The organism is Roseimicrobium gellanilyticum, from assembly GCF_003315205.1.
Taxonomy (GTDB): domain Bacteria; phylum Verrucomicrobiota; class Verrucomicrobiia; order Verrucomicrobiales; family Verrucomicrobiaceae; genus Roseimicrobium; species Roseimicrobium gellanilyticum.
Genome location: NZ_QNRR01000015.1, coordinates 112,724 through 157,294 on the forward strand (window position 1 = coordinate 112,724; position 44,571 = coordinate 157,294).

General features: G+C 59.0%; 39 protein-coding genes and 1 pseudogene (1 of these 40 running past the window's edge). 29 read left to right on the plus strand and 11 right to left on the minus strand.

Features of this window, described 5'->3' with window-relative positions:
• The 3 genes from DES53_RS28560 to DES53_RS28570 all read right to left on the minus strand — a co-directional run.
• Positions 1-1,563, minus strand: the 5' portion of a protein-coding gene (locus tag DES53_RS28560) for a hypothetical protein (protein WP_113961766.1). Its footprint begins 18 nt before the window's first position; the window shows 1,563 of its 1,581 coding nt (coding positions 1-1,563); its start codon is at positions 1,561-1,563; its stop codon lies off the left edge, out of view.
• A 246-nt stretch (positions 1,564-1,809) separates the two neighbouring features.
• Positions 1,810-2,511: a hypothetical protein gene (locus DES53_RS28565; RefSeq protein WP_113961767.1), complete on the minus strand. Its 702-nt coding sequence runs from the start codon at positions 2,509-2,511 to the stop codon at positions 1,810-1,812.
• A 284-nt stretch (positions 2,512-2,795) separates the two neighbouring features.
• On the minus strand, positions 2,796-3,527 hold the full coding sequence (locus DES53_RS28570; protein WP_113961768.1) for a hypothetical protein: 732 nt from the start codon (positions 3,525-3,527) through the stop codon (positions 2,796-2,798).
• Between the two features lie 168 nt (positions 3,528-3,695).
• On the opposite strand from DES53_RS28570, the gene DES53_RS28575 reads away from it, so the two are divergent.
• The 8 genes from DES53_RS28575 (at position 3,696) to DES53_RS28610 (ending at position 10,875) form a co-directional block, all read left to right on the plus strand.
• A complete protein-coding gene (locus tag DES53_RS28575; RefSeq protein WP_113961769.1) occupies positions 3,696-4,010 on the plus strand; it encodes a hypothetical protein in 315 nt (104 codons plus the stop codon).
• Positions 4,011-4,582: 572 nt separating this feature from the next.
• The gene (locus tag DES53_RS28580) at positions 4,583-4,924 is read left to right on the plus strand and encodes a hypothetical protein (protein ID WP_113961770.1); all 342 of its coding nucleotides are present in this window, start codon (positions 4,583-4,585) and stop codon (positions 4,922-4,924) included.
• A gap of 256 nt (positions 4,925-5,180) precedes the next feature.
• Positions 5,181-5,594 (plus strand): hypothetical protein, encoded by a 414-nt coding sequence (locus DES53_RS28585; protein ID WP_147263686.1) that lies wholly within the window; start codon positions 5,181-5,183, stop codon positions 5,592-5,594.
• A gap of 48 nt (positions 5,595-5,642) precedes the next feature.
• Complete coding sequence (locus tag DES53_RS28590; protein ID WP_147263687.1) at positions 5,643-6,047, plus strand: hypothetical protein; 405 nt, start codon at positions 5,643-5,645, stop codon at positions 6,045-6,047.
• Positions 6,048-6,533: 486 nt separating this feature from the next.
• Positions 6,534-8,225: a portal protein gene (locus DES53_RS28595; RefSeq protein ID WP_113961773.1), complete on the plus strand. Its 1,692-nt coding sequence runs from the start codon at positions 6,534-6,536 to the stop codon at positions 8,223-8,225.
• Between the two features lie 208 nt (positions 8,226-8,433).
• Positions 8,434-8,763, plus strand: coding sequence for a Bbp19 family protein (locus DES53_RS33305; RefSeq protein ID WP_170157491.1), 330 nt, complete (start codon positions 8,434-8,436; stop codon positions 8,761-8,763).
• A 138-nt stretch (positions 8,764-8,901) separates the two neighbouring features.
• Positions 8,902-9,261 (plus strand): hypothetical protein, encoded by a 360-nt coding sequence (locus tag DES53_RS28605; RefSeq protein ID WP_113961774.1) that lies wholly within the window; start codon positions 8,902-8,904, stop codon positions 9,259-9,261.
• Positions 9,262-9,993: 732 nt separating this feature from the next.
• Positions 9,994-10,875, plus strand: coding sequence for a hypothetical protein (locus DES53_RS28610; RefSeq protein ID WP_113961775.1), 882 nt, complete (start codon positions 9,994-9,996; stop codon positions 10,873-10,875).
• Positions 10,876-11,291: 416 nt separating this feature from the next.
• Here DES53_RS28610 and DES53_RS28615 read toward each other — a convergent pair whose 3' ends face one another.
• Positions 11,292-11,765 (minus strand): hypothetical protein, encoded by a 474-nt coding sequence (locus DES53_RS28615; RefSeq protein ID WP_113961776.1) that lies wholly within the window; start codon positions 11,763-11,765, stop codon positions 11,292-11,294.
• A 737-nt stretch (positions 11,766-12,502) separates the two neighbouring features.
• On the opposite strand from DES53_RS28615, the gene DES53_RS28620 reads away from it, so the two are divergent.
• From DES53_RS28620 to DES53_RS28675, 12 genes are all read left to right on the plus strand, one after another.
• Complete coding sequence (locus tag DES53_RS28620) at positions 12,503-13,399, plus strand: phage capsid protein (protein ID WP_147263688.1); 897 nt, start codon at positions 12,503-12,505, stop codon at positions 13,397-13,399.
• 62 nt (positions 13,400-13,461) lie between these two features.
• On the plus strand, positions 13,462-13,917 hold the full coding sequence (locus DES53_RS28625) for a hypothetical protein (RefSeq protein ID WP_113961778.1): 456 nt from the start codon (positions 13,462-13,464) through the stop codon (positions 13,915-13,917).
• Positions 13,918-14,355: 438 nt separating this feature from the next.
• Positions 14,356-14,958 carry a phage connector family protein gene (locus DES53_RS28630; protein WP_113961779.1) on the plus strand — a complete coding sequence of 201 codons (603 nt, stop codon included), beginning with the start codon at positions 14,356-14,358 and terminating at the stop codon, positions 14,956-14,958.
• A gap of 102 nt (positions 14,959-15,060) precedes the next feature.
• On the plus strand, positions 15,061-17,496 hold the full coding sequence (locus DES53_RS28635; protein ID WP_147263689.1) for a hypothetical protein: 2,436 nt from the start codon (positions 15,061-15,063) through the stop codon (positions 17,494-17,496).
• A gap of 1,135 nt (positions 17,497-18,631) precedes the next feature.
• The gene (locus DES53_RS28645; protein ID WP_113961782.1) at positions 18,632-19,420 is read left to right on the plus strand and encodes a hypothetical protein; all 789 of its coding nucleotides are present in this window, start codon (positions 18,632-18,634) and stop codon (positions 19,418-19,420) included.
• Positions 19,421-19,444: 24 nt separating this feature from the next.
• On the plus strand, positions 19,445-21,181 hold the full coding sequence (locus DES53_RS28650) for a hypothetical protein (protein WP_147263690.1): 1,737 nt from the start codon (positions 19,445-19,447) through the stop codon (positions 21,179-21,181).
• A gap of 2 nt (positions 21,182-21,183) precedes the next feature.
• The gene (locus tag DES53_RS33310) at positions 21,184-23,421 is read left to right on the plus strand and encodes a hypothetical protein (protein WP_170157492.1); all 2,238 of its coding nucleotides are present in this window, start codon (positions 21,184-21,186) and stop codon (positions 23,419-23,421) included.
• Positions 23,321-25,465, plus strand: a complete 2,145-nt coding sequence (locus tag DES53_RS28655; protein WP_170157493.1) for a zeta toxin family protein — start codon at positions 23,321-23,323, stop codon at positions 25,463-25,465. Before DES53_RS33310 ends, DES53_RS28655 begins: the two co-directional genes overlap by 101 nt.
• A 78-nt stretch (positions 25,466-25,543) precedes the next feature.
• On the plus strand, positions 25,544-26,008 hold the full coding sequence (locus tag DES53_RS28660) for a hypothetical protein (protein WP_113961785.1): 465 nt from the start codon (positions 25,544-25,546) through the stop codon (positions 26,006-26,008).
• Between the two features lie 324 nt (positions 26,009-26,332).
• Positions 26,333-28,036, plus strand: coding sequence for a zincin-like metallopeptidase toxin domain-containing protein (locus DES53_RS28665; RefSeq protein WP_170157494.1), 1,704 nt, complete (start codon positions 26,333-26,335; stop codon positions 28,034-28,036).
• Positions 28,033-28,239 (plus strand): hypothetical protein, encoded by a 207-nt coding sequence (locus DES53_RS28670; protein WP_113961787.1) that lies wholly within the window; start codon positions 28,033-28,035, stop codon positions 28,237-28,239. Before DES53_RS28665 ends, DES53_RS28670 begins: the two co-directional genes overlap by 4 nt.
• 124 nt (positions 28,240-28,363) lie before the next feature.
• A complete protein-coding gene (locus DES53_RS28675; protein ID WP_113961788.1) occupies positions 28,364-28,564 on the plus strand; it encodes a hypothetical protein in 201 nt (66 codons plus the stop codon).
• 1 nt (position 28,565) lies between these two features.
• On the opposite strand, the gene DES53_RS33630 is transcribed toward DES53_RS28675, so the two are convergent.
• On the minus strand, positions 28,566-28,787 hold the full coding sequence (locus tag DES53_RS33630) for a hypothetical protein (protein ID WP_211325722.1): 222 nt from the start codon (positions 28,785-28,787) through the stop codon (positions 28,566-28,568).
• 7 nt (positions 28,788-28,794) lie between these two features.
• On the opposite strand from DES53_RS33630, the gene DES53_RS28680 reads away from it, so the two are divergent.
• Positions 28,795-29,805, plus strand: a complete 1,011-nt coding sequence (locus DES53_RS28680) for a hypothetical protein (protein ID WP_113961789.1) — start codon at positions 28,795-28,797, stop codon at positions 29,803-29,805.
• 10 nt (positions 29,806-29,815) lie between these two features.
• Here DES53_RS28680 and DES53_RS34120 read toward each other — a convergent pair whose 3' ends face one another.
• The 4 genes and pseudogenes from DES53_RS34120 to DES53_RS28700 form a co-directional block, all read right to left on the minus strand.
• Complete coding sequence (locus DES53_RS34120) at positions 29,816-30,034, minus strand: transposase (protein WP_113961790.1); 219 nt, start codon at positions 30,032-30,034, stop codon at positions 29,816-29,818.
• Positions 30,035-30,105: 71 nt separating this feature from the next.
• Positions 30,106-30,552, minus strand: a pseudogene (locus DES53_RS28690) (IS5 family transposase); the annotation flags it as partial.
• 94 nt (positions 30,553-30,646) lie between these two features.
• The gene (locus DES53_RS28695; protein ID WP_147263691.1) at positions 30,647-31,546 is read right to left on the minus strand and encodes a class I SAM-dependent methyltransferase; all 900 of its coding nucleotides are present in this window, start codon (positions 31,544-31,546) and stop codon (positions 30,647-30,649) included.
• On the minus strand, positions 31,528-33,633 hold the full coding sequence (locus DES53_RS28700) for a hypothetical protein (protein ID WP_147263692.1): 2,106 nt from the start codon (positions 33,631-33,633) through the stop codon (positions 31,528-31,530). Before DES53_RS28700 ends, DES53_RS28695 begins: the two co-directional genes overlap by 19 nt.
• Positions 33,634-34,627: 994 nt before the next feature.
• Here DES53_RS28700 and DES53_RS28705 point away from each other — a divergent pair.
• The 4 genes from DES53_RS28705 (at position 34,628) to DES53_RS28725 (ending at position 36,698) form a co-directional block, all read left to right on the plus strand.
• Positions 34,628-34,975, plus strand: coding sequence for a hypothetical protein (locus DES53_RS28705; protein WP_113961794.1), 348 nt, complete (start codon positions 34,628-34,630; stop codon positions 34,973-34,975).
• 91 nt (positions 34,976-35,066) lie between these two features.
• Positions 35,067-35,459, plus strand: a complete 393-nt coding sequence (locus tag DES53_RS28710) for a hypothetical protein (RefSeq protein WP_147263694.1) — start codon at positions 35,067-35,069, stop codon at positions 35,457-35,459.
• A 26-nt stretch (positions 35,460-35,485) separates the two neighbouring features.
• On the plus strand, positions 35,486-35,950 hold the full coding sequence (locus DES53_RS28715) for a DUF1353 domain-containing protein (protein WP_245958285.1): 465 nt from the start codon (positions 35,486-35,488) through the stop codon (positions 35,948-35,950).
• 319 nt (positions 35,951-36,269) lie between these two features.
• Positions 36,270-36,698 (plus strand): C40 family peptidase, encoded by a 429-nt coding sequence (locus tag DES53_RS28725; protein WP_113961797.1) that lies wholly within the window; start codon positions 36,270-36,272, stop codon positions 36,696-36,698.
• On the opposite strand, the gene DES53_RS28730 is transcribed toward DES53_RS28725, so the two are convergent.
• Positions 36,656-36,994: a hypothetical protein gene (locus DES53_RS28730; protein ID WP_211325723.1), complete on the minus strand. Its 339-nt coding sequence runs from the start codon at positions 36,992-36,994 to the stop codon at positions 36,656-36,658. The two genes, DES53_RS28725 and DES53_RS28730, sit on opposite strands and share 43 nt — an antisense overlap.
• Positions 36,995-37,998: 1,004 nt before the next feature.
• Between DES53_RS28730 and DES53_RS28735 the strand changes: the two genes are divergently transcribed.
• Positions 37,999-38,238, plus strand: coding sequence for a hypothetical protein (locus DES53_RS28735; RefSeq protein ID WP_113961799.1), 240 nt, complete (start codon positions 37,999-38,001; stop codon positions 38,236-38,238).
• Positions 38,239-38,304: 66 nt separating this feature from the next.
• Positions 38,305-39,018: a hypothetical protein gene (locus DES53_RS28740; protein ID WP_113961800.1), complete on the plus strand. Its 714-nt coding sequence runs from the start codon at positions 38,305-38,307 to the stop codon at positions 39,016-39,018.
• 34 nt (positions 39,019-39,052) lie between these two features.
• Here DES53_RS28740 and DES53_RS28745 read toward each other — a convergent pair whose 3' ends face one another.
• On the minus strand, positions 39,053-39,595 hold the full coding sequence (locus DES53_RS28745; RefSeq protein ID WP_113961801.1) for an RNA polymerase sigma factor: 543 nt from the start codon (positions 39,593-39,595) through the stop codon (positions 39,053-39,055).
• A gap of 139 nt (positions 39,596-39,734) precedes the next feature.
• On the opposite strand from DES53_RS28745, the gene DES53_RS28750 reads away from it, so the two are divergent.
• Complete coding sequence (locus DES53_RS28750) at positions 39,735-42,452, plus strand: copper-transporting P-type ATPase (RefSeq protein ID WP_113961802.1); 2,718 nt, start codon at positions 39,735-39,737, stop codon at positions 42,450-42,452.
• Positions 42,453-43,065: 613 nt separating this feature from the next.
• On the plus strand, positions 43,066-44,316 hold the full coding sequence (locus DES53_RS28755) for a regulator of G-protein signaling domain-containing protein (RefSeq protein WP_170157496.1): 1,251 nt from the start codon (positions 43,066-43,068) through the stop codon (positions 44,314-44,316).
• Positions 44,317-44,571: the final 255 nt, after the last annotated feature.

Genomic DNA, 44,571 nt, shown 5'->3' on the forward strand with positions numbered 1-44,571 from the left:
CATGAGGACTTTGGGTTTGGGCTCGTGGCCGGTGTGGGTGGTGACGAGGCCGGCGGCATGGGCCTCGGCAAAGGTGCGGAACGCATCGGCGCTGTGCGAGCAGGCGTCGTGGAGGGGCATGGGACGCAGGGCTCCGCCGGGGGTGGGCGGCTGCTTGCGATAGGCTTCCAGGCACTGGAGGCCGGAGGGGAGGTCGCGGCCCTCGAGGCTCTTGCGCGGTCGGTCGGTGCGGGTGTGGAACCAACACTTGGGCAGGATATCCCGCACGTCATTGATGCCGGTCCAGATATCGGGCGTGCGCGGGACGATGCGAATGCTGTGGCGCGAGATACCGGCGGCTGAGAGTTGATCCACATAAGTGCGGCCGGAGCCTTTATCCCGGATATTCGCATCATGCGGGAGGAAATGCATGGCGATGCGGCGGGCGAACATGGACTCCCAGGAGCGGATGACATCAGCGACATGGGCTGCGCCCTGGCCTTCGCCTTCGTGCCAGGCGAGGATGAGGAGGTCGCGACCGGAGGGCTGGATGAGCCAGCCGGAGGTGTAGTCACTGATGCCGAGGTCCCAGGCAGTGAACATGGGCATGCTGCGCTCGTGGCTGAAGTCCTTCACACGGCCCTGGGTGCGGAGGGTGGTGATCTCCGGATAGATGGGGTCGCGCGTGGTGGCCTTCACGCACTCATCCGCGGTGGAGGGGAACTGGGTGTACATGCTCTCGCGCTGCTCGGCGGCCTTCCGCTCGTACCATGCCTGCCGTTCCAATTGGATGGTGATGCCGTGCTTTGATTTCAGCTCGCGGAAGTAGCGCTCGGTCTCGGGCTTGCGCGGGGCGTGGTGTGGGAGGGTGTAGGAGGGATGGTGATACCAGGGGAAGAAGTGGAGCTTCCAATCGAGTGGCGAGAGCTGGCGGCCGGTGGCATCGCAGGCGAGGCGGAAGATTTCATAACATTCGCCCAGGGGTCCGCCTTCCATGGTGGTCTCGATGTCGATGATGCCGGTGGCAGGGACGGCATTGAAGGAACCCTGACGGACGCGGGCGGCGGCTTCGGGTCGCTGGGCGGCGAGGGGTCCGTATTCAGATATGTGAAGGCGACGCGGGGTGCCACCCATGAAGGACATGTTTGCCTCTTGATGACTGCCGTTGCTCCAGGCGAGGCAGGAGTCGTTGGACTTTACGAGTTTGAGTTTGGCGTGGAGGCCGCGCCAGATTTGGGCGATGGCGGGATTGGGATGCTCGGGACCACGCTCCCAGGCGAGGCGGGCGATGGCGAGTTTCTTGGTGGCATCATCCTTGCGGAAGTCGACGTGGGCGCAGTGGGTGTCCTTATTCCAGAGGCACTCGTCGAGGTAGTCGATGACGATGAAGGTGGACATGCCGAGCTTGCGCGCCTTGGGCACGAAGTTTCGCGTGTGACGCGCCTGCATGAAGGTCTCCTGCTCAGCGCGGAGGACAAGGGGGATGAGGCCAGTGTCGTTACTATCCTCCGGGAGGATGAGGTAAAGGTGGCGGAGGCGCCAGGCCTTATCCGAGAGGACTGAGGTGAGTTTGTCGGCAAGCATCGCTATTTATGATTTGTGATTGATGATTTTTGATTGGGGGCGTTGCCGGGTGTCTTTGGTGGATGGGAGTGGTGCGTCGGTTTATTTGGTCGCAAAGCAGCGGAGTCGCTAAGGGGGATTGGGGCGGGATTGGGCTGCGGGTGTTCAACGCAGAGACACAGAGACGCAGAGGAACTTCGGAGACTGAGAAGGGAGTGCGGGTTGCGGAGTGTGACCGATGACCGATGACCGATGACCGATGACTACTCACTTCAGCAGTCGTGAGAGGGCTTCTTCGACGGCGGGTGAGGTGAGGCTTACGTTGCCTTCGACTTTGGAGGGGGCCTGCCAGCCGCAGAGGGTGGCGAGGAGTTTGGCGGCATCGAGCTTGCTGGGGAGTTTGGTTTTGCTACGGAGGAGGATGGGAGGTGGTGGTGTAGCATCGGACTGGGTGGACTCTGAGGGTGCGGCGAGTTTTGTGGAGGGTTTGGCTCGCGAGGAGGTGGTCCTCTTCCCAGCGCTGGAATAGTCCGAGGACGCCATCTGTGTTTTCTGCCCCTGGACGGCATTGGGGCGGCGTCCGCTGGTTGTGAGCTCGTCGCGGGTCCACTCCTGGCACTGGCGGTGATGCTGGTCTACGGTGCTGACGGGGGTCTGGATGGTCTCCACGAGGAAGGCGATGAGGTCGGCCTTGCTGAAATGCGCCTGATGCGTGGCGATGTGACTGGCCTCTCGGCGGAGGGTGGTGATGCGGGCGGTGATGGCCGGAGACCCCAGGAGCTGTGCAGCTTTCTTCTTCGCGGTGGCACCCGTTCTGCAACGGTAGAGGCGAAGGCAGGTTCCGACCGGATCTTCTCCAATGGAGACGGCCTGGGCGAAGGCTTCGAGTTTCTGATTGGCGAGTGGCGGGTCTACGTTCGAAAGCGTGTCCAAAACCGGCTCAACGGTTGCGTTGTCATTGCAATGCATGGTACCAGAAAGTACATTCTGAGCATGTGAGTGTCAACGAGGGCAGTCGGCAGGGGTGGCAAGTGAGATCGTGTGACGCCACGCTCCCCGCTTGCCACGACGCTGGCATCGCCTTCGGGATGCGAATGATACTCTTTCTTTTCCGGTGGTATCGCTACGCTCAACCACCGGCTACAAGCTGCCATGCCTCCGGCATGCAAGCTGAGGCCCCGGCTTGTTCCGGGCCACGGCAATGGTTTGATTCGAAATGCTCTGGTCCCCTGCCCTACCGACTTACCCAAGCGCTATTGTCCAAGCCATTCGGTGGCGGCGATTTTCCAGGCTTCGTCGATGAGGTCTTCGTCTTCATCGATGCGGTCGATGACGCGCTCCAAATCCTTCTCGACGGCTTCGTAGAGGATTTCGTTCTCGTCTTCATCAACGATCTTGCCGTCGTGCCATTCACGGAGGCTGGCTTTGAGATCCTTGATGAGGACGGAGCTTAGTTCCATCTCGGTGAGCCACTCGGGGGTATGGAGCTTGTCCTTGTCGGTTGCACGGAAGGGTTCAACGAGTTTTCTGAAGTGAACTTCGATGGAAACCTTTTGGGGTTCGGTGGCCTTGAGGCTGGGGTTTTCGATATAGGGGCGCTCGAAGGGGACGCGGATGGACTGGGTGAGTCGCGCCTGAAACTCGGCTCCGAGGGTACGCTGGTAGATTTCCGTATTGGCGGCGCGTGGGGCGGCAGCATGCTCGGACTCGAGGCCGGCGACCTTGAGCTCGTGATAGAGGTAAAGGGAGTAGACGGCTTTGCGATCTTTCTCGCTGAGCTTGGCGTCGTGGAGGAAATCGACGAGGGCGAGGATCCAGACGCGACCCTGAAGGGCGGCGAAGGTGATCTCTTCTGATGTTTTTGGCCGGGCGATGGCGCTGGTGGGGGCGCTGAGGATGAGGCCGGTGATGAGCAGGAGGCCGAGAAGTGAGAGTCGGGAGCTGGGGCTGGATCTGGATTGGCGGAAGGGAGCTGAGGTGTTCATGCGGTGGAGGGAGGAATGCAAAGTGGTGGGGGAGATGGCGTGCGGAGAGGAGGGAATGGAGTACGAGAAGGACTTTTGAGGTAGATGAGGGAGGCGCGACTCTGTAGGGTGGGTGCGTGGGGCTGTCTCGCTTGGACGGGGGCAGTGGGAGGTTCGTTCACGTCACTTATGAGAAATACCCCGGAAGAAGATGCAGACTCGCGGGCGGAGCGTGGCCGGGTGGGCAAAGCGATGGTGTGGATGCTTGCGACGGGGGTGATGCTGGTGGTGCTGTATGTGCTGAGCGCTCCGATGGTAGAGCATCGAGCGATGAGTGCTGCACCTGGAGGCACGTTCTTCAGCAAGAGGCCGGAATGGCTGCACCGCTATCTGCAGCTTTGGGATTGGCTGGTGCGCATCCGGGTGCTGGAGGGGCCGATGACGCAGTACCAGATATGGTACTATGAGCGGGTGTATGACGTGCAGGTGGAAGAGGTGCGATGAGCGGGCGAGTCCGGCACTCTCCTCGCTGTGGCGAACGGGACATGCTGCCACTCCACGGGCTATCACTTTCTCCTGGACCCCTTCAGGGTCCGAGCTTTTTTCTACGTTTACCCAGGGTGTCGGTCGCCAAGGCTCCCTAACCCTGGGCTGGGCTCCTGTGCCCCTTCAGGGCACGAATGCGGCAGTCGTTTCAAAGGAGTTGATGCGGCAGTCGTTTCAAAGGAGTTGTGGAGTTCGATTGTGGATATGTGAAGGAGTGAGCATGCAATGGTGCGGTGCGAACTCTGTGGGAGGATGCCGGGTGCGAGACTTGAAGCCGCATGCCCCGGGTCCGGAGTTCCCCAGCCAAAGCGGTGCTTCGCACGCGCACTCCAAAGCGCTCCGCGCAACGTGGTGCTGTTTGGCGAATGATGGGGCCAATCGGGTCGGTCATCTCACGGGACTTGCCAGTTCGGGCTTAGCCTGACCTGTGACTCCGCATTTTTTCAACACTTCACGGCATTGGATAAACAAGGATGCAGATAGATGGGGAGGGAGTTTGCTCTTTGGTGATTCTGGACTGTCGCAGCTGCATGAAGACGAAACCGGAAGCGTGGATGAGGGACCCGTATGCGCCATCGCGCTTCAAGAGGTGGGTATGGCTGGGTGTGGTGGTGGTGATGGTGTATCTCCTGAGTGTGCCGCCGATATCCATCTGTGTGACGACGGGATGGCCTCTCTCGATCGCGTACGCGAAGCGTGGGGCGAAGCCGGAGGGCTGGGTGAAGACCTATCGGGTGCCGTATGAGTGGCTGGCGGGGAAGGCTTTTGCGAAGGGGGTGCTAAGAGGATATGAACGCTGGTGGCTGGATGTGATGATTCCGGTGAGGGAGGGAGGAAGGCGGCTGGGCGACGGAGGGTGGAATGCAAAATGAAAAGTGAACAATGAGAGACCGACCTGATTTCACTCTGTCATCTGCCTAACCCAGCCAGAATTCGATACTTCAAGAACGTTGAAGGTGTCCAGACCTCTGTACTGCAAGGGATGGCCTGGATGCGGCGGGATGAGGGCATGATGGTGGGGGGGGGAGAGAAGATTTTGTTGGACAGGGGAATTGGGGAGCTTAGAATGGGCAGGTACCAGAAAACATGTTTTGACGTGTGACTATGAGTGTTGATGGGTTTATCACGATGCCTTCTTTCAGGCCGGATGGGAGCCTGGACAGGCTGAACCACGGTGGCGGGTCGAAGCTGCCGAAGACGATCCCGGGAGAGCCAACGAAGGTGCAGAAGTATCCGGACTTCTTCCGTGCGGTGCTCTTGATGGCGCACCAGAAGGCTGCGGGGGTGAAGAAGGTGGACCCGGAGTTGGGATATACCATTCCGTATGGCCAGGGGAACTTGCAGGGCTCGAAGGGTGCAGGGCAGTCACCTGCGCAGCAGGCAGGCACCACGGCGGGAACAGGGATGTCCGGGCAGCGGACTGCGCCTGCGGCCACCTCTGCGGAAGGAGGTGCGATGGCGCCCAGGAAGAAGAGAACCCTGCTCTCGGGTGGTGGGGCTCTTTCGCAGCCGTACGGGTCCGATACGATTCTGGGTGGATGACCAAGGGTGATGGACAGGTATCGAAAAGAAAGGTGAGGCAGCAGGCTTATGAGAATGATCGATGGATATGATTATACAAACTATGCGAAGACGCAGCCGAATGGGAAGCTGACGCGGTATCACTTTGGCGGGGGCAGGAGCCAGGCACCGCCCCCACCGAAGCAGGAGCCAATCAAGATTCCGCCGATGCCGAAGATTCATCTTCCGCCTCCTCCGGCCCCGGCACCGTCTCCTCCCCCACCCCCGACGGCGACGAGTGCGGAGGTGGCGCAGGCGGATGAGCAGGCGCGCAAGGATATGAACCGGCGCAAGGGTCTGCGCAAGACGGTGCTGGCGGGTGAGACGGGTGGGTATGGATATGGGTCAGGATATGGATATGGCGGCAGTGCGTCCGGAAGTGTGCTGGGTGGTGGGACGCTGCTGGGTGGAAATCAAGGGGGTGGCGTCGTTTAGGGAACCACTCATGGACACTAACGGGACGCTTATATGAGTGGTGGTGGGGTTGGCTCTGGAGTGGATGGGTGTGGTGGGGTGCAGTGAGTTCAACACAGAGACACGGAGACGCAGAGGAACTTCGGAGACTGAGGACTCGTGGGCGTTTCTTGGTGAGTGGGGTGTGGCAGCGTTGGGAACCGTCGATGTGAGGGTGGGTGAATCGAGAGGGCGTATGAGAGATTTTTCCGAGGGTATCAGGACAGAAGCGCTCCGTTCAAAGCGGTGTCGCGGCCTCAAGGGAGGCCTGTGCCACCGCACTCCAAGACGCATAGCGACCTGGTTCCTTGAGTGGCTGTGTTTCATGTCAGCCCCCTGCTTAAGCTCTTCCCTACTTTATGTTAGAATCAGAGGTGCAACGAGGGCTCGGGAGGATGTTCAGCGATGGGTGCTGAAGGGAGGCTGTTGGTGGACGGTGATGATTGAAACTTTTATCTGTTTTATCTGATGAGAAGCGAGAAGGAGATTGTGGAAGAGTGTGTGGCGACGTATGAGGCGCGGAAGAGTGCCCGGGCGCCATGGGATGCACAGTGGCAGGTCATTGCGGACTATTTCTGTCCGAGGAAGGCGAGCATCACGAACAGCAGTCACCTGCCGGATGGGCAGAAGGAGGCGCAGATCTATGATGGGAGCGGGTACTATGCGCTGGATGTGGCGGTGAGGGGTCAGACGTCCGACATCATCCCGCATGACCAGGTGTGGTTCTCCTTTGACCCGCCGCCGGGGATGGCGGGTGAGTTCCGGGTGCAGCAGTGGTGTCAGCAGGCAACGAGGCTGGTGAGACTCTACCTGAGCGCCTCGAAATTTTATCCACAGTCCTATGAGTTTGTGAGTGACCGGACGTGCTTTGGCACGGCGTGCCTGTACTCTGAGGAGAGTGATCTGGATCCGAATGTGCCGGTGGTGTTCCGGCATCATCGCATCGGCTCATACACGATGGCGGAGAATGCGGATGGGGTGGTGGATTCGCTGGATTTTGAGAGGCGCTTCACGGCGCGGCAGCTGGTGGAGAAGTTTGGCCGGGAGGTGGCGAGTGCGAAGGTGCGGGAGTGCTTTGATGCGGGGCGCGGGAAGCAGGATACGCAATTCACGGTGCTGCACTGTGTGTATCCACGCGCGGAGGCGGAGCGCATCCTGGGCAAGATGGATGGTCGGAACAAGCCGTATGCCTCGGTGTGGCTGGAACGGGATGCGAAGCAACCCTTGCGTGTCTCTGGCTATGATGAGATGCCTTTCAGTGTGTCGCGATGGAGCACGTGGGAGGGGAATGAGGAGACGGCGCCGTATGGATATTCGCCGGCCTTTATGGCGCTGCCGGATATGCGTCAGCTGAATCTGCTGCAGAAGTGCCTGGATGTGCTGGCGGAGAAGAAGGCTAATCCCCCCTTGCTGATTCCGACGGGGTTCAAGGGAGATATTGACTATCGCGCGGGTGGGATCACGTGGTTCGACCCGGCGACGGGGGATGCGGCGAGGCCGCAGGCGTGGGGGATGGAGGGTGACTATGGCCTGGGGGTGCAGCGCGCGGACCAGAAGCGGAGCCAGATTGAGGCCTTCTTCCAAGTGAACATGTGGCTGGCGATCTCGCGCATGGAGAGGGCGAACATCACGGCGGAGGAGGTGCGGGCGCGTGTGGGTGAGCAGGCGAGGCAGTTCTCCGCGACGTATACGCTGCTGGTGACGGAGTGGCTGACGGCGCAGTTGATGCGCTTCTTCCGCATTCTGCTGCGGCGCGGGATTCTGCCGCCGCCGCCGCAGGAGATGGTGAGTGATGATGGGCGGGGGAATCTTTTCATCCCGGAGCCGCAGGTGCTCTTCTCTTCAAGAATCGCGCTGGCGCTGAAGGAGGCGGATAATACGGCGGTGGGGAGTGTGCTGAATCTGGCGGGGGCGATTGCGCAGATGGCGCCGGATGTGATGGATAACTTCAACCTGGATGAGATGATTCGCGGGAGTGCGCGGAATCGTGGATTGCCGCCGGAGTATCATCGGGACCCGGATGAGGTGGCGGCGATGCGTGCGGCGCGGGCGCAGGCGCAACAGCAGATGCAGCAGGCGGAGATGATGGAGCAGATGAGCCGGGCGGCGGCGAATGCGGGGAAGATTCCGAAGGATTCGCCGATGATGGGGCTGATGTGAATTTGAGATTTGAGATTTGAGATTTGAGATCTCAGATTTCGGAGGGCGGTGGGGTTGGTTCTGGAGTGGGTGGGTGTGGTTGGGTGCAGTGGGTTCAACGCGGAGACACAGAGACGCAGAGGAACTTCGGAGACTGAACCGGAGGCTGAGGTTGATAGTTGATAGCCTGAGAGGGCTTGATGAGGGAGACTCTATCTTTTGATGTTTTATGATGGATAATGGTATACCGGTTTTGGGGCAGGCGGAGTTGGCGGCAGAGGGGTTGAGAAGGAGGCAGGAGGAGGAAAGGGAGTTGGGGAAGATGTATGCGAGGGTGTTTGGGACGAAGGAGGGGCAGGCGGTGCTGAGGGACCTTTGTGAACATTTTCCTCATACCCGGCCGAGGTTTGATGCGGTGGCGACGAAGGGGAATGCGGTGGCGGCGCTGATTGGGGGGATTCACTTCGATGGGTCGGCAGCGGTGGTGAGGTATGTGATGGAGAGGATGGAGTCGGCGAAGGGGAAGATGGAGGAGGCGCCGGTGGTGGTGGGGGCATAAGCGGTGCGGCGGTGATCGAAGGGGAATGCAAAATGAGAAGTGAAAAATGAAAAACGCAAAGTGGGCCGGGGTTGATGCGGTGAGCGGTGAGACGGTGGTAGAGGCGACGACTAGCGGAGAGGATGTAATTTTTTTGATATGACGAAGGCTAAGATAATCACCAAGGGGAAGAAGAGGAAGGGTGTGGGCGGCGTGGCGAAGAGACCGGTAGATGGGCGTGCGGTGCAGGTGAGTCCAGAAGCTGTGGATGAGGTGGGTGTACTCCCCTGCCCTGTGCCGACGGACCCGGCGATGGGGGACAAGACGCCGGAGGTGATGGCATGGTATCGAGAGCATCGGCCGGAGGAGTTTAGGAGGAGATATGGGAATCGGGTTTGTCCGGAGGTGGATGATGTGGTGCGGTGTGGTGTGATGGGTGATGATGATGCGATGGGGCCGGTGTCGGATTTTGAGGATGATGAGGTGGTGGTGGTGAAGCCGAGGGTGATTATGGGGTGAAGGAGGGAGGGATAGAGGGGCAGCGGGTGCTGAGGTGCTGAGGTGCTGAGGTGCTGAGGTGCTGAGGTGCTGAGGTGCTGAGGTGCTGAGGTGCTGAGGTGCTGAGGTGCTGAGGTGCTGAGGGGTTGTGGGGTTGTGGGCGGAGAGGATGGGTGTGGTTGTGTGCATTGGATTCAACGCAGAGACACAGAGACGCAGAGGAACTTCGGAGACTGAGGATGAGGCGTTGGGAAGGTAGAGAGTATTGGGGTGCTTGGCGCTTTCCGCATGCCGGTTCCACGCCGCCTCCGCCCATCTGATTTGGAAGCCGGCGCAGCGGCTCCCCACCGGTTCATTGGTGTGCCGAGCGGTAGACCAGAGGGACGCCAGGCTGCCGCCGTATTGCGCGAGTTGATTCGCCAGGTCCATGGCTCCCTCCGCGCGTTCATCCATGAGCGGCAGGTGCTCGTCCTCCCAGGGGGTGCGAGCCTGATTTGCAGGATGTGACATGGTGTGAACAGCTCTCGGGGTGAGTGGTGAGAGGGTTTCAGAGGAGTGGGGTGATGGTGCGCGGTGGGGAACGGGGCGTCCCCCGTCCTTTGGCCTGTGGCGGTGCCTTGGGATGGGGATGTGTGGTGGGAGATGGTGAGTCTTGAGGCTGGCGGGAGGAATTCAGTTCAAGGTGGGCTTTGCGAATGCGAGGGACATTCTATTTTTTGATCACAAACCAAATAACCAACGAGTGATATTGATATGAGTGAAGATGCGACTGGCAGTGGGCAACAACAGCAGGATGGTTCGTTTGTGAACCATGGAAGTGGTGCGGGATGGAATGGTGGTGGTGGTGGCACTGCTGGAGTTTCGGGAGAGTGGGTGGTGGATGGGAAGTTTGCGCAGGGGCTTTCTGCCAAGTTGTCTGATGATTTGAAGCCTTATGCGGGATCCATCCGGAAGTTTGAGGGGACGCCGATTCAGGATGTGCTGCGATCGTATGGTGAGCTGGAGAAGAAGCTGGGGCAGCGGATGCAACCGCCGGGGCCGGAGGCGAGGCCGGAGGAGGTGGCGGCGTGGAGGAAGAATCTTGGGGTGCCGGAGAAGCCGGATGGCTATGGGATTGCGAGGCCGGAGGATGTGCCGGTGGAGCTCTGGAATGAGGAGATGGTGCGGGGCTTTACGGCGGTGGCGCACAAACATCACATCCCGGCAGCGGCGGCGCAGGAGCTGGTGCAGTGGTGGAACGGGCAGCAGATGTCAGCGGTGTCGCGCTATCACACCGAGGCTGTGAATCATCGTGAGGCGCTGGTGCAGGGGCTGCAGAGTGAGTGGGGAGAACGGTATGAGACGAATCTGCAGGGAGCGCAGCGGGTGGCGGCGATGGCGAGACTGGATGTGAATGACCCGGCGATTGGCGATAATCCGACGGTGATCCGTGCGCTGCATGCGATGGCGTCGCTGGTAAGCGAGGATCGCCAGGAGACGGGCGGGAGTGGTGCGCTGAGGCTCACGCGGCAGCAGCAGGCGGATGATATCCAGACGAACAAGTCCAATCCGCTGTATGGGGACTATCACGGGGCGAATGGATCGGAGAGGCAGGCGATGGTGGCGGAGCAGATAAGGAGGCTGCGGATGGGGTAGTTTCGGTGCGACGGTGCGACGGTGCGACGGTGAGCGTTGAGCGGCTTATGAAAGGGGACCGCTAATGGACGCCAACGGGCGCTGGGGGGAAGGGTCAGGGGTGGTTTGAGATGTTGGGAGGTGGCTTGAGGTCAACCACTCATGGAAGCTGATGGATATCCATGCCGTGAGTGCCGGATGTGGCGCAGGAAACCGTTGGAAGAGGTTGCTCCCCGGGGATGGGGGAACGGCTTGCCGTGCATCAGTTTCACACCACCTTCGCCTGCCTGCTCAGGAAACCGGCGCAGCGGTTCTCCACCGGTTCATTGGTGAGCGACATGATAGACTGTTGGAAGGCGACGAGGAACGGCAGAGGGCCAAGATCATCGGATGCACCAGTCTGAGGCCGGGATGTTGCCAGGGGATTGGTGTTGCCACTACCTGACAGGCAGGACGTGAATGGCGTGGGCGGCGCGGAAGAGAGCTGGTCTGTTGAAGTCGAAGATACCGGGGCTGACTTCGTCAAGGTAGTCCGTGGCGGCGGCGAAGATGAGGCGGAAAGAGACCTGGGGGAAGGTGGTATCCGGAAGCTCTGCGAGCGCGAGGTCCTCGGGGACGCCCTCAAGTACGATGGTCAAGAGAGCGACGGCGCGACGCATGAAGCTGATGAACACGTGCGGTCTTCCTGCATAGAGGCGCTCAGCGGCCTCGCCAAAGAGGGCGAGCTCTGTATCCGGCAGGGTGAAGGTCTCTCCTTCGAAGGTGTAGGTGTTGTCATACAGTCTGCCGAATCTAAGGACACGCGACCTCACGGCCTCGGGGTCGGGATGATCTGCGGCATAGCTGGCGTGCCGAAAGGTCTCCAGGAATTCCTTGGGGTTGAGAGGTAGGGTGACGCGGGTGGGCGACATGGGTGGCGCTGCAGGGGATGTGGCCTCGGCTGTGAAAGGGTATGCCGGGGGCGCTGGGATGGCAAGGTGGGTGTGAGTGAGGAATCAACCACTTCATCTGTGGCACGCATTTTGTGGAACACATACCTTCGGAAACGAGGGAGGGCGTGGACGCCCTGTACCACTTGGCTCGACGCTGGCATCGCCGTCGGGATGCGATGACTGTTCTCCCTTATCCGGTGGTATCAGTACGCTCAACCACCGGCTACAGGCTGTCATACCTCCGGCATGTGAGCTGCCCTGTCTGCGACAGGCGGCGGGCAGGATTTGAGTTCGGATGCTTGAAGGCGAGTGTGGTGTCACGCACGTTTCTTCAAGGCTCCGCACCCAGCATGCTGACTGCCGGCACTAAGGCTAGTGCCGTTCCCCGCGGGGGCATCTTTGTGGTGGAGCGACAGCGATGGGTATGTTTTCATGATTTTTGAGTTGCACGGGACCAGAAAACACGTTATGAGTGTGGGGTGCTGCTATTGAGCCGGGGCCATGAAGCTCTGACAACTTGGTGGCGGTGACTTTTTCTGCCTCATCCAGCAGCCAGCGGGTGCTGACAACTGCGAGTGACGGCTCCCTGAATCTATACAGGAACTGGAATGTCTGTGTCCCCTTCCCTCCCCTGCCCCAGTGTGGCCGATGTGATGGCCTGATTGACGGTGGCGGGTGCGTGAGCAGCGGAACCAGAAAACTCGCAAGATAACGATATGTCATTGGATATTACGCAATTTTACCCGACGGAGTTCGAAAGGAACTGGACTCATGTGGCTCAACAGATGGACTGCCGGCTGCGCCAGGCGGTGATGCCGGGTGGGAATCTGACGGGCAAGAGGAAGTCATTCAATCTGCTGAATGACTATGAGATGGACGAGGTGACGACCCGCAAGGGTGACACGCCGGATGGCGATACCTCGGGTGAGAAGTACTGGCTGTATGCGCGGAAGTTTGAGAAGGTGATCACGTTCGATGAGGATGATGAGCGCCAGCTGGGGCAGATTGTGCTGCCAGACTCGGACGAGGTGCGCAATATGGCGATGGCGTACAATCGCAAGGTGGATGATATGATCATCGCGGCCTTCGATGCGACGCGGTACATTGGTGAGGATGGGACGACGACGGACCCCTTCCCTGCTGGTCAATCCATCGCGGTGGACTATGTGCCGAGCGGTGCGCCGGCGAACAGCGGGCTGACGTTTGCGAAGATTCGCGAGGCGGCGCGCATCCTGAATGTGAATGAGGTGCCGGAGAGTGAGCGCTTCTTTGCGTACGGGGCGAAGCAACTGGATGACCTGCTGGCCATCACGGAGGCGACGAGCCGGGACTTCAGTGACCTGATGGCGCTGAAGGACGGGAAGATCAGCTACTGGATGGGCTTTACGTGGATTCCGACGCAGCGCCTGAGCCGCAATGTGAGCACGGATGTGCGTTCCTGCTTTGCGTGGCACAAGTCGGCGGTGAAGCTGGGTGAGGGTTCACGCAACAGCTACATTGATGTGCGACCGGACAAGCGGCATGCGAAGCAGATTCGCTCGGTGGGTCGCCTGGGTGCGGTGCGCTCGGAGAATGAGAAGGTGGTGCGGGTGTACTGCGATGAGTCGCCGTAAGGAGAGGGACAAGGAATAAGGGACACGGGACAAGGGTACGAACTTTTATCTGAAGAACGAATATGGCGAATAAGTATACGGATTTGGCGGCGGGGCAGTTGGCAGCGGAGAGTGATTTCTCGGAGGCACCGAGTCTCCGGGCGTTTGGTGGGGATGTACGCTATGTGGATGTGAAGATTGCGGTGACGGCGTTGACGACGTCTGATGTGATCTATCTGGCGAAGCTGCCGAAGGGAGCGCGGGTGATTCCGGCGCTGTGCTCGGTGGACCATGGTGATCCGGGTGATGCGCTGACGGGGAAGCTGGGCGACGAGGCAGATGATGACCGCTATGGTGCGGCGCTGGCGCTGGGTGGTGCGGCGGGAAGGAAGGCCTTCAGCGAGGCGGGGACGAAGGGGGATGCGTTTCTGAATCCCTACAAGTTTACGGAAGAGTTGTGGGTGACGTTTACGCCGACGACAGTGACGAATCTGGCGACGCACGACCAGGTGTGGCACGTGGCGTATACGTTGGGGTAGGATAGTTCTTAGTTCTTGGTTTGTTGTTGGTGGTGGTGTGGGTGCCCCGTGTGGTGTGTCTTTTTGGGTGAGGGGTGCGCTATGCGGGGCGCCTTTTTCCTGGGTGGGCGTGGAGAGTTGGTGTTGGATGGGTTCGTCGCAAAGCAGCGGAGCTGCCAAGCAGTAAGGGGCTTCTGACTGGGTGAGGATATCTTGGGGGGGGTTGGGTGCAGTGGGTTCAACGCAGAGACACGGAGACGCAGAGGGAACTTCGGAGACTGAGGGACTGAAGGATTGGATGGGGAAGGTGTTTTGGTGAATTTGGGGTTCTGAGGCTTTGGTATGGTCAGGGGTATGTGACGCCGGGAACGAGACGCTCCTGCTCCTTGGGCATGGATTTGAAATTGATGGGTGATGGTGGAGTTGCGTCTGGATCGAGAACGAGGAGGACTTTGACGTATGAATGATACGCAGATTTGCAATCTGGCACTGGCGGAGGTGGGTGATAGCTATAGCATCACGGATATCAATGAGACCTCGAACCAGGCTGCGGTGTGCCGGTTGTTCTTTGGGCCGACGAGGGATGCGCTGCTGAGGATGCATCCGTGGAACTTTGCGCGGACGCTGGCGGCTCTTTCGGCGTTGAGCACGGAGCCGGTGTTTGGCTGGGGATATCAGTATCAACTGCCAGCGGACTTCATCCGGCTGGTGGAGTTCAACGGGCTGGATGCGTGGCAGACGGAGGATGACTTCCAGATTGCGAATGGGCCCTCGGGTGGGCTGGTACTGCTGACGGATGAGGATGCGGCGAGTGTGGTGTATCTGAAGCGGGTGACGGATGCGAACTTGTTTGATCCGCTGTTTGTGGAGGCGCTGACGTTGCGGCTGGCGATGCGTATCTGCACGAAGCTGACGAAGGATGATGGCATCAAGGACCGGCTGACGCGGGAGGCGAAGGAGGCGATGGCGCGGGCGAGGCAGACAGATGCGAATGAGTCGAGGCCGAGACGCGTTGGGATGTGGGAGGATTCGGATTTGGCGATGGGGAGGTTTGGTGAGTAGTCAGTAGTCAGTAGTCAGTAGTCAGTAGTCAGTAGGGCTGGGCTGCGCTTAGGGAGATGGAACAAGGTTCAGGGAACTTGGAAGTGAGGACTGAATATTCTTATGTCGGGGCCGATTCATCAGTTGATTAATAACTTCAATGGCGGGGAGCTTTCGCCGCTGATGGATGCGCGGGCGGATACGGGGAAGTACCGTACGGGGTGCAGGAGGTTGAGGAATTTCATTCCGCGGGCAGTGGGCGGGGTGTTTTCGCGACCGGGGACGGAGTATATGGGAGCGGCGAAGTATGGGGACAGGAAGGCGGCGCTGATTCCCTTCAACTTTTCGCGGACGACGAGTTTCCAGATTGAGCTGGGAGATGGGTATGTACGGTTCTGGTCCAACCGGCAGCAGGTGCAGAAGCTGAGTGCGAGTGCCTGGGTGACGGGGACGCCTTATGCGGTGGGGAATTATGTCTCGGAGAGCGGAACGATTTACTACTGTGTGACGGCGCATACCTCGGCAGCGGTGTTTGCGACGGATCTGGGGGCGAGCCGGTGGGTGGCGCAGGATATTTATGAGCTCCCCTCCCCCTACGAGGATGGTGATCTGTTTGAGATTCAGTTCACCCAGATCAATGACATCATTTATCTGGTGCATCCGAAGTATGCGCCGAGGAAGCTTTCACGGCTGGCGGATGATCACTGGACGCTGGTGGAGGTGGTGTGGGACTGGCCGGCGCTGCTGGATGAGAACGTGACGAGTACGACGATCACGCCCTCTGCGACGACTGGAAGCATCACGCTGACGGCCTCGACGGGCATCTTTCAAGCGAATCATGTGGGTGCGTACTTCCAGGTGGCACATCGGAGGAGCAGTGCGTATACGGACCTCGGTCTCCATGCGAATGGTGTGAGTGCTCCGCTGCGTGTCATCGGGTCGTGGGAGTTTGGCACGGCGGGGACGTGGGCTTCGAATGTGGAAATCGAGCGGAGTGAGGATGGCGGAACGACGTGGCAGACGGTGCGGACGTTCCGGAGTCTGAGCGATCGCAATGTGGCGCCGATTTCCTATGATGAGGCGACGGAGGTGCTCGTCCGCCTCCGGGTGCAGGGATATGTGAGTCATACTGCCGGGGCCCGGGCGTGGCTGGAGGCGGTGGACAGCAAGATTTACGGTCTGGCGAAAATCACGGGATATACGAGTGCGACGCAGGTATCTGCCACGGTGATCAATTCCCTGGGTGATACTGCGGCGACGACGCTGTGGAGTGAGGGGGCATGGAGCCCGCATCAGGGGTATCCGAGGACGGTGGCCTTCCATGAGCAGCGGGTGGTGTATGGCGGCACGGCGCGGGAGCCGGTGCGTATCTGGGGCTCGGCGATTGGAGACTTTGAGAACTTCCGGAAGTCGAGTCTGGATGAGGCGAGCTTTGACTATGTGCTGGCGAGTACGCAGAGCAGCCAGGTGCAGTGGATGACGGGGAACAGCAATGGCTTGATCATCGGGACGGCGGCGGAGGAGTGGCTGATGCACAGTGGGTCTGATGCGACGCCGATCACGCCGACGACGGTGAAGGTGTCCTGCCAGTCGAGCGAGGGCAGTGAGCATCTGATGGCACGCCTTATCAAGAATGTGGTGCTGTTTGTGCAACGCTATGGGCGGACGGTGTCTGAGATGGCGTACAGCTTTGAGGAGGATTCGCTGAAGGCGCAGGACCTGACGATTCTGTCCGAGCATGTGACGGAGGGTGGGATAAAGCAGACGGCGTTCCAATCACGCAGGGATGCGATTTTGTGGGCGGTGACGGGGGATGGGAAGCTGATAGGGCTGACGTACCAGCGGGAGCATGAGGTGACGGGCTGGCATGTGCATGAGACGGAGGGTGAGTTTGAGAGTGTGAGTGTGAACTACTCGGCGAATGGGACGTCTGATGAGGTGTGGTTCGTGGTGAAGCGGACGATCGAGGGGCAGACGGTGCGGTACCTGGAGAGCTTCCAACCGGCGATGGCGCAGTTTGATTATTCGAATCGTGCGGGGCTGGTGTGCATGGATAGTGCGAGGACGTACAGCGGTGTGGCGACGGATACGATCACGGGATTGGGACACCTGGAGGGTGAGGTGGTGTCTGTGCGGGCGGATGGGGCGACGCAGGTGAGCAAGGTGGTGAGCGGTGGGAGCATCGCGCTGGATCGCGCGGCGGAGGTGGTCGTGGTGGGGCTTCCCTTTACGCCGCTGCTGCAGCCGACGAAGATTGAGCTGCAACTGGAGAATGGAGGGAGTCGCGGGCGTTTGTTCCGCCCGGTGAAGATGATTCTCTCGGTGCATGAGTCGCTGGGGGCGGAGATTTCGCCGAATCCGAATGCGGGGCTGTGGGAGGAGATTCCCTTCCGGAGGTCGCAGGATGTGCTGGGGGTGGCGCCGCCGCTGCGGACGGATGATATGGAGTGGGATATCAATGCTCCGTATACGACGGGGGTGCAGGTGGCGATACGGCAGAGGCAGCCGCAGCCGCTGAATCTGCTGGCGATGGTGTGTGTGTTTTCAGTGGATAGCTGATTCGGTGGGGACGGTGAGCGGTGAGCAGTGCGACGGTGGGGAAAGTCAGGGAGAATGGTACATCAGGGGACAGCCAAAGAATCTGAGGGTACACTGATGACTTACGGTTTTGTTTTTGGACCGCTAATGGGCGTTGGGGTTGGTTCTTGGGGGTGATGGGTGGGGTTGGGTGCAGTGGGTTCAACGCAGAGACACGGAGACGCAGAGGAACTTCGGAGACTGAGGGTGGGTGGGGTGATGGATTTGCTGGTCCAGCGGGTTGTGGCGATGGGAATGCAAAATGAGAAATGAAAGATGAAAAATGCAAAGTGGTGAGGGTTGGTTCTGGGGGTGATGGGTGGGGTTGGATGCAGTGGGTTCAACGCAGAGACACGGAGACACAGAGGAGCTTCGGAGACTGAGATGGGTGGGGTGATGGATTTGCTGGTCCAGCGGGTTGTGGCGATGGGAATGCAAAATGAGAAATGAAAGATGAAAAATGCAAAGTGGTGAGGATTGGTTCTGGGGGTGATGGGTGGGGTTGGGTGCAGTGGGTTCAACGCAGAGACACGGAGACGCAGAGGAACTTCGGAGACTGAGGATGGGTGGGTGATGGATTTGCTGGCCCAGCGGGTTGTGGGGATGGGAATGCAAAATGAGAAATGAAAGATGAAAAATGCAAAGTGGTGAGGGCAGCGTGTGGGGCTTGAGATCGGAGGTGTCGATATGAAGGAAGACGAGCAGGAGCGAGGGGTGTGGAGGGCGCGGGAGTATGGGGAGAAGGTCGGGGATTATCAGATGATTTCGGAGTGGCGTGAGGGGCACAACGTGGGGCCCCTTCCTGAGACTGTGATTCCTCCCCTCGCCCTGGTGTGTGAGCGTGATGGTGAACCGATGGCTTTTGCATGTTGCTATCAATCGTATGGGATCGGGGTGTGTTTTCTGGAGTGGTTGATCACGAGGCCTGGTTTGAACCTGGCGGAGGCGCGTTTGGCCCTTGAGCATGTGATTCGGGCAATCGCGGCATGCACGAAGGACACCCACGCACTGATGTTCGGATATTGCGTTCCTGCGCTGGCGCGCGAGGCGAAGCGGAATCTTGGATTCAAGGGACACGACGTCCCTCACTATAAACTTTTCACCAGAATCGACTGATATGACTTGGGAAGCAGCAGCAGTTTACCTTGCCATCGGGGGCCTTGCCACGAGTGCTGTCGGCGTGGGCATGCAGTACAGTGCGCAGAAGGAGGCGGCGCGGAATCAGGAGGCGCTGGCGAGATATAACTATGCGGTGCAGGCGCAGAATATCCGGCAGCAGCAGGCGCTGGCGGAGTGGAACGCGAGGGCGCAAGCTGGGCAGGCAGAGGCGAATGCGGCGATGGCGCGGCAGGCGGCGGAGGTGAACGCACGGAACCTGGAGCAGCAGGCGCAGTCGGTGCTGCTCCAGGGCACTGAGGAGCAGCGGCGGACGCGGGAGGAGCATCGACGCCATATGGCAATCGCGTTTGCGCGGGTGGCGAAGAGTGGTGTGGCGGCGGCGGGGTCGCCGATTGAGGTGCTGGCGGAGTCTGCGCGGACGATGCAACTGGCGCTGAATGATGCGTGGTATACAACGAACACAAAACGGGAGGCGCTGCTGTGGGATGCGAAGGTGGAGCGCTATGGCGGGGAGATAGGTGCGGCGAACTACAGTGGGCAGGCGTCCCTGCTGCGGGCGGAAGGTGCGCTGGCTCCGATCAAGGCGCGGATGGATTTGCGAAGCGCGAAATATGAGTCGCTGGCGGGACTGAATGCGGCGTCCGGGATGAGGAGTGCAGCGGGTGCGGGGCTGGTGTCCGGCATGGGGACGCTGCTCCAGTCCGGGTATACGATGGCTTATCAGGGTGGGTATTTGGGAACGACGAAGCCCGCGCCCAGTACGTCCAGCACGCCCAAGGTTGCGTGAGCTGGTGCTTAACGAATTCGAATCATGGCTACGATTCCTTTATTCAACAATGGCGGAGCTTTGCCGGTGCCGGCAGCAGAGGGACTTTCGAGGGTGCCGACGGCGCGGATGCAACTGGACTATGGAGGTCTGGCTCAGACTGCGGCGAAGGCGTATCAACAGCCTCTGATGCCCAAGGATATGTATGAAGGCGACCGGGTGGCGGGGGAGGCGTGGGGGCAGGCGCTGCAGACGCTGGGGAAGACGATGAAGGTGGTCTTCGAAGAGACGGCGAAGATCAAGAACGAGGGCGATATTGCGGATGCGGACGTGAAGATGACTGAGTCCCTCGGAGCTTATGAGAATGGGCTGACGGGTGATACCAGTGAAGATAGCTGGGTGAGTGGATGGGAGAAGGAGGTGGCGGGCCTGCGCAAGGGTTTCGAGTCTGACAGGAGCTTGAGTCCCTATGCGAAGCATCACATCGGGATGCGACTGCAGCGGATGGAGGTGGCGGGGAAGATTCGCATTTCCTCTCTGGCGATGACTCAACAGCGGCAGAGGGCTTCGATGAGCCTGGACAATCTGGAGAGGGTGCACCGGGAGCAGGGGAATTTCGCAGGGATGAGGTCGGTGAACGAGCGCCGGACCGAGGTGAAGCTCCAGACTCCGGAACAGGCGCAGGCGCGGGGTGATGCGATTGATGCCATGGAGCGTGGGGACGGCTTGTACAAGGTGATCGATGCGAATCCGAAGTCTGGGCGGGAGCAGCTCGATATGCGAGGTGCGGATGGCAAGTACGTGCATTTCCCGTGGCTGGACACGCGGGGTCGCGAGAAGGCAAGGAGTTACGCCGACCAGGCGCTCCAAGACCGTCGCATCCACATTATCGAAGATGTGGTGGAGTACGTCACCTCAAACAATGGCCAGCCCATCCATCCTGATGACATTGATGCATTCGACCCAAACCGCTATCTGTCCACAGAGCAGCGGGCGGACGTGCAGGCGTACATTGCCGGTAATGTTTCCACGAACAGGAAGCTGACATACGAACAAGCGGTCACGACCATCGATGCGTATCGAGCGAATGATGATCCGGACCAGCGCCTGTCGGCGGCGATGGAGACGACGATTGGCTTGACCTTTGAAGGTCCGCAGAAGGAACGGCTGCTTTCACGGTTGAAGGAGCGCAAGAAGGCTGCCAGCGTGAACGATCCGCTGCCCATGGGGACGGTGACGGGTCTGTTGCAGCACTACGTGGAGGACCTGAAAGTCTTTGGGGAATATCTGAAGCCGAAGGTGGATGCGAGGGGGCAACGGATACTCATCAAGGACCCAGAGCGGTATGAGGAGAAGGACTCCGGTACCTTCAACCAGATGCTATTCACGATTTCCGGCGGGAGGATTGGGAGCATGACGTACCATGAAGAGGCGCCAGAGTCCTATTCTTACGAGATGGAGGTCGACAAGGTGCGGGAGGCGCAACTGGCTGACAAGAGGGAGGCGATTCGGAGCACCCTTGAACGGGAGAAGCAAGCAGGGCTGTTCAAGACAACGGACGAGATGGTGGCGCGGCTACTGGTACTCATCGGGCAACATGGTGGGAAGCTACCGGCGACTTACAGGCAGAGCGGCGCCCCGGTGAGCCACGGTGGCGGGATGGTGCCGAACCTCCCGAACGTCAACGCGGGACCGGGAGATATGAGCGCTGGAAATCCCCTCCTGCCGCCACTCACGCCGCAGGAGGCCACGACGAAACTGAACTCCATCCTTTCCAAGTAGACATGGCACTGCCACTCATTTCTGAAGAAGACGCCCTCGAAGTCATGGGGCTCTATGATTTGCTGCCTGAAACTGAGAAGGGGAAGGCGAAGGATTACCTTTCCCGATACAAGCGACAGCAGGACGAGCGTGTGGGGTTTTCGTTTCCCAACCTCCTGGAGAAGCAGATGCGCGAGGAGGAGCAGTTTTTCGGTCTCTTCTCTGACGTGAAGAATGTGGACAGGATGAATCCGCTGGTCGGAACGGCAGCGCGCTATGTGGACGATGCGGACCTGCTCAGGAAGCAGGAAGCGAGTGTGCAGTTCATCAAGCGCCGAATGCCCTCGGCGCCGGAGCAGCACATCCGCGAGCACCTGGGGCTGTATATGAGCGGTTATGGGTCTGAGGTGTGGGATGAGCCAGGGATGACGGATGCGGGGCGGTTCTTTGACTTTGCGAAGACGGAGGTGGATGAGGAGAGGAAGATCTTCGAGTTTGAGAAGGCGAATTCAGAAAGCATGGGGGCGGCCGCCATCTCGGCGGCCTACAAAGGTGAATCAAAATGGGACGCCTTCGACAGGTGGATAGGCGCGATTCCGGGCGCCAAGGATCTATATCCCAATGAGCTCCTGAGGTTTCAGACAGCTTTCAACGGCGCTCATAGCAATCTGGAACTTCGCTTGATGCCCCATGAGGATGCCATCATATCCACGGTGAATGATCTGCAGGTGCTGATGGGAGTAAAACAGGGTGCGGGGTCGGACTGGAGAGTCGTCGCGGAACGGATGCTCAAGGTGCCTGAGGAAGATCGGGAGGACGTCATCAATGCCATCATGGTCCGAGGGGCTCCGGATGGGGACTACAAGGAGTGGGCGCAGAAGACGGCGGAGTCACTTGGAAGAGGCATTGTGGACCTGGTGGGCGGGACGTTTCTAGTTGGCCAGAGGAACGAGCTGCTGATCGCGAGGGAGAATATCGATCGCGTAATCAAACAGGTGGAGGAAGGGAGGGCCTCCGCGTTTGACTTTGTGGATATTTTCGGGAACGGGCGGGCGGTTTCCTCGCATCCGGACTCCCTGAGAGAGTTGCGGGCGGAAGTGGATAAGGCGCTGGACTTCGATGACATGCTCGCGCGGATGCATGCCATCGGAGAAGGAACGATCGATCCCATCAAGGGCAATTGGTTTTCCTCAGGATTCTACGGCATGGTACGCTCTGCGCCGCAGATGCTTGCGTCCTTCCATCCGCTCGGCTGGATGGCGATGACAGGGCAGTTCGCCGAGGGTAACTATCAGCGGATACGGCGTGAGCAACCGGGGATGCCCCGGGCATGGGCGCAATCGATTGCCATATGGACGGCGCCGGGACAGGCGCTGGTGGAGACGGTGTCCAACCGCTTCCTGCTGGGGCGTCTGCCGAACCTGCTGAAGCTGGCGCGCACGCCGGCGACGACGTGGGCCGGTCAACTCAAGGGGTTGTGGATCCTGGGACCGAAGAGTGTGGTGGAGTACGGTGAGGAGAAGGCCCAACACTTCGCGCCGTATTACACGCAGCAGCTGGTGGCGGCGCTGTCCAAGGACGTGGCGGATGCGCCGTGGGAGCTGGCCTTTCAAGGGTGGGAGGATGGGCATACAGAGCTGGTGTCCACGGTGATCTGGATGACGGTGGTGGGGCATGGGGTGGGCACTTCCCTGGAGGTGGGGGCGATGCGGGAGCAGGCGAGGCATCCGCTGCTGCTGGAGGCGGCGGGGTTTTCCGAGGAATCCGCGCTGCGCATTTCCGATGCCGCCCGAAGGGACGAATGGGGAGAAGTGGATACGATGATGCGCGAGGAGCATGCGGCGGGGCGCATTGAGCTCGATGGGGCGAACCTGATACGCCAACGTGATGCGGCGGCGCTGCTGCTGCGGGAGGAGGCGCAGCGGCGCGGGGTGGCCGTGTCCGAGCTGGAGAAGATTGGAGCGCTGCCTGTGCTGAGCCGCGCGGGGGATGGAAGTTATCAACTGACGTTCGACGATGGGAGCAGGGGACGTTATCGTACGGCGCAAGAGGCCGTGACGGCGATGCGGGATTGGACGGGGCACCGGGGGGATGCGCATGACGGAGCAGATGCGCGAGGTGTTTGCGAAGATACAGGAGGACATGGAGGCGGGCCGGGAGGTGGCGCTGCAGTTTTCCCCGGAGCAGATGATGGCGCAGCGGGCGGTGAAGACGGGGCTGGCGACGAGGAAGCAGGTGCAGCAGCGCGGGCAGGCGGGTGATACGCTGGTGACGGATGCGGACTTTGGTGCCACGTCTTTGGATACGGTATCCGATAGTATATCCGGAACGAACGCAGCACAGGAACGTGTTGTTGAGGATGGGGAGTATGATACGACGCTGCATATGGCGGAGGTGACAGCTCCGGAAGCGGCAGATGCTGAGGTAGCTGGACAGATATTGGGCATGTCCAGAACGGCATTCAAGGAGGGGGTGGCGAGGACGACGATACGGCTTTATGAGGGTGCCACTCCCCTCACCCTCATTGAGGAGAAGCTGGAAGGTGATGCCAGTGTGATGATGCGGGAGCCGCGCAAGCGGACGTGGCTGCTGGATACATTGCGTGATGTGGAGCGCAGGACGGGCATGAAGCTCTTCCGCACGGCTGAGGATGCGCAGATCACCGATGGGGATATCAAAGAGGCGTGGTCGCACCTGGGGCAATACTACTTTGTAGGCAGGGCGAAGCATGGTGATGCGGCGACGCTGGCACGCTGGAAAGAGAAGGGGTTCCGGGAGATGTTTGCGGACATCATGGGCTCGAAGGCTGGGCCGACGATGCAGGCGTATGAGACGTTCTTCCGCAGTGTGTGGCGGCGCGGTGCGGAGTTGGAGGAGATGCGGCGTGCGGGGACGCTGGATGGGGATTTGGAGGGTACGCTGAAGAGGGCGCTGGGGATGGACGGGGGGCAGGTTTCGGCGATGAATACCACGGATGAGAACGATGCCAGCGATTCACTGAGCCAATTTCCAATGGAAGCTCCAATGACCGATATAATGAATGGTGCTATCCAAGGACGAGAAGTATTCCACGTTGAGGAAGAAGCCGCTGATCTTGGCGCTGAGTTCAGTGACAACTGGGGCGAGATTTCCTTCTCGCTGGGGCCGCAGGAGTTGGGAGCTCCAAGCCCCATGCGAGATGCCTCTGGAAAAATCAATGTGGAGGGCTGGAGGAGCACCAAGCTCAAGGGCGCACTCGCAGCCCATGACAGTCGATTCAAGGATCTCATTGACGATCGGGAGCACGCAGACGCGATCTACCGACAGATTCCCGAAACCAAAGGCGGGAAGGTTTTGGGCACGGATCTTTCTCGCATGATTGACGAGAACTATCGGACCAGTCGCGAGTGGCGTATCGACTACGGGAGAGCCACGGTCCACGCCGCGGCGATCGATGCGGCAGACCGGCTGTTTCGTGAGCTGGCATCACCCAATGGCAGGACAAAGATACTGTTTACCGCAGGAGGAGTTGGAGCAGGCAAAAGTACTGTGGTTGATGATGCCATGATCGCGGACTACGACCTGGTCTTTGATGGTACTCTCAGGAACACGGCAGAAGCTATCCAGAGCATTGAATATGCAATAGACCATGGCTGGACTGTAGATATTCAGTATGTTCAGCGACCTATTGGCCTTGCACTGAAAGGTGTCGTTAATCGTGCGGACGAACTGGGACGGTGGGGGCCGATTACCGATGTTCCCCAAGCACATCTCGACGCGCAGAAGAGCATAGTCACCATCGCAAAACACTTCGCTAATGAACCGCGCGTGACAATCGAATACTGGTATAACGATGACGAAATTAAGGGTGTAATGCCAAAGGTCATCAATTTGGGTCGAATTCAAGGCGGTGGGGATCTCTCGCTCACTGCCGGTGACTTCATTGGCAGCAGCCGAAAGGCCGTCGTTGAGACTTTTCGTGAGGCAGTGCGGAACCGTGGGAAAGCAGGGGAACCAGGCGACTTTTCCGAGGGTAGTGCAGTACGGTTCGATCCTGTGGTGCTCGAACGTTTGGCACGGCCTGACCTGGAACTACAAGCGATTTTCTGGCAGGAAGTGTTGAGCGGGAACAACCAAGAACTCAAGGGGTTGAATCAGCAACAACGTAATAACTGGGCTATCCAAGAAGCGAAGCAAATCCTGCGGTTGCCGGACGGGACGCCCGGAAAAGCAGTGATGTCTCGATTGGACAACGACACAAGAAAGCGCTGGAAGCAGTGGTTGCAAGAGCCACAATCCAGAGATCAGACCGGAAAATCACCCTAGTATCAAGGGTCAATGCTCCGAGGCCACGCTCGTAGTACGTTACTCGCTAGCTGTCCCACTAAGCATCGAAATTTGACTATGCTGGAGGACACTGGTATATATGGTAACATGGCTATGACCTACGAGGAAAGTGATGCACGGCGCATCAGAACAGCTTCAGCGATTATGAAGGTCTCGCTGGAGGAAGCGGAACGTCGCTTGGATGAGGTGCACGGCCCGGGTTGGAGACTGACATACCGCCGTCAACACGGACTTCTGCCGAGCGAGTCCGAACTCGCCGCTCGGCGGGCCGCGGCGTCTGACGTTTCTCCTAAGTGGCAGGAAGACTACAGCCGCCTACACATCGACGAACTCATAAAGCGATGGTTGTATGATTTCGATATCGGAGGAGAAGAGCCCGAGGAGCCACCCCCCTATGTTCCCAATGATCCACCTGACGCCGTGGACAAGGATCTGGCCATGGTGGAAGAGCAGGAGTCAAAACGACAAGCTGAAACTGCGAAACCAACGCCATCGGAGATTGGTGATAGCAGTGACGACTGATGTTTCATGCAAGAGCAAGGTCCAACGTCAGGCTCGTGTAGGTGGAGCGTAAGCTGAGCGGGTATTCGAAGGCCCTTCGGGCTATCCAGAGCACTGTGTTGTGCTCCACGTGCAGGGCTGACGCTGCATATGGCGGAGGCGATGGCGCCTGAGCCAGAGGATGCGGAGGGGGTGGCGAGAACGACCATCCGGCTTTACCAGGGTGCGACTCCCCTCACCCTCATTGAGGAGAAACTGGAAGGTGATGCCAGTGTGATGATGCGGGACCCGCGCAAGCGGACATGGCTGCTAGAGACGCTGCGCGATGTGGAGCGCAGGACGGGCATGAAGCTCTTCCGCACGGCTGAGGATGCGCAGATCACGGATGGGGATATCAAGGAGGCGTGGTCGCACCTGGGGCAATACTACTTTGTAGGCAGGGCGAAGCATGGTGATGCAGCGACGCTGGCACGCTGGAAAGAGAAGGGGTTCCGGGAGATGTTTGCGGACATCATGGGCTCGAAGGCTGGGCCGACGATGCAGGCGTATGAGACGTTCTTCCGCAGTGTGTGGCGGCGCGGTGCGGAGTTGGAGGAGATGCGGCGTGCGGGGACGCTGGATGGGGACTTGGAGGGAGCGCTGAGGAGGTCTCTGGGGATGGGTGATGAGTTGAGCAGTGCACCTTCCCCCAGCTCAAATTCGATGGCCGGTGAAGGAAACGTCGATGCAGAGGGCAGAACACTCGGAGAAAATAACGGTGAGACGTCCTTTGCCGAGCTACCGAAGCAACGGCAGGATAAGCCGGGGTCGTGGGAGGAGGTGAAGCGAGGGCACACGTGGAACTCGGCGAAGAAGTTCCTACCCAAGCTCAAGGATAACAGAAAGTCATTTGCACTGAAACGAGGTACCTGGGAGGTCTTGGTACAAAGGTTGGCAAAGTGGCTCGGACAAATGCAGAAAGTCTCCGATCCATGGGGTGCCAAGGTCCTCCTGGCAAATCCACAGTCGAAAGGAAGGTTTGCAGATCCGATGGAAAATCGAGCGGCGCACCTGATTGGGGAGAATGATGCTGCCAAGACTGAAAACAGAACGCTTGATCCCGAGAAGTTGGACTGGATTGGATCCGTGATGCAGACCATTGCGGACGCGCAAGTGCGTGTGACCAATGGCAAGGAGACCTTTTACTTCCGCAGCTACGCAGAAGGTGTCCACATGGTCATTGTGGAAGATGGGGCGGTGAAGGACCAGTATGGGGTGGTAACGCAATACGCCCCCGAACTCAGCAAAACTGAATTCGAGGGCGCATTGGTCGAACATGTTCGACGTAACCCCGGCCTTGCCCCTCAAGGGGGTCCCGGTGCTGCCGGGATTCCGACGCAGCCCCAGTCTCAAACGGCACAGACACCTCAACCAGGAGCGCAACAAGATACTACTACAAGTGAAGCGGGAAGTCAATCGATGTCATTGCTCCCAGATGTGCCCAATCCATCTATGGAGCAGCATCTCAACGCGACCTCTACCGGCCTCACTTCGTCAGAAGAACTGCACAATCGGATAGGAAAGCTGAGGTCGGTCAGAAGAGACCGAATTTTGGGAGAGATGGATGCCGCCCCCTTTCGAGGCACTGGCAACTACGGGGGAATTCTTCTGACGGAAGGCATGTTGAAGGCAATCGAAACGAGAATTGCAGAGCTCACGCCCCACGGAGAAGCGAAGTGGACCCTGGTGCGAAATTCAGACACCTATCTAAAGGACTTCACAGCTCGAGCGGGTTTCAACCCGACAACCTGCCAGATGCACCTGCGTTCTGACGCGACCTACTTTGACTACTTTCATGAGTTGTGCCATGCTACGATGCGAGCCCAATTGGGCTCCGTGGAGGAGTACTACAAAATACGGGAATATGACCGTGAAATGTATGTGTTCGATCAGATTGCAAAAAACGAGCATCGCTTTACCGAGGAGGAAATTGATCGCGCCATTGAAGATGCTCTACACTACTACAACAAATGCGGTCCAAGAACCCATCAATATAAAATAGGGAAATGATCGATCCTATCAAAGCACTTCAGCTTGCGCTGACGAAATCAGAGATTGATGCCTCTGACGCAACCGAAATTGTCATCTACAAGGACAAAGTAAAAAATCTTTGGGAATGCTCCATTTCGACGAAGGAGTCCAAGCAGATGGAACCCGGGCACATCCGCGTGCAAGTGGATGAACATGGTGCGCGAATTGTTGAGATGCGCTAGTTACACCTTCAAAGGAACTCTGCGAGAGTTCTACTGCCCACAGCTCATCGGTGCAATCACAACGGACAAGTTGAATGTGGTTCCACTTTTTTTGGACACGGACAATACAATATCGAATCAGACAATGGACAATCCCATTCACATACTCGAGCTCGCACTAACGGAATCAGGCGTGAAAGCTGCTGACGCGATTCACATCTCCCTCTTGAAAAACGAGGACAAAAACTTTTGGGACTGCGCGATCACCACCGAAGAAACACAAAAGATGGAACCTGGGTTCATCCGTGTGCAGGTGGATGGAGACGGGCACGTGCTGTTGAAATGACCTAACCGGCAATGTTCAGCGCCTCTTTAGTCGCGTCGAACGTCAGCCCGTGCAGGTGGAGCGTGAGCTGAATGGGTATTCGAAGGCCCTGCGGGCTACCCAAGGAATGATGCTCTGATACACCTGCTGGCCTGACGCTGCACATGGCGCAGGCGATGGCGCCGGAGGCGCCTGACGCGGAGGTGGCGGGACAGATATTGGGCATATCCAGAACGGCATTCAAGGAGGGGGTGGCGAGAACGACCATCCGGCTTTACCAGGGTGCCACGCCCCTCACCCTCATCGAGGAGAAGCTGGAGGGTGATGCCAGTGTGATGATGCGGGATCCGCGCAAGCGGACGTGGCTGCTGGACACATTGCGTGATGTGGAGCGCAGGACGGGCATGAAGCTCTTCCGCACGGCTGAGGATGCGCAGATCACGGATGGGGATATCAAGGAGGCGTGGTCGCACCTGGGGCAATACTACTTTGTAGGCAGGGCGAAGCATGGTGATGCGGCGACGCTGGCACGCTGGAAAGAGAAGGGGTTCCGGGAGATGTTTGCGGACATCATGGGCTCGAAGGCTGGGCCGACGATGCAGGCGTATGAGACGTTCTTCCGCAGTGTGTGGCGGCGTGGTGCGGAGTTGGAGGAGATGCGGCGTGCGGGGACGCTGGATGCTGATTTGGAGGGGGCGTTGAGGAGGTCGCTGGGGATGGGTGATGGGGAGATGACCGCTCTCAATTCATCCGACATGCGCCCAGATGCCCACGAAGCAATCGCTCTCAAGCCTGGAGAAAAGTTGTGGGAGGAAGATGGCGTCTCCTTTGCGGTAGCGCCTGTGCCTTTTGCAGACAACGTGGACGCGGCGGTCAAAGGACGGCTTCCGGCCAATGCGATTTTGGATATGGGACGCCCAGGTGAGGTACTGCGGAAGGCTGGGGTGCCGGACCTGCCGATGTGGATCCGCTTGAGCAAGGTTCGCAAAAAGCGCGGCAAACACTCGGAACTCACAGAGGAAGTGATGAAGAAGTTCCCCGAGGCGATGGACTATCCGATGCTTGTCTATGTGAGTCCTTGGGACCGCAAGGCGCACTCCATCGTGACAAGCCTTGCGACATCACAAGGTCCACTGACGGCGTATTTCACGGTGCACGGGCGTGAGGGACAGCAGGTGCTGGAGGCCAAGACGTTATTTGGAAAGGAACCAGGCGAACTGCTGGCGGAGATCCGTGAAGCCGAAAGGCTAGGTCGTGTCTGAAAACCTGTATTCAAGACCTTAGCCAGTCAATGACTGCGGCGAAGTGAATAAGAGAGAGGAAGTTCTGGGCGAGTTTGTCGCGTCTGGTGGCTGTACAGCCCCAGCGTTTCAAGCGGCAGAAGAAGTTCTCCACCCGGTATCGAGTGCGGTACAGCTTCTTGGGGATGCGCAGTTGATGTTTGCGGTTCTTCTTGGTGGGAAAGCACGGTTGATGACCAAGGGCTCGCAGCGTGTCGCGAAGTTTGTCATCATCAAACCCCTTGTCCCCACGATGTGCAGATTACATCCCTCTCTGATCAGATTGACCACATGACGCCCTTCGTAAGCCTGTCCTTCAATGAGTGCTGTGTTGACCAATCGACCTCGGACATCGGTAAGGGCCATGAGCTTGGTGTTGCGTCCTCCGCGCGTCTTTCCCATGGCTTGGGCGGCAGCCCCACCGGCAGGGTTGGCGGCGCATTGATGCACCAGGATGTGTGTTCCATCCACCAAGCGCACCCGACCACGAACTCGGCGCGCAAAGACCTCCATGATTTTGGACCAAAGACCTTCCTTGGCCCAACGGCTGTGCCAGCCGTGGATGGTGGAGTACGGCCCGAAACGCTCTGGCAGGTCACGCCAAGGCCCTGCATTGCGCAGGCGGTAGAACAGCGCGTCCAATAACAGACCCAAGTCGGTGCGAGGCCGTCCGCCTTGATTCACCTGGGCACCACCATTTTTGTGAGCCGCTTCTTCAGCGGCTCCCACCAGAGAAATCGAACTTTCATGACAGTTTCACGCTGTCATGAAATAGCCTCGCAGTACAACTATTTAAGACCTGTTCGAGGTTTTCAGACACGACCTAGGCTTTCAAAAGAAGCCCCTGCCCAGTCGGGAGCGTGAGTATTTCAGCCTTCACACTTTTCGCAAACTGATCCAAAGCTGTTTTTTGCACATGAGCCTCCCTCCAACCATAGTCATCCAGCAATACAACACCTCCTACCACGAGCTTTGGCCAAAAGAACTCTATGGCTGCGACCTCAGCGGTAGAGTTATTCAGATCTATAGAGAGGTATGACACATCTCCTATATTCTCAAAAGAGAGGCTCTCGGGAATCATTCCGCGGACAAGCTTTGCCCCGGTAAAGGCAGCAAAGTTGCCTTTTACCATGTCATAGCACTCTTCGTAGATTGTGTTACCCGTGCTATGCTCAAGCTGCTCCTCCGGAATTCCACAGTAAGTATCAAACAAAAAGAACTGTTTCCCTGACCGGTTGAAGTCGACATACTGGCAGATTGCCAAGGAAAGCACCCCGGTGTTGACGCCACACTCCACAAAATCACCTTTGAGGCGAAGAGCATGAGTGGCAGCCCAAACCGCTACATGCACTCTCCATTCAATATGAATGTCACGATTGAGTTCGCCCCCGATCTTCTGACCTGACTTTATACCTCTCTGGTAAGCCTGCTGAAATCTTGGTTCTTTCAAAAACTCAAGATTCTTTGCCCACACACACAAGGCGTCAGCATTGTAGTCGAGCTCTTTGGGCACATTAAGAGCCCAGTACTCTTGGAGTTGCCGTTTTTGTTCGGCAATCTTTAGCTTTTGAACGTCCCGCACCTGCTTGAGAACGGCAATTTCCTTCTTAAGCTGAGCAATACGTTCCTTTTCGAGGTTGGGTTTTTTTCCAAAAATGGCCATTGTCGCATGTAGCACAAACACCAACAAAGTCACAAAGATTACTACTGCGCCAGTTCCCACACTTCCCACCCGGAATTCTCACCGAGAGAGCGATACTTGCCTGTGAGCATGCGCCTGAAGCGGTCGCAAACTTTTTGCCAATATCTCTCGGCCTTGTGCGCATCGGCGACCAAGCGATCGTTGGCCGAGTCAAAGACGATCCATCTCGGCTGCCTCTTCAGAACGTTCTTAACGATAGGGGCAAAGTCCTCCTCATTCCATTGGTTAAATGGGTTAACCACCCAGACACGGGGAGAGCCTGCCATCAGACGAGTAGTGTAGGGAAGCTTTGTGACCACGTGCACTCCCTCCTTCTCATGAACCTGTAGGAATGCTGTGCGTTCACGGAGTAGGGTGGCAGCGGTTGACGACACTGCCACGCCGGAGACGAAATGCCGAGCTGAGCCATCCGGCAATTTGCTCTCTACCGAGGACGATCGCATGAGCGGAGAAGTGGGGCTGACGACAAAGTAGGCAGTATGGGCCACGACTGCGAGAGGCCCCAAAATGCCTATGAAAACACAGGCAGTCACGGTTCGCAGAGTGAACCTACCGCTGAAGCGTGACAAAGGATTGTCAAACCGAAGTGAATCCACAGAAGCAGCGAACAGTCCCCGCGGGAGCAAGAACGGGAGGAAGTAGAGCTGCGCCCACAGATTCACAGGAAACGCCCTGTTCACGTAGTAGGCGAGCCACAATAAACTCATGACAGATATGGCGAAGACGACACGCTCACGGTGGGAGAGGCCTCGTCTAACAGCACGGGGGTACATGCTAGCACATCGATAGGCCCCAAGGATCGCCATCATCACGAATGTGGGATCATAATACAGCGGCGAACCCGAAAACCCGCTGCCTGAGATTCGCAAAAGCGTATCAAACAGGCGATCCAAATTCGCGGGCATCTCTCCGAAAGTCAGGCGATGCAAAAGAAGGTAAATAGCCCACAATACCGCGCTCCCCAGGGTAAAGGTAGTCAGAACCCGGACAATGGCCCCCATCCTGAGCTTGGAACCTCTTTGAGTCAGCAGGAACACCATGCTCCCTGCCGCTACAAGGATCGCAATCTCAGGTGAGTGAAGGAGAAGGAATCCAGTCAATACACCGAGTGCCGAGGATGCGACGTTTATGCTAGCTCCCCGGCACGTGAGAAACAAAAGCACTGCGAGGGGCAAGCCAATAAATCGCCATCCTGACAAGTTTGGAAGTAAGATAGCGCCATTACTTGTCGCCATATAGGGACCGATCAGGGCCGCTCCTGTAAATACCAAGATGCTGGACCGTGACGACCAGAGATGGAACGACAACAAAGCAAGCAACAAGAACGCGACCTGGAGCACTTGTACGAGTCGAATGTGGCCTGCAAAATCCATCCGCCCAAACAACAACTCCAGCATGCCAATGAAGCCTGGGCCGGCCAAGCCGTAGAGGGGGAGAATGTCCGAGTACGCGACCATCCCATCTCGAAGTTGCTCAGCGCCTCCTACCACTGCGTCGAAGTGCCAGTCCACGATCTTGAACAGCAAATCGGATTCCAGCGATGGCAGCGCCAAAAATCCCGGGATGATCATTGTCGCAAGATAGACGACGAGCAATACCCACAGCAGTTTAGTGAAGGGGCCGGCTCCAATCTTGCGCCGAAGAAGATTGAGCATAATAAAGAGCACACCCGACAGGCCGACCGCACGCAAAGTCTCTGTGCCACCTGCTCCGAATGTCGAAACCTGAGCGGTGAACAGGGCGGGAAAGATTGCCGTAGCCGACAAAGCAAATAAAATCCAACCCCAGGGGAACTTTACGCCCGAATCCGACACAGACGTGGGAGCTGACTGAGTTCGCCGCACCAGCCCCCAAACGACAAGCCCTGTGGAAACGAGAGCCAGCGTCAGGAGGAAAACCTTGTAAGCCGTTGACTGGGGAATCGCGTCAAAGAAAGGGACGTGCCATAGCGCGGCCATTTGCCTCGTGTACAGACCCGGATCGACTGCCTCCCGGGGAAACATAGAATAATAGCCGTAGAAGAACAGCAAGGCTCCTGCTGCGGCAGCCAGAACACTGGCGACGGCGTATTGGGTTTCTCGTCGAGCTATGGGTGTTTTGTTCTGCACGGTGAATTCTTCCGTAGGCGAGACTCGATCGCTTCGCAAGCATCAACCATCTTGGCGGCTGCGCTCCGCGGAATGTTGAAGTAGAATTAAGCGCAAGCGGCGAAGCAAGCTAAGCTTGAGGCGGGAACTTGTTCTATTGCGGCTTGCGCAAAAGACAGACAGATTCTCGGTGCTATCCGACTTGGCCAAACACTCGAATCAGACCCACCCTCTCCTGGATCCCTTCAGGGTCCGAGTGTCTTTTACGTCTACGCAGGGTGTCGGTCGCCAAGGCTCCTAACTCTGGGCTGGGCTCCTACAGTCCTTCAGACTACAACTTCGAGTCAGGTTCAAACGACAGACCAAAACATGTCAGTCTATTTTGCAAGCCTCAACAAGCACACAAACTCACCAAGGACGCGGGTGACGATGACGCTGTAGTGTGGGCGATGATGTGACAGGTGGGCCCACCTCCCCACCACGAACGGGTCAAGTGTCGCTTACAGACTCCATACCTTCATCCAAAACAGTTGTTGACGGGTACCAGAAAACTCATTACAATATACTACTGTACCGACCACTCGCAAAACGTCTCAAATCCAGGACGCTGAGAGTAATCTGGTTCCGAGCCGTCTGGCAGCGTCTTTTGAAAATGCAGAGGCGACTCCTTAGGTGAGCGGGTTTGCGGTCTAGCGGGCGGGAAGCGCGGTGTCTGAGGGTGTGGAGGCCGTGGGGGCGGGACCTTAGTTTCGGAATATCACCCTAATACAGAAATCATGAGAACGTTCATCTTACTCATCAGTCTGGCGCCGGTTATGGCGCTTTGCAGTTGCTCCTCGGTCCCGCAGGCGGCTGACCCTTTTGATACAGCGATGGCTGCGGCTCTCGGTGTGATGGCAGGTGGTGTGGTGGGGTCGAATGCCAACACAGGAGGTGTGCGATGAATTGGTCCTGCCATCCGAACCGCTGGGGATTTGGGATCGCTGTGTGTCTATGCCTTTCGTCCTGCGTCATCATGCATGAGCGGGATGGCGAGGGAAAGTCATCAACGTATGCGAGCCTTGGCGGGAAGGGAGCCTACCGGAAGGGATACGGGGTGATACACCAGCATGAAAAATCCTTCCGTGATGGGGCGGTGCTGGCGGGGACGCTGGCCACGAGCTACTTTGGCACGGTGACGGCGCAGGCCACGGAGGCGACGAGTCAGGTGGCGCTGAAGGAGTCGACCAGAAAACATGTTTCTGACAATGCGCTGAAGGGGAAGGCCATTGGGGCAAACGCGGCGGCGCACGGGCAGGCGATTGCCGCGGAGGTACCTGGTGTGGTGCCCGCGACTGCACCGCCTCCGGTGGTGATGCCGTGAGCGCCAGAGATTTCAGATTTGAAATTCGAGATTTGAGATCGGGGAATATGAGGCTGGGCCTAAAAATTGAGATTGGGAGCGGGAGGAGTGTATGAGGATACTTTTGATAGCGGTGCTGCAGGATTGGCATGAGCACGGGAAGGCGATGCTGGCCTCTGGTGTGGCGACGGTGGCGATGCTGGGGGACATTGCGAGCGATGCGAAGAGCTGGGAGGATGTGAGCCTGAAGGTGCTGCTGCTGATTGCGGTGGTGTTTCTGGTGCGGCTGCTCCTGAGGCAGCAGGCGGAGCACAAGGCGGAAAGTGCGGCACGGGAGCAGCGGATGCTGGAGACGCTGAATCGCACAGCGGAGGGGATGGAGGCACTGACGGCGCTCATCCAGGAGCAGACAGACTACTTCAAGAGTGTGGTGAAGAGCGTGGTCAGTGAGCGGCTGCAAACGCCGCGTGCCGAGCCGCCCACCTCTGTGACGAAGCAGTCCTGAGGTGAGTCAGGCGAAGGAGGAACACGATGATGGCCCTGATTGAGCAACCTGATATCCGGCCTTTTCTGACCCGGCGTGGCTGGGAGTACCGGCTGAACTCGCCCTACTTTTATGAATGGGAGAAGAGTGGGGTGCGGCGGCGACTGAAGATTGCAGCAGGATTTGCCTACGACGGTGCGAGTGTGCCGCGGCCTCTGTGGACGCTGACAGGCATCGAGCGCGATGGACTACAACGTGCCGCGGCGCTAGTGCATGATGTGATGTACCGCCATGCAGGCAGGCTGCCGGATGGCGTGCAGGAAATCTGGAGTGATGGCCACCTCGAGTGGGAGCCGATGCATGAGGTACGGTGGACACGGGCGGAGGCAGATGCGCTCTTTTGCCGCATGTTGCGCGAAGCGGGTGTGGGCGCGTTGCAACGTCGCATGATGTACCGCGGGGTGAGAGCGTTGGGATGGATGTTCTGGAAGAAATCAGGGGTGAGATCGTGATGGGCTTGGGTTTTATCTGCATTCGATGGGGCCTTGCACCATGGATATGAGAAGGTGTGAGGAGGTTGGTTCTGGAGGTGCCAGGTGTGGTTGGCTGCATTGGGTTCAACACAGAGACGCGGAGACGCAGAGGAACTTCGGAGACTGATGCTGAAGAACTGAAAGCGGTAGCAGGGCTGCGCGCAGTCCAGGGCCTTCGGCACCTCTCCCCTATCATCCTGACGCTCATCGCACAGGGGTCTGTGGCGATAGTGGCAGTTCTCGTGAGGCACAGGCATCAGGGCGAAGTGTCGCTTATCTATTTTTTGTACACACTCATATGAAGACCTCTGAACGACTCTATCATCATGCGCGAAAGGACCTCGGCATGGCTGAGGCGCCGGGCGGCGTATCGCATCCGCGAATCAAGCTGGCGATTGAAACGGCGGCACGCTGGCTGGATGGCGATGACTCGAAGACGGCGTGGTGCGGCTGCCTGATGGGGCTGTGGTGTCTGGAGCTGGGACTCGGTGTGCCGAAGGCGTACTACCGCGCCATCTCATGGCTGGACTGGGGCCATGAGGTGGACACGGCCGATGCGGAGCTGGGTGACCTGGTGGTGCTGAAGCGGGCCGGAGGCAACCATGTGGCGCTGCTGGATCACATCCGGGAGCAGCGCTGGCATCTGCTGGGTGGCAATCAATCCAACACGACTTCCATTGCCCCCTATGCGGAGGATTTGGTCTTGGGCGTGCGGCGTGCGGCGTAGGCATTGAGGGCACGGCGGAGCCATTCGGTCCAGTTCAGACCGGAGGCCTCCTGGGCATCGCTCCAGGTGCGCCACTCTTCGCTGCTGCCGCGGATCTGGCGTGTGACGGCGACAGAGACGTTCGAGGCTGGCTCGGGACGCGTGGCGCGGGCACGGCGGCGTTTGGCCTCGAGGACTTCATCCGTCTTGGTCTCGTGATAGTGCGCGAGAACCTTGGCACGCTTGTCGGCGCGATGCTTGGCATCCTTCTGGTAACGCTCGCGCATGCGGCGTGCCTTGTCTTCTCGGCGTTTCACGGGGTCAGCGTAGGGCATGTGTGAAATCGTATGCAAAACGATCTGCGAGACAAGTGCAGATTGGGTGAATTGGGCGAGAATGTTTTTTCTGGTGCCGGTGGCGTGAGTGCCGTGCGGTGCTGACGTTGAAGGTGGAGGAGCGGGAGTGATGGAGTGGATGTGAACGGCAGGCAGGTGCCAGTCGTGACTGCGGCTTTGGGAAGCCCTGAGGGCCTTTGAATACCTGCGTCCGGGATGGTGGGGTGCCGGGGCTGACGGGAGGCCTGCGCTCCGGGGGTGCTCTTGAACTAACTCGCGGAGGACGTCAGGTTAAGGTCTTGTCATCTCGAATTGTCTCACGGACTGCTCCGTTGAGTTTGGCTCGCGGAATGCGTCTCACGGTGTTCCACATGGTGTGAGGCGATATTGATTGCGTCGAGAATCAGCGCTTAAGGGGGGCAAGTACTGAGCCCGGAGCGCATTGAAGTTTTGCGTTTTGACAGAGGTACTGCGCTCAAAACTTTGGTTGGCGTGGAGACCGTCAGACCGGTGGCCCAATCTCCAGGAAACTCCGTCCCCACGAGCTCCCGACCAAAGCGGTGCTCCGCACGCACCTGCACCAAGCGTGAGTGCGATGATGGCGATGCATCTTCGTTGGATAGTGTGTGTCCAGAATGGTTTGGCGACTTCGTCGCGGCATGGCGTGCAGCAGGCTGCACTGAGGGAAAGCGGCAGCAGGCTGCGCGCAGCCCAGGGACGCTGCGCGTCACAGCGCTTGGATCTGTCATGTATGCTCCTTCTTTTTGATGATGTCATTCGGTTCTGCGAGGATGGATGGATCGGAGGAGGTGCGACACAGTTCGGGAACGAGGCGTTCCCACTCCGTGGGTCTGCGCGATGTCTTTCCCAATTGATACCTCCTGGGGAGAGTTGATCCTGGATCATCGTGGCGGTGAGCGCTCTCGATTGACTCGATGTCTTATCCATGTTGCGTTCGCTGGTGCCATCGTGGCATACTGACGGGCATGAGTGAATCCGAGTCGCGCAACAGCCACGCCTACCAGTTGAGTTTCATCCTGGCCATACTGCCGGTGCTCTATCTCCTCGCCTGCGGGCCGCTGCTTGCATGGACGAAGGACAAGTCCCTGTCGAAGGGCTGGCCGGACTGGGTGTACTGGGTGTGCACGCCTGTTGCCTGGCTGCGATCAAACACACCGCTGGAAGAGCCTCTGGGGAAATACTATGACTGGTGGACAAAGAAGTAGGGTGCCAGCGACGTGGCACATGGTGGACAAACCCGCGGGAACCTCCACTTTGACTTTCCCTCTGACATGAAAGACTCCGCAGCCTCCCCTCCCCGACTTGCCGTGGTGTCGCTCTGTCTGTGCATCACAGCCCCATGTTTTTCGCAGAATCTGCGGCCCGGCGTTCCCGAGATACGCATTGAAGCGCCGGTGAAGGAACGCATGACGATGACCCCGGTGGATTCCCGCGCCCTGATGCGCGAAGGCTGGGAGCTCCCGATGTATCTCCTGAAGTGCGAGACCCCTGAAAGCGTGCCGTCCAAGATTCTGAAACAAACGCTCGACTGGGACAAACGGTACTTCGAGCACCTCGGCCTGACAGTTCAATCCAGTGGTGAGTCTCAGGCAACGAAGGCGCATGCGCAGTTCGACGCGGTGAGGACTCCGTACACCATGGGTACGTTGAGGGTGGAGACCCTGCAGACGGTGTGGGTATGGGCGCTCTGGGTTCCCTTCAGCGAAGAGTTCAAGTCCACTGAAGCACCGAAGAATGTGAGCCGCCTGATGCCCGCGCTGCATGGTAACATGACCTGGCTTGACCGGGTGGATGGGAAGACCATCTACTTCAGCGAGTCAGCATCCGGAGATGCGGAGGTGAGAGTGGTGCACACCATGGTGACTGGGACGGGTGTGCTCCTGTGGGGACTGAAGGGCAACTGGAAAAGCGCAGGAACGCCCATCTCATCGCAGCCGAAATTCAACGAGGGATGGTTCAGATCTGCTGAGGGCTCTTTCAAGTGAAGCAGCGCTGCACACTGAGCGAGGAGTGGTCTTCTCAGCTCGGCCGTTTTTCCTTCGGCGGCGCGCAGTCGCAGTCCAGGCAGCCGTGCGTGGCGCAGGTGCGGCAGAAGGCTTCGAGTTGCGTGCGCAATTTTTTCCGGGCGCGATGCAGACGCACATTCACCGTATTCACGCGCAGGCCGTGCTGTGCGGCGAGGTCAGTCGGCGAAGCGCCCTCCATATCTACCTGACGCAGGAGTGAAGCATCTTCGGGCGAGAGGGCATCGATGAGTGGCTTCACACACTGGCAGATATCGCGCTTTTCCTCCGCATCAGGTGCAGCATTCACCTCCTGCGTGTAAGTCTCAAGAGCACGCGCCGAGGCTTCGCGACGCCGGTGGGCATCGATGATGGCATGGCGAAGGATACGGTAGAACCACGGCACGACGCCTTCATCCTCCGTGGGCTGCTTCTCCGCGCGCAGGGCCTTGAGCAGGGAGTCCTGCACCACGTCCGCGGCGAGCCCCGGGTCGCCGAGGCGCTTGCGCACGAAGGCCTCGAACGCTTCACGCTGATTTAGGAGCAGATTACTGTTCATGTTTATTGGACTCACCTCCACGCCGGGCTAAGATCAAATACGATTTCCAAATCGGTAACAAAACGGCCCCTCGTGCGTGTGCGGTAATGACGGGCGGCCCCTCCACAGTGCCAGGCCCAGTCGTATCCCATCTACAGACATGCATCCCCCGGCTGAGAAATCCCAAGAACCGCAATCTCCAGAAAACGCTACAAGCACCGAGAAGTCGCCTGCAGATCCCGGCACGCACTCATGCTGTAGCGGCGGGAAGGCTGCGGGCGAGGTGCACACTGTCACTGCATCCGCCGCAGCCGCACCGGCGGAGGAGCACGGGCACACAACCAGGAAAAAGGCGAGCGGCCACCGGCAGCACGAGACCTCATCACCTTCCACTGCCAAGTCGAAGGGCAAAAGCCATCACAGCCACAAGGAGCACGGCGAGCATGACTGCTGCTCCAGTGCTGCGAAGCCCCCCGAGCTCTCTCCCGCCCCTGCGCCCGCCACGCCGGCAGCCATTGCGGCAGCGGCGAAAGCAGAAAACACGCAGGTGAAGTCCTGCTGCGGCGGCGGGCATGGCCACGGCCACCATCATCACGGCGACCACGCGGTGAAGCCCTCTGCGCAGGCGAAGTATTTCTGCCCGATGTGTCCCGGTGTGGAGTCGGACAAGCCCGGTGACTGCCCGAAATGCGGCATGGCACTGGAGAAAAATCCTGCCTGGAAGCCGGAGACCAAGATCATCTACACCTGCCCGATGCATCCGGAGGTGGAGCAGGACCACCCCGGCGAGTGCCCGAAGTGTGGCATGGCGCTGGAGCCGAAGACAGTCACCGCCAGCGCGGATGGACCGGAAGAAAACACAGAGCTGCAGGATATGACCCGCCGCCTGCGGGTCACGGCGGCACTTACGCTGCCGGTCTTCCTCGTGGCCATGGCGCATCTCATTCCCTCCCTGCAGCATACGTGGGTGGATGGGCCGGTGTCGCGCTGGATGCAGTTCCTCCTGGCCACACCGGTGGTGCTATGGGGCGCGGCGCCGTTTTTCCGCCGGGGCTGGCGCTCCCTCATCACGTGGAATCCAAACATGTGGACGCTCATCAGCCTGGGTGTGGGCGCGGCGTATGTCTTCAGCGTGGTGGCCATGCTCGCGCCGCAGGTCTTCCCCGAGGCGCTGGTCTCGCACGCGGGCAGCATCCCGATTTATTTCGAAGCGGCGGCCGTCATCGTGGTGCTGGTCATCGTGGGCCAGGTGCTGGAGTTGCGCGCACGTGAGCGCACCGGCAGCGCCATCCGCGCGCTGTTGGATCTCGCGCCACCACACGCGTGGCGCGTCACTTCCAAAGGAGATGAAAAGGTACCGCTCGATCAGGTGAAAGTGGGCGACAAGCTGCGCGTGCGCCCCGGTGAAAAGGTGCCGGTGGATGGTGTGGTGCTCGAAGGCCACTCCGCGGTGGATGAATCCATGATCACCGGTGAACCCATGCCGGTGGACAAGCAGAAGGAGGACAAGCTCACGGGCGGCACGCTGAATGGGAGCACGGGCAGCCTGATCATGAAGGCAGAGCACGTGGGCGCAGACACCATGCTGGCGCACATTGTGCAGCTGGTGGCAGAGGCGCAGCGCAGCCGCGCACCCATCCAGGGTCTGGCGGACAAGGTGGCGTCCATCTTCGTGCCGGTGGTGGTACTCGTGGCAATGATCACGTTTGCCCTGTGGGCCTGGCTCGGGCCACAACCGGGCGGGTGGATCTTTGGCCTCACGAATGCCGTGGCAGTGCTCATCATCGCATGCCCGTGTGCGCTGGGTCTGGCCACGCCCATGTCCATCATGGTGGGCGTGGGTCGCGGTGCACGCGCTGGGGTGCTGGTGCGGAATGCCGCCGCGCTGGAGAAGCTGGAGAAGGCCAGCGCCGTGGTCGTGGACAAGACGGGCACGCTCACGGAGGGACATCCTTCATTGCAAGCGGTACATCCCGCAGAGGGATTCACGGAGGATGAAGTGCTGCGCATCGCGGAGTCGCTGGAGATTCACAGTGAGCATCCCCTGGCCATGGCCGTGGTGGCTGCTGCGAAGGCACGCAAGCTCAAGAGCGCACGTACGACGAAGTTCACCGCGACAACCGGCGGCGGCGTCTCCGGCAAGGTGGAGGGCAAGAAGGTGCTCGTGGGCAAGGCGGAGTGGCTGCTGGAGAATGGCGTACGTGGTGTATCAGCTTTTGATGAACAGGCCACGCAGCTGCAGAGCGGCGGTGCCACGGTCATCTATGTGGCCATCGATGGCACCACTGCCGGCATGCTCGTCATCAGCGATGCCATCAAGAAGACCACACCCGAGGCTGTCGCGGAGTTGAAGCATCTCGGGTTGAATGTCGTGATGCTCACGGGTGACAGCCAGCAGACGGCAGAGGCCGTGGGCCGCTTCCTGGAACTGCACGCGTATCACGGTGGTGTCTCTCCTGCGGAGAAAAGCCAGCACGTGCAAAAACTGCGCGACAGTGGCGCGGTGGTGGCCATGGCTGGTGATGGTGTGAATGACGCACCTGCACTTGCCACCGCGGACGTGGGCATTGCCATGGGCACCGGCACAGATGTGGCCATCCAGAGCTCCGATGTGACCCTGGTGAAAGGCGATCTGCTGGGCATCACGCGCAGCATCCATCTCGGCCGTGCCGTGATGAAGAACATCCGGCAGAATCTCTTCTTCGCCTTCGCGTACAATGCGCTCGGCATCCCGATCGCGGCGGGTGTATTATATCCTGTGTTCGGCTGGTTGCTGAGTCCCATGATTGCCGGCGCAGCGATGAGCCTGAGTTCCGTGTCCGTGATTGGGAATGCACTGCGCCTCTCCAAGGCGCAGCTGGATGGCAGGGTGGATTGAGGAAGGAGACGCGAGCGGTGCAACGGTGACGGTGGGAAACGCCTGTGGTGATGGTGCATCACTTCAGGGCTCCATGGGCTCATGCTCAGGCACCACTACACTCCTCCAAGGCGGTTCAAACAAAGTCGTGGCCCTGGATCAAGGGTGACTTTCCGCACCGCGACCAGCGGTCGCAGCCACAGTAGCACCAAGACTTACTGTCGTGGCGGATGGTTCAGGCCGTAACTGTGGCTGCGACCGCTGGTCGCGGTTGGGGTGGCGCGCCCCAATACGAAAATGGCTACACTGTAACTTAAACCGCTCTAGTCTAGAGCCTCGCATGCCAATGGCATTCAAAATGCCAGGGGTGTTTTTACCCAAATCCTCCCAGTCATCGTTCGCTCTCTCGACTTCAACGGGGCATCCATCGCTGCGAGCCCTCGGCACAAGCATAGGCAAAAACCGTATTCATGGCAGGGCCGGGGTTTTTCGAGAAAACATCGGAGCAACGCATAACCTCACGCTGCTTCTCCCGAATTGCACATTGAGGCCGCTCGGTGTCGGCCCGGCCAGCCAGGTGCGCCCCCCACCTCGTGAGCACTTCCACATTCCACCGGTTTTCACCCTCACTGCCATGCCCATCATCGATAGAGAAGAGCCCGATGTGCTCCAGATCATGGTCTACCCGGAGATGCTCCGTGCCTACGAAGCTCACCTGGCCAAGGAGTACTCCTCGGAAAACATGGCCTTCATTCGCGCCGTGAATGATTTCCGGAACAAGGCCAACGACCCCAGTGTGACCGATGCAGCCCTGAAGGACCAGGCGGCCAGCATCTATGATCACTACATGAAGAAGAGCGCGACCCGCGAGGTCAACCTGGCGGCACCCAATCTCAGCCAGTTCGAGGGGAGGATGGAGAACCTCGCAACGCTCAACCGTCAGGATACGGTGAACATGTTTGATGAGTGCCACCACGAGATCAACAGCCTGATCGCGAGGGATTCCTTCAGACGCTTTGTGGCGACCAAGGAATTCGGCGAAGCCGCAGATCTCGTGGATGACAACTTCGACGTTGAGCTGCGGATTCCTGAGTTGAGGGAGCAAGCGGAGCACGCTCGCCTGAACCCCACGGTGGGTGACCGCATGAAGTCCTCTGTGGGCGGCAAGACAAAGGCGCAGGAGCTCACCGAGCAGGCCGACCTTCTCCAGCAGCAGCTCGATGACAGCCGCACCGTCGCGCCTCTGGACATGCCACCGACCAATACGCAAGCGGTCATCGCCAGCACCACTGTCCTGGCCGCGCAGCATCGGCAGGAGGAAGCACGCAAAGAACAGGAGCGACTCAAAATCCGCGAGGAAGCGGAGCGCATCCCGCCACCGCCGCCGGATGAACTCGACAACGATATCCCGCCCCCTCCTCCGGATGAGCTCGAAGTGGGCAACGAATTCGACATTCCTCCGCCGCCTCAGGAACTTGAGGTGGACGTAGATGTGGATGGCCTGGAAGAACCTGGTGTGTCACAGGCACAGGTGGGTGGAGATGACGATTGGCCAGAGCTGGAGGAGCAGGAAGTCATGCAGCGGGGGCAGGCGGGACCCGGACCCGGACCCGAGCCTGAAATGGAAATTGAGGAACTGAGCATGGAGGAGCTGGCCGGGATCGACCTCGCTGGTGGGCGTGACCGGGGCCAGCGGGTGGATAGCATCGACCTCGGCCAATCTCGCGGCCGGGGCCAGGGAATGGACGGAGGCGAGCAGGGGCAGACCCGTGCACGCAGGCGTGACGTGGAAGACGTGACTCCTCCGCAACCCTCCGTGCGTGATTCCCTGGGCCACCGCGACAGCCAACCCAAGCAAGGACAAGGCGGGCCAAAGGTGAAGTGAGTACCAAGTAGAGCAGCGAACGCCCAGCAAACGGGTGCTGGGCGTAATGGGTGATAGCCGACAGCCAGGGAGAGTCGAGTATTGGTCGGTGACAAAACAGTTCCTGCTTCAGCCGAATTGAATAGGCTGCAACATATCAACCCGATCCTGATTCGGCTGAAGCCCAATGCCATGAAGGAAAATGCGGGGTATTTTACCATGGTATGAGCTTAAACTCGAAGTGACCATTGCGGGAGGAGCGCTCATGGATACGTG

Excerpts from the sequence above, each read along its gene's own strand:
- DES53_RS28565 (WP_113961767.1), bottom strand. The coding sequence starts at position 2,511 with ATGCATTGCAATGACAACGCAACCGTTGAGCCGGTTTTGGACACGCTT.
- DES53_RS28570 (WP_113961768.1), bottom strand. The coding sequence starts at position 3,527 with ATGAACACCTCAGCTCCCTTCCGCCAATCCAGATCCAGCCCCAGCTCC.
- DES53_RS28575 (WP_113961769.1), top strand. The coding sequence starts at position 3,696 with ATGAGAAATACCCCGGAAGAAGATGCAGACTCGCGGGCGGAGCGTGGC.
- DES53_RS28580 (WP_113961770.1), top strand. The coding sequence starts at position 4,583 with ATGAAGACGAAACCGGAAGCGTGGATGAGGGACCCGTATGCGCCATCG.
- DES53_RS28585 (WP_147263686.1), top strand. The coding sequence starts at position 5,181 with ATGCCTTCTTTCAGGCCGGATGGGAGCCTGGACAGGCTGAACCACGGT.
- DES53_RS28590 (WP_147263687.1), top strand. The coding sequence starts at position 5,643 with ATGAGAATGATCGATGGATATGATTATACAAACTATGCGAAGACGCAG.
- DES53_RS28595 (WP_113961773.1), top strand. The coding sequence starts at position 6,534 with ATGAGAAGCGAGAAGGAGATTGTGGAAGAGTGTGTGGCGACGTATGAG.
- DES53_RS33305 (WP_170157491.1), top strand. The coding sequence starts at position 8,434 with ATGATGGATAATGGTATACCGGTTTTGGGGCAGGCGGAGTTGGCGGCA.
- DES53_RS28605 (WP_113961774.1), top strand. The coding sequence starts at position 8,902 with ATGACGAAGGCTAAGATAATCACCAAGGGGAAGAAGAGGAAGGGTGTG.
- DES53_RS28610 (WP_113961775.1), top strand. The coding sequence starts at position 9,994 with ATGAGTGAAGATGCGACTGGCAGTGGGCAACAACAGCAGGATGGTTCG.
- DES53_RS28615 (WP_113961776.1), bottom strand. The coding sequence starts at position 11,765 with ATGTCGCCCACCCGCGTCACCCTACCTCTCAACCCCAAGGAATTCCTG.
- DES53_RS28620 (WP_147263688.1), top strand. The coding sequence starts at position 12,503 with ATGTCATTGGATATTACGCAATTTTACCCGACGGAGTTCGAAAGGAAC.
- DES53_RS28625 (WP_113961778.1), top strand. The coding sequence starts at position 13,462 with ATGGCGAATAAGTATACGGATTTGGCGGCGGGGCAGTTGGCAGCGGAG.
- DES53_RS28630 (WP_113961779.1), top strand. The coding sequence starts at position 14,356 with ATGAATGATACGCAGATTTGCAATCTGGCACTGGCGGAGGTGGGTGAT.
- DES53_RS28635 (WP_147263689.1), top strand. The coding sequence starts at position 15,061 with ATGTCGGGGCCGATTCATCAGTTGATTAATAACTTCAATGGCGGGGAG.
- DES53_RS28645 (WP_113961782.1), top strand. The coding sequence starts at position 18,632 with ATGACTTGGGAAGCAGCAGCAGTTTACCTTGCCATCGGGGGCCTTGCC.
- DES53_RS28650 (WP_147263690.1), top strand. The coding sequence starts at position 19,445 with ATGGCTACGATTCCTTTATTCAACAATGGCGGAGCTTTGCCGGTGCCG.
- DES53_RS33310 (WP_170157492.1), top strand. The coding sequence starts at position 21,184 with ATGGCACTGCCACTCATTTCTGAAGAAGACGCCCTCGAAGTCATGGGG.
- DES53_RS28660 (WP_113961785.1), top strand. The coding sequence starts at position 25,544 with ATGCTGGAGGACACTGGTATATATGGTAACATGGCTATGACCTACGAG.
- DES53_RS28665 (WP_170157494.1), top strand. The coding sequence starts at position 26,333 with ATGAAGCTCTTCCGCACGGCTGAGGATGCGCAGATCACGGATGGGGAT.
- DES53_RS28670 (WP_113961787.1), top strand. The coding sequence starts at position 28,033 with ATGATCGATCCTATCAAAGCACTTCAGCTTGCGCTGACGAAATCAGAG.
- DES53_RS28675 (WP_113961788.1), top strand. The coding sequence starts at position 28,364 with ATGGACAATCCCATTCACATACTCGAGCTCGCACTAACGGAATCAGGC.
- DES53_RS28705 (WP_113961794.1), top strand. The coding sequence starts at position 34,628 with ATGCATGAGCGGGATGGCGAGGGAAAGTCATCAACGTATGCGAGCCTT.
- DES53_RS28710 (WP_147263694.1), top strand. The coding sequence starts at position 35,067 with ATGAGGATACTTTTGATAGCGGTGCTGCAGGATTGGCATGAGCACGGG.
- DES53_RS28715 (WP_245958285.1), top strand. The coding sequence starts at position 35,486 with ATGATGGCCCTGATTGAGCAACCTGATATCCGGCCTTTTCTGACCCGG.
- DES53_RS28725 (WP_113961797.1), top strand. The coding sequence starts at position 36,270 with ATGAAGACCTCTGAACGACTCTATCATCATGCGCGAAAGGACCTCGGC.
- DES53_RS28735 (WP_113961799.1), top strand. The coding sequence starts at position 37,999 with ATGAGTGAATCCGAGTCGCGCAACAGCCACGCCTACCAGTTGAGTTTC.
- DES53_RS28740 (WP_113961800.1), top strand. The coding sequence starts at position 38,305 with ATGAAAGACTCCGCAGCCTCCCCTCCCCGACTTGCCGTGGTGTCGCTC.
- DES53_RS28745 (WP_113961801.1), bottom strand. The coding sequence starts at position 39,595 with ATGAACAGTAATCTGCTCCTAAATCAGCGTGAAGCGTTCGAGGCCTTC.
- DES53_RS28750 (WP_113961802.1), top strand. The coding sequence starts at position 39,735 with ATGCATCCCCCGGCTGAGAAATCCCAAGAACCGCAATCTCCAGAAAAC.
- DES53_RS28755 (WP_170157496.1), top strand. The coding sequence starts at position 43,066 with ATGCCCATCATCGATAGAGAAGAGCCCGATGTGCTCCAGATCATGGTC.